General features: G+C 43.7%; 47 protein-coding genes and 1 pseudogene (1 of these 48 only partly in view). 25 read left to right on the plus strand and 23 right to left on the minus strand.

The features are described 5' to 3' along the window. On the minus strand, positions 1-1,237 hold the 5' portion of the coding sequence (locus tag KI655_RS01640; RefSeq protein ID WP_285401087.1) for an alpha-galactosidase. Its footprint begins 866 nt before the window's first position; 1,237 of the gene's 2,103 nt are visible here — the first part of the coding sequence; the start codon lies at positions 1,235-1,237; its stop codon lies beyond the left edge, outside the window. Between the two features lie 258 nt (positions 1,238-1,495). Between KI655_RS01640 and KI655_RS01645 the strand changes: the two genes are divergently transcribed. Then, on the plus strand, positions 1,496-2,572 hold the full coding sequence (locus KI655_RS01645) for a LacI family DNA-binding transcriptional regulator (protein WP_285401089.1): 1,077 nt from the start codon (positions 1,496-1,498) through the stop codon (positions 2,570-2,572). Positions 2,573-2,657: 85 nt separating this feature from the next. Here KI655_RS01645 and KI655_RS01650 read toward each other — a convergent pair whose 3' ends face one another. The 4 genes from KI655_RS01650 to KI655_RS01665 form a co-directional block, all read right to left on the minus strand. Then, positions 2,658-3,989 (minus strand): MFS transporter, encoded by a 1,332-nt coding sequence (locus KI655_RS01650; RefSeq protein WP_285401091.1) that lies wholly within the window; start codon positions 3,987-3,989, stop codon positions 2,658-2,660. 222 nt (positions 3,990-4,211) lie between these two features. Continuing rightward, positions 4,212-5,438: a dipeptidase gene (locus KI655_RS01655; protein WP_285401093.1), complete on the minus strand. Its 1,227-nt coding sequence runs from the start codon at positions 5,436-5,438 to the stop codon at positions 4,212-4,214. Positions 5,439-5,532: 94 nt separating this feature from the next. Next, positions 5,533-6,477: an AraC family transcriptional regulator gene (locus KI655_RS01660; RefSeq protein ID WP_285401095.1), complete on the minus strand. Its 945-nt coding sequence runs from the start codon at positions 6,475-6,477 to the stop codon at positions 5,533-5,535. Positions 6,478-6,603: 126 nt separating this feature from the next. After that, complete coding sequence (locus KI655_RS01665; RefSeq protein ID WP_285401097.1) at positions 6,604-7,830, minus strand: dipeptidase; 1,227 nt, start codon at positions 7,828-7,830, stop codon at positions 6,604-6,606. A gap of 363 nt (positions 7,831-8,193) precedes the next feature. On the opposite strand from KI655_RS01665, the gene KI655_RS01670 reads away from it, so the two are divergent. Together KI655_RS01670 and KI655_RS01675 are read left to right on the plus strand one after the other, a co-directional pair. Further along, complete coding sequence (locus tag KI655_RS01670) at positions 8,194-9,450, plus strand: carbohydrate porin (RefSeq protein WP_285401099.1); 1,257 nt, start codon at positions 8,194-8,196, stop codon at positions 9,448-9,450. Positions 9,451-9,705: 255 nt separating this feature from the next. After that, positions 9,706-9,975, plus strand: a pseudogene (locus KI655_RS01675) (substrate-binding domain-containing protein); the annotation flags it as partial. A 225-nt stretch (positions 9,976-10,200) separates the two neighbouring features. Here the strand turns inward: KI655_RS01675 and KI655_RS01680 are convergent. Continuing rightward, complete coding sequence (locus tag KI655_RS01680) at positions 10,201-10,773, minus strand: TetR/AcrR family transcriptional regulator (RefSeq protein WP_285401101.1); 573 nt, start codon at positions 10,771-10,773, stop codon at positions 10,201-10,203. 131 nt (positions 10,774-10,904) lie between these two features. On the opposite strand from KI655_RS01680, the gene KI655_RS01685 reads away from it, so the two are divergent. Continuing rightward, the gene (locus tag KI655_RS01685) at positions 10,905-11,795 is read left to right on the plus strand and encodes a haloalkane dehalogenase (protein ID WP_285401103.1); all 891 of its coding nucleotides are present in this window, start codon (positions 10,905-10,907) and stop codon (positions 11,793-11,795) included. A 78-nt stretch (positions 11,796-11,873) separates the two neighbouring features. Continuing rightward, a complete protein-coding gene (locus tag KI655_RS01690; protein WP_285401105.1) occupies positions 11,874-12,743 on the plus strand; it encodes an NAD(P)-dependent oxidoreductase in 870 nt (289 codons plus the stop codon). Between the two features lie 138 nt (positions 12,744-12,881). On the opposite strand, the gene KI655_RS01695 is transcribed toward KI655_RS01690, so the two are convergent. Then, on the minus strand, positions 12,882-13,664 hold the full coding sequence (locus tag KI655_RS01695) for a DUF5131 family protein (protein WP_285401107.1): 783 nt from the start codon (positions 13,662-13,664) through the stop codon (positions 12,882-12,884). Between the two features lie 160 nt (positions 13,665-13,824). On the opposite strand from KI655_RS01695, the gene KI655_RS01700 reads away from it, so the two are divergent. From KI655_RS01700 to KI655_RS01710, 3 genes are all read left to right on the plus strand, one after another. Then, entirely contained in the window at positions 13,825-14,391 is a 567-nt protein-coding gene (locus KI655_RS01700) for a TetR/AcrR family transcriptional regulator (protein ID WP_285401110.1), read from the plus strand. Positions 14,392-14,483: 92 nt separating this feature from the next. Next, positions 14,484-14,873 (plus strand): nuclear transport factor 2 family protein, encoded by a 390-nt coding sequence (locus tag KI655_RS01705; RefSeq protein WP_285401112.1) that lies wholly within the window; start codon positions 14,484-14,486, stop codon positions 14,871-14,873. Positions 14,874-14,918: 45 nt separating this feature from the next. Then, positions 14,919-15,455 carry a nuclear transport factor 2 family protein gene (locus KI655_RS01710; protein WP_285401114.1) on the plus strand — a complete coding sequence of 179 codons (537 nt, stop codon included), beginning with the start codon at positions 14,919-14,921 and terminating at the stop codon, positions 15,453-15,455. A 214-nt stretch (positions 15,456-15,669) separates the two neighbouring features. Here the strand turns inward: KI655_RS01710 and KI655_RS01715 are convergent, their stop codons facing one another. The 3 genes from KI655_RS01715 to KI655_RS01725 form a co-directional block, all read right to left on the minus strand. Further along, complete coding sequence (locus tag KI655_RS01715) at positions 15,670-16,509, minus strand: hypothetical protein (RefSeq protein ID WP_285401116.1); 840 nt, start codon at positions 16,507-16,509, stop codon at positions 15,670-15,672. A gap of 179 nt (positions 16,510-16,688) precedes the next feature. Beyond that, positions 16,689-17,987 (minus strand): carbohydrate porin, encoded by a 1,299-nt coding sequence (locus KI655_RS01720; protein WP_285401118.1) that lies wholly within the window; start codon positions 17,985-17,987, stop codon positions 16,689-16,691. 129 nt (positions 17,988-18,116) lie between these two features. Then, the gene (locus KI655_RS01725; protein WP_285401120.1) at positions 18,117-18,509 is read right to left on the minus strand and encodes a hypothetical protein; all 393 of its coding nucleotides are present in this window, start codon (positions 18,507-18,509) and stop codon (positions 18,117-18,119) included. 140 nt (positions 18,510-18,649) lie between these two features. Between KI655_RS01725 and KI655_RS01730 the strand changes: the two genes are divergently transcribed. Continuing rightward, entirely contained in the window at positions 18,650-19,654 is a 1,005-nt protein-coding gene (locus KI655_RS01730; RefSeq protein WP_285401122.1) for a helix-turn-helix transcriptional regulator, read from the plus strand. A 131-nt stretch (positions 19,655-19,785) separates the two neighbouring features. Beyond that, positions 19,786-21,171, plus strand: a complete 1,386-nt coding sequence (locus KI655_RS01735; protein WP_285401124.1) for an amidohydrolase family protein — start codon at positions 19,786-19,788, stop codon at positions 21,169-21,171. A gap of 297 nt (positions 21,172-21,468) precedes the next feature. Here KI655_RS01735 and KI655_RS01740 read toward each other — a convergent pair whose 3' ends face one another. After that, positions 21,469-22,851, minus strand: a complete 1,383-nt coding sequence (locus KI655_RS01740) for a PLP-dependent aminotransferase family protein (RefSeq protein ID WP_285401126.1) — start codon at positions 22,849-22,851, stop codon at positions 21,469-21,471. Positions 22,852-22,948: 97 nt separating this feature from the next. Here KI655_RS01740 and KI655_RS01745 point away from each other — a divergent pair, with 97 nt between their 5' ends. The 4 genes from KI655_RS01745 to KI655_RS01760 all read left to right on the plus strand — a co-directional run bounded on the left by KI655_RS01745 (position 22,949) and on the right by KI655_RS01760 (position 26,443). Next, positions 22,949-23,845, plus strand: a complete 897-nt coding sequence (locus tag KI655_RS01745) for an EamA family transporter (RefSeq protein WP_285401127.1) — start codon at positions 22,949-22,951, stop codon at positions 23,843-23,845. 172 nt (positions 23,846-24,017) lie between these two features. Further along, positions 24,018-25,118, plus strand: a complete 1,101-nt coding sequence (locus KI655_RS01750; RefSeq protein WP_285401294.1) for a Fic family protein — start codon at positions 24,018-24,020, stop codon at positions 25,116-25,118. Between the two features lie 315 nt (positions 25,119-25,433). Continuing rightward, positions 25,434-26,102, plus strand: a complete 669-nt coding sequence (locus KI655_RS01755) for an NAD(P)H-dependent oxidoreductase (RefSeq protein WP_285401129.1) — start codon at positions 25,434-25,436, stop codon at positions 26,100-26,102. A 47-nt stretch (positions 26,103-26,149) separates the two neighbouring features. Further along, entirely contained in the window at positions 26,150-26,443 is a 294-nt protein-coding gene (locus KI655_RS01760; RefSeq protein ID WP_285401131.1) for a hypothetical protein, read from the plus strand. Between the two features lie 94 nt (positions 26,444-26,537). Here the strand turns inward: KI655_RS01760 and KI655_RS01765 are convergent, their stop codons facing one another. Further along, positions 26,538-28,580 (minus strand): alkyl/aryl-sulfatase, encoded by a 2,043-nt coding sequence (locus KI655_RS01765; RefSeq protein ID WP_285401133.1) that lies wholly within the window; start codon positions 28,578-28,580, stop codon positions 26,538-26,540. A gap of 114 nt (positions 28,581-28,694) precedes the next feature. On the opposite strand from KI655_RS01765, the gene KI655_RS01770 reads away from it, so the two are divergent. From KI655_RS01770 to KI655_RS01795, 6 genes are all read left to right on the plus strand, one after another. Further along, the gene (locus KI655_RS01770) at positions 28,695-29,594 is read left to right on the plus strand and encodes a LysR family transcriptional regulator (protein WP_285401135.1); all 900 of its coding nucleotides are present in this window, start codon (positions 28,695-28,697) and stop codon (positions 29,592-29,594) included. A 160-nt stretch (positions 29,595-29,754) separates the two neighbouring features. After that, complete coding sequence (locus KI655_RS01775; protein ID WP_285401296.1) at positions 29,755-30,600, plus strand: ABC transporter ATP-binding protein; 846 nt, start codon at positions 29,755-29,757, stop codon at positions 30,598-30,600. Beyond that, positions 30,597-31,562: an ABC transporter substrate-binding protein gene (locus KI655_RS01780; protein ID WP_285401136.1), complete on the plus strand. Its 966-nt coding sequence runs from the start codon at positions 30,597-30,599 to the stop codon at positions 31,560-31,562. The genes KI655_RS01775 and KI655_RS01780 overlap by 4 nt, the downstream gene beginning before the upstream one ends. Before the next feature lie 71 nt (positions 31,563-31,633). Continuing rightward, positions 31,634-32,581 (plus strand): iron ABC transporter permease, encoded by a 948-nt coding sequence (locus KI655_RS01785; RefSeq protein WP_285401298.1) that lies wholly within the window; start codon positions 31,634-31,636, stop codon positions 32,579-32,581. A gap of 675 nt (positions 32,582-33,256) precedes the next feature. Continuing rightward, positions 33,257-33,715 carry a GNAT family N-acetyltransferase gene (locus KI655_RS01790; protein WP_285401138.1) on the plus strand — a complete coding sequence of 153 codons (459 nt, stop codon included), beginning with the start codon at positions 33,257-33,259 and terminating at the stop codon, positions 33,713-33,715. A gap of 112 nt (positions 33,716-33,827) precedes the next feature. Next, positions 33,828-34,253, plus strand: a complete 426-nt coding sequence (locus tag KI655_RS01795; RefSeq protein ID WP_285401140.1) for a GNAT family N-acetyltransferase — start codon at positions 33,828-33,830, stop codon at positions 34,251-34,253. Positions 34,254-34,543: 290 nt separating this feature from the next. On the opposite strand, the gene KI655_RS01800 is transcribed toward KI655_RS01795, so the two are convergent. Together KI655_RS01800 and KI655_RS01805 are read right to left on the minus strand one after the other, a co-directional pair. Further along, a complete protein-coding gene (locus tag KI655_RS01800) occupies positions 34,544-34,744 on the minus strand; it encodes a hypothetical protein (RefSeq protein ID WP_285401142.1) in 201 nt (66 codons plus the stop codon). 435 nt (positions 34,745-35,179) lie between these two features. Further along, positions 35,180-36,586 carry an FAD-binding oxidoreductase gene (locus tag KI655_RS01805; protein WP_285401144.1) on the minus strand — a complete coding sequence of 469 codons (1,407 nt, stop codon included), beginning with the start codon at positions 36,584-36,586 and terminating at the stop codon, positions 35,180-35,182. A gap of 427 nt (positions 36,587-37,013) precedes the next feature. On the opposite strand from KI655_RS01805, the gene KI655_RS01810 reads away from it, so the two are divergent. Further along, positions 37,014-40,136: an HD domain-containing phosphohydrolase gene (locus tag KI655_RS01810; protein ID WP_285401146.1), complete on the plus strand. Its 3,123-nt coding sequence runs from the start codon at positions 37,014-37,016 to the stop codon at positions 40,134-40,136. Between the two features lie 97 nt (positions 40,137-40,233). On the opposite strand, the gene KI655_RS01815 is transcribed toward KI655_RS01810, so the two are convergent. Further along, entirely contained in the window at positions 40,234-43,416 is a 3,183-nt protein-coding gene (locus tag KI655_RS01815) for an efflux RND transporter permease subunit (RefSeq protein ID WP_285401148.1), read from the minus strand. Positions 43,417-43,429: 13 nt separating this feature from the next. After that, on the minus strand, positions 43,430-44,656 hold the full coding sequence (locus KI655_RS01820; protein WP_285401150.1) for an efflux RND transporter periplasmic adaptor subunit: 1,227 nt from the start codon (positions 44,654-44,656) through the stop codon (positions 43,430-43,432). 160 nt (positions 44,657-44,816) lie between these two features. Between KI655_RS01820 and KI655_RS01825 the strand changes: the two genes are divergently transcribed. Next, entirely contained in the window at positions 44,817-45,425 is a 609-nt protein-coding gene (locus KI655_RS01825) for a TetR/AcrR family transcriptional regulator (protein ID WP_285401151.1), read from the plus strand. 30 nt (positions 45,426-45,455) lie between these two features. Here the strand turns inward: KI655_RS01825 and KI655_RS01830 are convergent, their stop codons facing one another. The 3 genes from KI655_RS01830 to KI655_RS01840 all read right to left on the minus strand — a co-directional run bounded on the left by KI655_RS01830 (position 45,456) and on the right by KI655_RS01840 (position 48,046). Beyond that, positions 45,456-46,607 carry a tyrosine-type recombinase/integrase gene (locus tag KI655_RS01830; protein ID WP_285401153.1) on the minus strand — a complete coding sequence of 384 codons (1,152 nt, stop codon included), beginning with the start codon at positions 46,605-46,607 and terminating at the stop codon, positions 45,456-45,458. A gap of 150 nt (positions 46,608-46,757) precedes the next feature. After that, positions 46,758-47,204, minus strand: a complete 447-nt coding sequence (locus tag KI655_RS01835; protein WP_285401155.1) for a GNAT family N-acetyltransferase — start codon at positions 47,202-47,204, stop codon at positions 46,758-46,760. 35 nt (positions 47,205-47,239) lie between these two features. Then, positions 47,240-48,046 carry a sulfite exporter TauE/SafE family protein gene (locus KI655_RS01840; protein WP_285401157.1) on the minus strand — a complete coding sequence of 269 codons (807 nt, stop codon included), beginning with the start codon at positions 48,044-48,046 and terminating at the stop codon, positions 47,240-47,242. 347 nt (positions 48,047-48,393) lie between these two features. Here KI655_RS01840 and KI655_RS01845 point away from each other — a divergent pair, with 347 nt between their 5' ends. Together KI655_RS01845 and KI655_RS01850 are read left to right on the plus strand one after the other, a co-directional pair. Beyond that, positions 48,394-49,368 (plus strand): DUF1852 domain-containing protein, encoded by a 975-nt coding sequence (locus KI655_RS01845; RefSeq protein WP_285401159.1) that lies wholly within the window; start codon positions 48,394-48,396, stop codon positions 49,366-49,368. 18 nt (positions 49,369-49,386) lie between these two features. Next, positions 49,387-50,421 carry a methionine synthase gene (locus tag KI655_RS01850; protein WP_285401161.1) on the plus strand — a complete coding sequence of 345 codons (1,035 nt, stop codon included), beginning with the start codon at positions 49,387-49,389 and terminating at the stop codon, positions 50,419-50,421. Between the two features lie 1,382 nt (positions 50,422-51,803). Here the strand turns inward: KI655_RS01850 and KI655_RS01855 are convergent. Beyond that, positions 51,804-52,670 (minus strand): PhzF family phenazine biosynthesis protein, encoded by an 867-nt coding sequence (locus tag KI655_RS01855; protein WP_285401163.1) that lies wholly within the window; start codon positions 52,668-52,670, stop codon positions 51,804-51,806. A 176-nt stretch (positions 52,671-52,846) separates the two neighbouring features. On the opposite strand from KI655_RS01855, the gene KI655_RS01860 reads away from it, so the two are divergent. After that, the gene (locus KI655_RS01860; RefSeq protein ID WP_373417290.1) at positions 52,847-53,485 is read left to right on the plus strand and encodes a type II secretion system protein; all 639 of its coding nucleotides are present in this window, start codon (positions 52,847-52,849) and stop codon (positions 53,483-53,485) included. A gap of 43 nt (positions 53,486-53,528) precedes the next feature. Here KI655_RS01860 and KI655_RS01865 read toward each other — a convergent pair whose 3' ends face one another. The 3 genes from KI655_RS01865 to KI655_RS01875 all read right to left on the minus strand — a co-directional run bounded on the left by KI655_RS01865 (position 53,529) and on the right by KI655_RS01875 (position 57,571). Further along, the gene (locus tag KI655_RS01865; protein ID WP_285401165.1) at positions 53,529-54,839 is read right to left on the minus strand and encodes a DUF1501 domain-containing protein; all 1,311 of its coding nucleotides are present in this window, start codon (positions 54,837-54,839) and stop codon (positions 53,529-53,531) included. Then, a complete protein-coding gene (locus KI655_RS01870; protein ID WP_285401166.1) occupies positions 54,836-56,503 on the minus strand; it encodes a DUF1800 family protein in 1,668 nt (555 codons plus the stop codon). The genes KI655_RS01865 and KI655_RS01870 overlap by 4 nt, the downstream gene beginning before the upstream one ends. A gap of 183 nt (positions 56,504-56,686) precedes the next feature. Then, positions 56,687-57,571: a LysR family transcriptional regulator gene (locus tag KI655_RS01875; RefSeq protein WP_285401168.1), complete on the minus strand. Its 885-nt coding sequence runs from the start codon at positions 57,569-57,571 to the stop codon at positions 56,687-56,689. Positions 57,572-57,671 lie beyond the last annotated feature (100 nt).

The raw sequence follows: 57,671 nt of genomic DNA on the forward strand, positions 1-57,671 counted from the left end.
AATCGAGAACATATTGCCAGCGACCAGAAGGCTGGTGGTAACCTTGTAGACTCAGTACCCAATCAGGGTGGTTGCGATACAGATTCGAATCTTGGCTGACCATTTCAGGCTCCACCCAAAGACCAAACTCCATCCCTTGTTGATTGACGTGAGAGATCACAGGCTTTAAACCGTTGGGGTATTTCTTCTCATCTAGATACCAGTCACCTAAAGCTGCACGTTCACCGTCACGACCGATAAACCAACCATCATCAATGATGAAGCGTTCTACACCCATTTCGGCCGCTTCTGTTGCCATTTGCATGATGTATTCAGGTTTATGGTCGAAGTAAATCCCTTCCCATGTGTTTAGATGTACAGGGCGAGGCTTGGTTACAGGGAACTTAACAATGTTATCGCGAACAAATTGTTGGAAGCGTTGAGAAATACCGTTCAAGCCAGTGTTGCTGTAACACCCATACAGCCATGGCGTTTGGTATTCACCTTGAGCTTCAAGGATCGATTCACCAGCCAGTAAAAGCTCACCAGCTTGAACAAAACGGCGACCGTCACTGCGTACATCGGCACGCATTTGGTGGTTACCACTCCAACCAAGGTGGAAACCCCATACTTGACCGAGCTGTTCACTGAACCCATTCGTGCCCACGAACAGGCCTGGGAAGTTTTCATGGGAAGTACGCCCGCGACGGTTTTCCTGCATGAAGCCGCCATGCTCAAAGCGTTGTCGCTGTGTTTGGAACTCGTGACACCAACGGCCGTGAAAAGTCATTAACTCGTTGGCGTGGTTTGGCAAAGGCAAAGTTGATGAGAGTTTGCCAAGATAATATTTGCTATCGCCGAGGTTTCTAACGTTAATACGTTTCTGAACAACATCAGTATCGAAGTTCAATTTAAGCTCAACAGTCAGTTCAAGATTCGCAACATCATCAACCATACCAAATGTCACTTGGTTTGCTTCAACTTGAGTCGATGCCAGTTTGAATACAGGTGCCCAATCGTAGCCGTCGCGATGGCCTTCAATGCCCGGCGCGTTAAAGTGACCGCTACCCAGTTCAGGACACAGAGACAAAGGAACATCGACATCTAAACGAGCTTGGGAAATCGGGCGCTCTGTTGAAAGCAATAGGTCTTCGTCTATCTGCGCAATTTTGGCGCCCCAATGAAGGATCTCTGGCACTCGGTCAGTTTTGATAATCAAGCTGTGATTTTTGCTTTGTAAATGGACAAACTCACTCATTATTTGCTCGCTCTGCTATTTGTTTGCGTGAACATGTTTTCTGAATTATATATTGCGCCTATCTATGGCTTTTAGAACTTAAATGCCGCTTAAGTGTGATCTAAAGCGACTTTGAAATTGCCTAAATTAGGTCTAGATCGACTGTTTTCGGGAACAAAAATTAATGTTTTCGCAAACATTTCGAGAGGCGTGCGACGTTATTGTTGAACGCCATCTGTTAGAGTTGAACTAAGACAGCAAAGAGCATTAGAAAAGACGATGAATGTAACTTTTAAAGATGTAGCAAAACTGGCGGGTGTATCGACCCAGACGGTATCTCGCGTGACGAATGGGTCTGAGAGCGTTGCTGAATCTACTCGTATTAAAGTGAATAAGGCGATCAAGCAGCTAGGTTATGTACCCAATAAGGGAGCGCAGATGTTGAGTCGAGCGAAATCGACCAATATTGGCCTAGTGACATTAGATATGGCTTTGCATGGCGCCGCACTTATCGCCAATGGTGTAAGAAGAAAAGCACATGAATTGAATTTTGGTACTGCTTTTTCTGTTGTTTCCGAGCCAAGTTTATCCAGTATTCAAGGTGCGATGAGAGAGCTTATTGCTCAGCAGGTAGATTGCATTATTCTCAACGTACCGCTTAGCAAAGACGATGCTATGGTGTTGGCAGAGCAGTTTCCAAGCTTACTCCTGATTTTTATCGACGTGCCTGATGGTACTCCAGTGCATTTTGTTCATGGTGAGCATGCTATTGGGGCTTCTGAAGTGGTCAAGCACTTGGTAGAGACAGGACGAAGTCAGTTTTTGTTGGTTGCTGGGCCAGAGGCGTCAACAGCGGCCAATATTCGTCTGCAATCTTGGCTAGCGGAAATCGATGTATCAGAAACGAAAGCCGTAGATTGCTATCGAGGGGACTGGCAAGCACAAAGTGGTTACCTTGCAATCAGTGAAGCGATTGGTAAACAGCTGAGTTTTGATGCCGTGGTTGTCGCGAGTGATCAAATGGCACTTGGCGTGTTGCGTGCTTTGGATGAGTTTAACATCAAGGTACCCGATCAGGTTGCGGTTGTTGGGTTTGATGGCATCACCGACAGTGCGTATTTTAATCCACCTCTAACGACAGTTAAGCAAGACTTCACAGCCATTGGCGAACAATGTGTCATCCAAGCGGTTGATCTAAAAAACCATCCGTCAAACACGCCAATTCAATTCAAGCAAACCTGCATTCCCGTGGAATTAATTGTCCGCAAAAGTAGCCAACCTAAAACAAAGCAAACCTATGATAAGAAGGGTATCCAAGAGCTATTGAAGCAGATCGAGCTACGCTTGCCTGAATAGCGTAAGTGCGAACTGTATTTAGACGTTCGTTAGTGTCTATGCCTTTGCGAGTGGAAAACATAGACACTGACGTTGAACAAGCGATCTAAAAGATGGCTCGCTTTCTGTCTTTCAAATAGAAGGCGACGCTAATGGTGATGAATAAGAAGGTAAAGTAGTAGAAAAACGATGAGAGCGACGCGATGAAGTCTATGTGCTGCTCTATCTCTTCGTCAGTGTAGTTCTTCGACAGAAGCTTGTAATAGTAGGCGTAAAGCACACCAATCAAGCCGTAACCCACGTTAAACATTAGCCCTTTGAAACTAAGAACGGTTGCTCGGTTATGAGATTCGGTCTGTTTGTTAAGGTGATAACTAATAAATATGTTCATCGTCATGATAATGAAGATCAGCACTAACGCTGGAATCACACCATAGATAGACCAACCTAGGCTGATCCAATAGTAGGTTGCCATACTCGCTACACCCATGATCAAAATAAACGCCTTAGGTGCCATGCTCTCCGCTAATCTTCGACTTTGACCCGCCATGATAATTTTTAGCAGACTCACGCCGGCACCAATCAAACCAAAATAGATAATAGGGATATCAATGGCCGTGTAATATTGGCTGTTCATGGTTAAGAACATGCGAGATGTATGCTCAAACAAGCTGTAGTAAAGCATGATAAACAGCACATATGGCGTGGATAATACCCACTTCCCCGTATTCAATGTGAGCTTCATGCTTTCGATTGTGCTGGTTAGCTTGTTGCTACCTTGTGGCACAGATTTGCTCTCTTCTTCCATGCTGAATGCAGCATAGATTGCGATCAGGGCGACGATAAGCGTGGCATAAACGGGGATACGCATAATGTCTTGGGTGTTCTGGGGAGCGTCGAACCCAAGAACCTGATAAACACTAGTCATAAAGTTAACGTCGTACATTGCCGCGCCAACTAGGGTGACAAAAATGCCGACCGTTGAAGCGATTCTTAGTTGGATTTGCAGCACTCTAGGCCACAAGTCTTCATGACCTTGCTCCTTTAAGGTGTCATAAGCCAAGGCTTCATCGGCGCCACTCGCAAGTGCCATCGCGAGCCCACTCAGTACCCGGTTTATTAAAAACACAACAAACACGAGACTTGGGTTTCCCGTCGGCACGAAGGCGATCATGGCGATCTCGATAAACATGACGATCGATGACAGCACCACCAGCTTTTTACGCCCGAGCGTATCTGCAAATGCACCCGATGGGACTTCAGCAAGCACAATGGTTGCCGCCCACACTACGTTAAGCATGGCGAATTGAGACAGTGTTAGGCCGTAATCTAAGTAGAGTAGTGTAAATACGGGATAGTAAAAGCGAGCGAAGTAACTACTTCTAAACATGAGGAAGTAGCGGACATTACGAACTTTAAGGATCTCTTTTAGCGTCATGGAGTAGGTTACGCCTTCGTTATTATGTGATTTGATTAATACCTTTCTTAGTGTGATAGCAAAGGATTGATAAGTCGATAAAAATCCCTGATTGTTTATTTATGCTGAAGAGAATAGAGACCGAAGGTGCTTTGATAAGGTCCTTAGATGATGGCGAAATATGTGGGCAACCTACGTCGCCCACATATTTCTATTGAATTGACTGGCTCTTCACTAAAGAGACTATTTCCATGTTTGACCGTAAACTCGCATCAAGTTGCCACCAAACACTTTCGCCATGTCTTCATTTGAGTAGCCCATTGCCTTTAGTTCATCGACAACCGGTGCCATGATCTTAGACATTTCACCACAACCAGTTGCGCCTTGGTCGAACGCATGCAACATGTAGCCATTGTCAGCGTACAAATCTGAGTGCTTCTTTGCAAAACCAACGACACCTGCGACCGTTTGCATGTCATCAGAGGCTATACCTACATGGTCAATGCCGACCTCTTGTACTGCACCGTCAATCATTTCTGCTGCTTGGCGAGGCGTAATATCTTCCGGCCAGATACCATCCATCATCCATTCGGTGAAGGTTACAGAGATAACACCGCCATTATCGGCGATACGCTTAGCGTCGGGTGCGTCGATCAAACGATAACAACCTGAAAGACGGTATTCGTCGTCACCGTTTTTAAGACCCAGCTTCTGCATACGGTTTTCTGTCTCTTGAATGGTTTCGTATGGTTGACACTCATAGGTCGATGCCACAGGTGAGTGAGAAACGATCATAGGCACGCCCGGGTGCTTATCTTCCATGTAATCAAGAATACCCGTGATGGTTTTCTCTGAGTTATGGGATAGGTCAACAGTGATGCTATGTTTGACCATTTCATCAATCACTTTCTTGCCAAACTCGGTTAGACCTCCGTCTTTGCCGTTCATCATGTCGATGACACCTGATGCTGCATCGTTGGTGCCGTTGTAAACCAATTGCATGGTTCTGATGCCCATATCCGCCATAGTCTCGACGCGGCTTAAGTCACCTTCTAACATTGCTGATGACTGATTATTCCATTGAACTGCGTATTTGCCTTCATCGTGGGCTTTTTGGAAGTCTTCAACACGACGAACAAACACCAACTCAGTATCAGACGAGCGAATAGCTTGGTCGTATTTATTATACTCAGCGACGAATTTGTCCCATGTGTTATGAGCCCCCATACCGATGGTGATACTCGCGCCCGTAATACCACGCTCATGAGCGAGGTCGATGTAGTCTGCCAACATGTCCTCTGATGTCCATCCCATCTCTGCAGGAGAGGCAAAGAAGTCCAAAACGATAGTGTCTTGAACAAAATCAGAACCTTCAGGCGTTGCGGTATGGTGCCAGTCTTTAGATTCAATCGATGCGTGAGCGCTGAATGTTGCTGCTGAGATGAGTGCTGCGATAAGAAGCTTTTTCATGTTTTTACCCTCGAATTAGTTTACGAGTGCAAATATATCTATTAGAAATCCTTAAAATGTGCATTTTGCGACAGCTGTAAAATCATCGAAGTGATTAGGTTCCTCGCGCGTTCTTAAGCCATTGCAAAGGTGTCGTATTCTCTGATTTTCGAAAGGCACGGATAAATTGAGAGGTATCGGAATAGCCAAGATGTTCGGCCACATCAGAGATAGATGCGTTTCTTTGAATCATCACACGCTTGGCAAATGCGATATTCAAGGACTCCTTAATTTTCCTAAATGTCTTACCTTCACTCTTTAAGCGTCGTTGAATCGTACGCTCATTCATTTCAAGGATTTGACTGAGTTGCTCTATCGAGAGGTCTTCTCGTCCAACATAACCTTCAAGAGCAGCACGAACTTGCTCTGCATAACTCAATGCAGTGCTGCTAATGCGCGTTGGTAAGTCGCCACCAGTTATTGATTTTGGGGCGATGGATTCGTGGTAGAAAAGTGCGGTTTGCTGGTGGCCCAAGAATTGCGGTGTTCTATTGCTGATTTGCAGTTTGATTAAATCACTCGCCTCTGAGTGTTGTAGATGGTATTTGACTGGGTCATTTAAGCGGGGGTTTAACGCTTTCAAATATCTGTGTGTTGTAACCAATAGATAAAGTTCTGCTAAAAACACTAACTGGTCTGGCTGTTGTGCTTCTAGTTCTATGGAATAAGTACTGGCGTTTTCCTGAATTGTTAGTGAGGTAATAGGAATCACTTGTGTGAGGGTCTGTAGTGATGGTGACTGGTCGCTATCGAACCCCATCTTACTTATGAACTTATCCGCGGATGCCTGTAAAAGATGGATGAATTGATGGGTGGGTAAGGCGTTGTGAGCTTGCTCAAGTAGCTTTGTAAAGGCGATAAAAGGTGCGAATTGCGCGGAGCTCGTTTCTAAGTAAATAGGGACATGAGCTTTACTCACCAATGACCAAGCATCATTTACTTCATTGCTTAATTCTTCAATAAAGGTGGTGACGGCATACTTGTGGATCAGAGTGATCAATCTTTGCTTTCCTGTCTATTTGGGTTTAAACATAGCCTAGGCTCAACTTAGAACACAGACTATAACGAAAACGCCCACACTATTTACAGTGCGGGCATTGTTTCTAACTTTGCAAGATGTGTAATGCTATTTCCATGTTTGAGCGTAGACGCGCATGAGGTTACCACCAAAAAGCTTAGCTAAGTCGTCGTTTGAATACCCCATTTCCCAAAGGCTGTCTACGACACCAGCAATGTGTTTTGATAATTCAGCACAACCGGTTGAACCGCGATTAAAGGCTTCCACCATGTAGCCGTTATCTGCATATTTGTCTGGATTCGCTATGGTAAATGGGACTACTTTTGCAGTTGTCATCATGTCGTCAGTAGCTATACCTACGTGATCAACACCAGCTACTTTGACGGCTCCATCGATCATCTCTGCAAATTGCTTAGGAGTGATATCTTCTGGCCAAACTCCATCCATCATCCACTCAGTCGCAGTCACCGCAACCACACCGCCCATATCAGCCACTGTTTTCGCTTGTTCGTCGGAAAGTAATCGGTAGCAAGCAGCTAGACGGAAATCGGGATCGCCCTTCTTAAGGTTCTTTTTCGCCATGCGTTGCTCAGTTTCTGTGAGCGTTTCATGGGGTTGGCAACCATAAGTAGAAGCGATCGGGGAGTGAGAGTATATGACTGGCACACCTTTATGGTGCTTTTGCATGTAATCGGTAATGCCTTTCGTTGTGTAATGAGAGGTATGGGATAAATCAACGGTAATACCGTGTTTTACCATCTCATCGAGTACCTCTTTACCAAAGTCGGTAAGACCACTGGTATCGCCATTTATCATTGAAATAACGCCAGAGCCGGTCAATTCAGTTTCATTGTAAGTGAGCTGCATGGTTTTGACGCCATATTTTGCCATAACAGCAACATTGGCAGCATCACCATCGAGCGGCATTGTGGTTTGGCTTGCCCACATAATAGCGTATTCACCATTATCATGAGCGGATTGAAAATCGCTGACATTTTTGACGAAACGAATAGGTGTTTTCGCTGATTCAGACGCTTGAGTCCACTTTCCATGCTCTGATTTAAAGGCGAGCAGGTTAGGTGTGTGTGGTGCCCCAAGTGTTACCGAGGCACCGGTAATACCACGCTCATGTGCTAAGTCGATATAGTGAGCGACTTCAGAGTCTTTGGTAAACCCCGTGCCGCTTGGAGACGCATAAAAGTCGAGCACAATGTTGTCAGAAACATACTTTTGAGCTTCTGGCGAGGCGAACTCATGCCAGTCCTTAGTTTCTATTGAAGCGTTTACTGCCGAAGATAGCGACGCAACTGCGGTCGCGATGAGTAATCTACGCATGATAATCCCTTACTCAATATGTATTGTGTTTTCTATGGTGAAGCTGATTTAACTGCAGCATAAATTTACGGTGTAGATTGAGTATAGAACAGCATCTTATTTGTAATACTCTGTTTATGAACAAATTTTGAGTATCAGATCAACAACACAAAAATTAATTAGTGTGTCACCAAGTGGCCATTGCGGCCTACACTTTAAAGTTAAGATACCTTCTGTCTTCTAAGTCTATTAAGTTCTTAACGCACCTCGGCTGGAAGGTCGGGTATTGATATCGTTTGTCATCCGCAGTCGTAAAGTGCATATATTTAGATGATAGGGGACCTAAACTCATCTCAAGAACATCGACATAAAAGAGAGTCATTAATGAATACGAAACTGTCTACTTTAACTCTGACGATTCTTGCCGCATTAACCGCACCTACCAGTTTTGCTGCAAATTTTGAGAGCCCTGATTCAGTAGAAAACACCATTGCTCAACAAAAATCCGAGCAGCTCGACTGGCGCGAATCTTTGGCAGCAGATGGTTTTACGTTTGGTGCGGACTATTTTTCTTTAAGGGTTCAGTCTTCGGATGGAACCACAGGTGACTCGGTGAGTGCAGCCTCGGGTGTCGCACGTGTCTATGGTTCTTGGCATCTTACTGGTGATGACTCAAATAGTAGTGGTAGCTTGGTATGGAAGGTGGAACATCGTCATGCTTATACCGACACCTCTCCCAAGGAGTTTGCTTGGCTAGGTCAAGATCAAATTGGATACGCAGGTATGATCGCGCCCGCTTTCAGTGATCAAGGCTTTCGTGTCACAGACTTAAACTGGAAACAGAAAATTAACGATGGCAAAGGCACCATTATTGTCGGCTGGCAAGACGTGACCAACTATGTTGATGTTTACGCATTAGCAAGCCCTTGGTCTGGTTTTACCAATCTCGCGTTCTCGACGGGGTCGGGTGCAATGGGACTACCAGATGATGGTATTTTGGCTCTGTCTGCTGGGCACATGATAGGGGATAATTTCTATGTTGTTGGTGGTATTGCTGATGCGAAAGGTAAGTCTGACGATATCTTTGAAGGCTTCGACACTCTGTTTAACGACACCACCTTATTCACAACATTAGAGTTGGGTTGGACAGCATCCCAAGAGCAGATTTATACCGATAATTTTCATGTAACCCTTTGGCACATGGATTCAGGCTCAAGACACAGCTTGTCTTCGACGGTGTTGTCTGATGGCACTGTCGTTGGAGGTGAATCGGGGCAAGGTATCAACTTCTCTTGGAGTCAGTTCGTTACACCACAAATTATGCCGTTCGTGCGAGGTGGCTTGTCTGAAGGGGATGTCGCTTTATATGACAAATCACTTTCAGTCGGTTTAGGCTATTTTGGTTTGGGTCAGCCAAAGAACAACTTAGGTTTTGCGGTGAACTGGTCTGAAACAAACAGCGACACGTTACAGACTTTCTTGAATGCTGGCGAAGACCAAGTAGCGGCAGAACTTTACTACAACATGCAGTTTGGCGATCACCTACAGATTACGCCAGATATTCAATACATAAAGGATCCCGCCTTCTCTAACGAGAGCAGTGCATGGGTATTTGGCATTCGAGCGCGAGTGTTTATCTAAGCAAACAATGTGTGACCGAGTGTTGCCTGTTAAGTGGGGTACTCATGCATCTGCTCACTTACAGACATCGTGCAATTACATTTACAGGCGCAGACGTGTTCTGCGCAACATGTAGTTTTTGAATGGAAGGGGCAGATGCTAGTTTATGGCGTTGAATTTTGGCGACTTCAGTCCTTTATTAGCTGAACATGAGTCAGCCCTGGTGGAAACGCGTCTGCACTGCCTTTTATCCAGTTGATGATGTTGTCGATGCCTGCCAATGATCAAACGGCTTATGGGGCGACTAAGGCACTCAACGATCACGGCTACAAAGTGCCAGAAGATGTGTCAGTATTAGGCTTTGATGACTTGCCAACGTCGAAATATTTCACGCCAGCATTAACGACCTTGAGACAGCCGATTGAAGAGATTGGAGAGATGTGTGCTCAGTCTATTTTGAATTTACTTTCAGGTGAAAGGCATGAAGCGCGACTACCACCGATTGATTTGCTTTTTAGAGAATCGACTAAATCTCTGTATCGTTAGTTTCAAGACAAGCCTCAAGGCCTGCGCCCGTTATGATTCGTATTAATGTCAATGCGAACCATGGTGTAGGAGTGTCGCTGAGTAAAACTATTGTTCTTGCTGCTGATATTTATGCCTTCACATCGCTCAATATGGGGCTGGTAAGCTAAAACACTTCTGCCCCAAAACGTTTTAGAAAGCACCTTTCAACCGTTACAAAAAGTGCATTCCATATTGTTGATGCACCTATCCAGTAATCTTACCGTTCAAACTTTGTAAAAGAACATTCTCTAAAACATCTACCGTTGGAACTAATCCATTGGGCAGTGCTCTTGCTGTAATTGAATAGCCTTCTACAAACGGGATCAAGATGGATAGAGCTTGTTTCAAGCAATCATCGTTTAATGCGATTGGACGTAGATTTTCCGCCATCACATCTAGCATCGAGCGGTAGTAATCGAGAATATGATTTTCAATCGCTTCATTTCGAGTGGAAATAGCCCAGTATTCTCTAAACACACGGCACATATCTGACACTTCATATACATGGGAGAGAAGCATTGATAGCAATGGTTTTAACTCTTCTTCACGCTCGACTGCCGAGAATTCTTTAAGCTCATCTAAACATTGCTGGATATAGCGATCTACCATTGCCATTAAAAGCACATCTTTATTTTTGAAGTAGTACTGTACATTACTCAGTGACATATCGGCATTGTTCGCCACCTTTCTCATTGTGACGCCAAAGTCGCCTTCTACTCGAAGGATTTCAAGGGCGACATCTAAAATCTTGTCTGTTTTTGCGGATCTTTTTGCCATTTCTTTGCCTAAGCGTGTTGGTAGTGACTACGTTTTTTCAATCTAATTTAATTTTGCATTGACATTTTAGGTCTCATGACCTAAATTTGCAATCACTAGGTCGAGTGACCTAAATTAATAGGAGAAAAAACATGACACAAGTACTTCGCACCCCAGACTCTCAGTTTGAAAATCTAAAGGACTATCCATTCACACCTAACTATGTTGAAGGTTTAAAGGGATATGAAAACATTCGAGGTCACTATTTGGATGAAGGCAATGCCGGATCTGGTGAAGTATTTCTGTTGCTACACGGCGAGCCAACTTGGAGCTACTTGTACCGTAAAATGATCCCAGTCTTTGCCGATACTGGTGCTCGTGTTATTGCACCTGATCTCATTGGCTTTGGTAAGTCAGACAAGCCTGTGTCAGAAGATACGCATACTTTTGAGTTTCATCGCAACTACCTATTAGCGCTGATTGAACACCTTGATCTCCATAACATCACTCTGGTTGTTCAAGACTGGGGTGGTCTGCTTGGTTTAACGCTTCCTCAAGCAATGAAAGAACGATTTAAGCGCTTGATTATCATGAATACTGCACTGCTGATGGGACCAACTGAGCAAGAAGCCTTCTCTGAGTGGAAGAAAGATATTCTAGAACCAGATGAATTGGCTCTTGATGGTTTCATGAAAAAATATGCACCGACGCTTGATGAGCAAGAAGCGCAAGCTTATGCAGCCCCTTTCGTGGATAGCACTTATCAAGCTGCTGTTCGCAAAATGCCGAAAATGGTCTCAAACCCAGATCAAACCACAATTGAAACCTCAACCGCTGCAATGGGCTTTTGGGGAGAGTGGGATGGTGAAACCTTTATGGCTGTTGGTATGAAAGACAAAATGCTAGGTCCAGCAATCATGGGTTGGATGCAAACGGTAATCAAAGGCTGCCCAGCACCAATGGAAGTACCAGAAGCGGGTCACTTTGTTCAAGAGTTTGGTAGAGAAGTGGCACAAGCGGCACTGAAACATTTCGAACTCTAATTCACACCATCAACAAATACATGAGATGCCTGCGAATGTGGGCATCAAATAGGAAATGAAACAAGGTATTTATAAAGAATGAAAGTAATGGTTTTAGGTGCAGGCTTAATGGGCTCTGCATTAATCAAGTCACTGCTTGCTAATAAGCACGATGTTACCGTTTGGAACCGCACTAAAGAGAAAGCGCTACCACTTACTGAGTTTGGCGCAAAAGTAGTGGATAGTGTTGAGCAAGCTCTCAGTGATGTAGACATCATTATTAGCAACCTCCGCGATAACAAAACAACCCAAGCAGTGCTCAATATAAGCAAAACGGCAGAACTTCTTAAAGGAAAGACGATTGTTGAGCTTGCATCCGGAGCACCCAAAGAAGCAAGGGAAGCAAAGCAATGGGTGGAGGAATTAGGCGCAACTTACTTAGATGGTGCGATCCTAGCAACGCCAGATTTAATTGGCACACAAGAAGCGGCAATCGTCATCTCGGGTGATCCTGAACTATTTGAGCAAGTACAGCCTACTTTAGCTGCACTTGGCTCTGCCATTCATGTTGGCAGTGAGATTGGCAGTGCAAATGCGATTGATGTGTCGTCTCTGAGTATGATGTGGGGAGCCTTGTTTGGCGCAGCCCATGCCGTTGCTGTCTGTGAAGCTGAGGGTGTAGACCTGAATGTCTTGGGTGAATTTTGGAAAAGCTCGGGCCCTGTAGTGCAGTTTATGGTTGATGATTTTATTGCACGTAATGCGACTGGAAGAATTGAGGGTGACCAAGAGAGCCTTGCGACCGTCGCAACCCACTATGGCGCAATGCATCACCTAGAATCGGTTATGCAGGATAAAGGCTTGGATGACTCGGTCTTGAATGGCTACAAGTCCATTTTTGCCAAAGCGGATGCTGTTGGTAAATTAACGTCAGATTTTGCCATCATGTCTCAGTTTATGAAAAAGTAATTTGGCTACTTACTGACGACTCAACTGTTTATAGAACGTTCTCGATAGTTACCGGTTACGCTTGCCGGTGGCTTTTTACTTCTGTTCGCATGCTCATAAAGTGCAAGCGCCACAATGCTCTTAGCGTGAAAGTAAGATTCAATCAAATAGAGAAAGCTGGCTAGACTGTTGTGAGTGTGTATTTTTATTTGGCATAAGATTTTCGGGGATTGATTTGTATTCCACACCATTAATCAGATTTCCACTTTGCCTATTACCTTTTCGGATGCCTTCTCCATCAAAAGTTCCCCAAGATTTCCAGTAAAAATGCACCTGTTGTTTATCGCATTGCTCTTTTAATGATAACACCCAGTTAAGCTCTGCTCTTCTAGCCTTCATTGCACTCTCACCTCCACCTACAACAAAGCGAATTCCTTCTAGGTCAATATTGCCAAGCTCTTCAAGTAGAGGTTCGCAGCATAAGTGCTTGTTGGCGGCTTTGATTGCTTGGAGATCACGAATTCTTGGTAAGCCATGCTTTTTGTTTTCCACTGTTACGCCGAGCCATAAGTTGTCAGGGACAGCGCGCGTCTCAAAAAACACTCTCATGCGTTTACTTCGTTTGGTCAACATATAAAAGTTATGCCAGTGTGCTTGCTTCACGACCTCTAAAATTTCCTCCAAAACCTCATCACTCGCGTGCTCATGAAAGCTATCACTCATATTGTTGATAAAGTAGAGCGTGGGCTTTTTACGGCTTAACGGTGGGGCTTGAGCGATGCGATCATCATGGATTGTAAACTTAAAACCGTTCTCATAGCCTTTCGTTCCCCAGTGCTGAAGCTTCATTGCCAATGGCTCTGCGTAACAGTTATCACAGGCTGGCGATATCTTCCGACACCCCGTGAAAGGGTTCCAAGGTGTGACTTTGATTTCTGACATTACGGTACTCTTACTTACTAATTGGTAAGCATGGTAATGACCTTTTGTATCACTTTCAATCTCAAGATAAAGGTAAATAAATGGGAGGATCAAAAATAGCCCTTGACCACTTACCTACTGGTAAGTAATATTCTGTTCAAACCCAATTTAGCGATGAATCATGTCGAATACTAAACAGAAAATTGTTGATATTGCCTCTGAGCTTTTACAGAAGCGCGTTTTTAGTGCGTTTAGCTATCAAGACATTTCCTCAGAACTTGGTATGTCAAAAGCGGCTATTCACAACCATTACCGCACTAAAGAACTGCTGGGTAATGCGGTTTTGGATGATTATCTCGATAAAACGTTGGCGGTTCACGCCATGGTTGAAAGCACAAAACGCCCAGCTTGGGAGCAGCTTGAGCACTACATTCGCCTTATTCGTGAAGTCACTCTAGAGGAAGGTAAAGGCTGCTTGGCTGTGACGTTACAGGTTGAGCACAATGTGATTCCTGAAAGTATGCAAAAGCAGATTAAAGAAGTATTTGCGCAAGATGTCGCCTTTCTGACCAATGTATTAGCAAAGGGGTTAGAAGAAGGTTCAATGACTTTTAGAGGTGAACCGAAAGCTCAAGCTTTGGTTATTGTCAACTTGCTACAAATCGCGACGATGAGCGCGCGAATGAATGGTGAAGCTGCGTTTGATGCGTTAATGGAGCAAATCAAACTCAATTTGATCAAACAATAAACCAGTACTAATTTTAAACCTACTTGATGTGGGTTTTATTTTAAATTTTCTACTTACTTACTAGTAAGTAATCAAAGCAAAGAGAAATACATATGAACAGCATTGAAACCTTAATGGAACTGGAAAGAGAGTCTTATTACAAGGCAATGTCTAAAGACTTTGTTTGGCTAAGAGAGCTACATGCAAAAAATGCGTTGATGTTTAACCCCGGCAGTGCAGCAGAGAGGGCAGATGACATTTTTGCCAAACGAATAGCTGAAACGGGTGGTAAACCACAGGCCCCAAGCGATGCGTTCCCACGCTTTTTCTGGGAACCAACCGAGGCATTCGTGAGTGCTTCAGATGACATGGGTTGGGTACATGGTGTCATCACCATCACTCATGAAAACGACAATGTTGAATATGGAAAGTATGTCAGCGTCTGGGTAAAAGAAGACGGAAAATGGAAAGTTGTTGCTGAAATTAGAAACATGAACCAATAAGTCGCATTAACATTTAAAGTAAAGATAATCAGGAACATATAAATCATGAAAGCATTAAAAACACTATTCACATCAGTAGCTCTTGTATCTGCTTTTATTGCACCATCAGCATTAGCAAATGACATAGAAAAGCAATGGTTAGATGGAATGACAGACGAACACTGTGTGGTGACTGGTGTAGAGAAAATCCGAACCCCTCGCTACGAGGATACCGCGGAAACTCGTGAAATCATGGCGTTGGAGCGCAAACTGTGTCAACAGCTAATGACAGGAGTATACGACGAGCTAGGAGAATCACTGCACGAGCACGGTATCATATTGCTAGAAGAAGGAGGGATTCTGCAAGGTCGTGATCAGCAAGTCGCGATGTTCAAACAATTTATTGGCGAAATGGGTGTTTATCTATCTTACGAGCCAGCGGAAGCACACGTTAGCAAAGACGGTACAATGGCGTGGGCTATCGGTCTTGTGAAATTTCAGATGCCGGGTCAAAAATTAGAAATCCAAAAGTACACTTCTATCTGGGAAAAAGAAGATGGTGAATGGTTAAACGTAGTCGAGATGCGTAATAAGAACTACTGATTTTAATTTTTAAATTGAAGCCAATAATAAGGCAAGGTATGCCATCTGTCTTGCCTCTTGATTTCTCTACCATTGGCTAGCTCAGAACTGCCCCATTTAGCGTTACAAATCCATTACGCAACCTGCGTAATGAACTTACTTTTGCCCCATTCCGCGTTATCTACAATACATAAAGGGGCTTCATCATGAGAAGTTCACATTATTCATCTAGAACCTAGAATAAGTCAGCGAGCTTATTTTTAACGACTGGAGTAATGTTAAAACCAATCATAAAGTCAGGGCGGACTTTCTCATCTTTTTCAACATAGTAGTTTGCTTCAATAGCAAACTTCCAAGGCCGACCTGCGAGCACCGTTGTTTTTGATACCATAAAGTTAAGTGGTATTTCTACTTGGTCTGTATTCCAGTCGTAGCTCATTTGAGGTGCAGAGCCAGCAGTCCATCCACCACCAAGAATTTCAACATAAATTAGTTGAACACCAGTGCGGTTGATGTCTGATGTACTCCCATCATTTGCAAACCCCCATTGATGAGTGTTAAGCGCTCCAAAAATACGCTCCTTGCTTAACTTACCTAAGAAAAGCTCTGGGCCAGCTGCAAACTGGTCTCCGGTTAATGAACTTGAGCCAGTTGGAAGAGTAGCAAACACACCTGTAGCAAGCAGATTGGTAGGATCGCCTCCAAGGCTTGTTGCATAAGCAAGGTCGAAAGAGATATCAGATACACCCGATGAATCAATCTTTGAACCTGAATAACCCTCAGTAAAATTGTTGTTTATGTAGCTAATTGCGGGGCGAAAGATAACCTTGTCACCGTTATCTAAAGGAAACGGTAGAGCAGGTTGAAAGGTAGTGCTGAACGAACTACCACCATTCTCGTACCCACTGTAATGTTGGATTTTAAGATTGAGGCTGGCGTAGGCCGTGTTGGGGTTCGCAAGTTCCTTTGCTGCCTTTTCAGCAACCGATTGATTGCTCGTCCCTTCATTGGCCATGACTTGTACTGAAACCAGTGCTGCGGTAAGCAGTGTAGTAGCCAGAATTTGCTTGATCATTTCTTGCCCTTTAAAACAAAGTTAGGAGTGGGCGATATTAATTTGAATTAGGAAAGAAAATGTACAAATTACGAAATGAGTAGAATTAATAGGGTTCTTCATTATTGTTGAGTGTGAATTAACCGAGGTGAGCTAGGTTTACATCTAGCTCACCCTGATTTTTGACGATTAAGATTGTGTTAGTACACGAACCTCGCACGCACGCCAAAGATAGTTTCTGAACCGTCTGAATTCGCAGAAAGCAGTGGGTTATCAATATATTGAATACTTGGGGTAATCGCTAGGTTTTGCGAAAACTGGAAGCGATAAAAAATCTCAGTAGATATTTGCGATTCACCAGCAAGCCCATCGCCCAAATCTCTATCATTTGAGAAACGCCCCCAGTGCCCACCTATACCGATGAGATCAGAGCTGGACATAAATTTATACATCATGCCCGCTGCAAACGTATTGTTGAAGAAGGTGTGATCGCCTTCCGAGAAACCTGCTTTCACAAACGGCATAAATTGTTGGTTGAACGTCCAGTTGAAGGCTGCTGACATTCCCCAAACCTCTTCTTGCCCACGAAAGTTATCACTAATTCGTTCGTCTCGCTCATCGGCATGCCATGCAGCAATATGGAAGTTTTTGTAGTAGCGGTCGTCTTTGGATGGAGACCATCCAAGATGCGTCCATTTGAAAAATTCCGCTCCGCCAGTGAACCATTCATTGCCATCACCACCGAAACCATTAGCATCATTGATTCCCCCTTGTACATACCAAGAGTCGTTAAACCAATGCCCCGCAGCGACACCCCATGAGGTATCTGGTAGATTGACTGATGTTTCTAGCAATATACTCATATTACTGAACGAGGTTTGCGGACTGACATACCCTTGCACGTTCATGTAATCGTTCGGGTCGTAGGAACCTATGACGTATCCGGAGTCTTCGGAAAATTTGTGGTTCCAAGCCAAAGTCAGTATTTTGAAATTCCCATCAAAATCACCAAATTGACTGGCTGTAATCCCATATTGACCAAAATTCCCGAAATTACCCGGTGCATCATAGTCACCGTAAGAATGACGATTATCTGCAATCAATGAGACGAAGCCAGGAGTTGCGGTATCTTTACCTAATACAGTCCAAGTACTCGTTAGTCGGAAGTTGCCAGATAAATAGCTCTCATCACCATTGGTTTGGTACATGGTGGAATAGTGGCCACCAAACTTTAAGCCGTACTGGTTATCCAATTCTTGTTTAAACGAATTCCAGTTTGTAAACAAGCCATCAAATGCAGGAAAGCGAAATGCCGCTTCCTTCACTCTATCATTTTCTTCCAGTTGGCCTTTTGGGCTGTCAGGGCCAGAAAACTCTGGCTTACGGTCGTAGCCAGACTTATGAGTTTTTTCTGCGCCTTCCTCTGCCGCATACAGACTAACTGAGGTTAGGTTACTTCCTACTAGCAGAACGAGTAAAAGTGGTGATAACTTAGGCATTAATACACTCTCAATGTTTAAAGTATGGACAGATTGTAATGAAAGATTCGAGCGAGAAGTGTACATATTGCGAAGCTAAGGTAAGGGGTTGCGTCGCAATACGTATCAGAGTGGGAAAGTTAGGTAGAATTAATTCAAAGACTTTGCAACTTTAAGCATCTCTTTTACTTTATTTGAAGGCAGAATCTCTCTGACTTTAATGTCGGTCAATCCACCAGTAGAGAGTCGTTGATAGACTAGAGCGGCAGCAATAGAGCTATCTGGCAGAGCAACAATAGCTAGATTTTGTGCTGTTCCTACCTCCAAGTAGTAATCAACTAGTATTGCTCCTGGTATGCTCTTAATAGATTTGCGCGCTCCTGCTGTTGGATCTGCAGGATTTTCTATTAATAATTTAGCGACTTCAGGGGTCAACTTTCCCTGTACCACGAAGTATTTCAATTCATTTTCTTGGCTAAATGCACCAAAAGAAAGTGCATTTAGCAATAGAGGGAGGAGTACTGCTCTGAGCAATAGTTTCATAAGAAAATTCCCTATCAGTAATTTTTTATAAACTTGAGTTTTTGAATTATATTTAGATATAAATACAATCTTCTAAGCATTCTGGAGGAGTTCTTGATGGTCTTGTGTACATTTTGCGAAGAAAGTGGAAGGCAGTTGTAATGGATTCTATTTCTCTAACACCCCGGGCGACCGCTTTGGCTTATTTGGGCAATTTAAACAAGAGTGGCTTAGTTCTAACTGATATATATAAGCACGTGTGGATACCAGAATACTTTAAAGAGAGGGATAGTGAATATATCCCTGAATCCGTATTAGTGGATCTGTTAAATTACTTACATACAAGCTTAAATCCCAGTGATTTTTTGCTCTATTTGATGACCTCAGCCAATGATGCCGCTCTCAATCATCTACATATGCTTGAAAGCAAGAGTTGTAAGGTAGAGGACATTCTTTCAGACGTTTCACTATCTATGTCAAACGTACCTAACCAAGGTATCTTAAATTTTCGCTCCACCAATCTTGCTGAAAATAGCCAGTCAATCGATTTGCTCCTACCAAACTCAAAAGATAGCAATTGTGTCTGGCTTGAAATGAGTTTTTTCTTCCAGTTCATTCTATTAATACGTCACCTAATTAAAGGTGAGTGGTTGCCACAGCAGGTGAACCTTCAAGCGACAGATTTGCGTGATTTATCTGAGGTGCTTACATTTCAAAAAATAGATGTAAGGTATGGCCAACCAACAAGCAGCTTTACTATTCAAAGCTCTGTATTAGAGCTAATCGTGCCCAAGGAAACCTTTGGGAAGAGTGAAAGGATAAAGAAGGGTGAGTCTTCTACACAGTCGGCATCCTTTGAAAGCACAACAAGGCTAGTGATAAAAAATTACGTCGCTCAACCCGAATTTTCACTAGATGCGTTTAGTGAAATCATTAATTATTCACCGAGATTGATTCAAGTACAATTAAAGAAGGAAAGCACAAGCTTTAGAGAAATCTTGGAGCAAGAGCGGGTTGAGTTTGCAATCAAGAAGCTACAAACAAGTCGATTTCAAATTTCCGATATCTCAGCTCAACTGGGGTATAGTCAACCATCTGCCTTTATACGTACTTTCAAGAGAGTGACAGGGCTGTCACCTAAACAGTATCTAAAGGCACAAATTTAATCTCGTATTCTTGAATTTCGCAAAATGTACATTTCTACACTCTGAACTATTTATTATTCACTCATCGCTTATCACACGGTTCTGCTGAACCCTGAGTAAGTTTTCACTTTCAGAGAATGTAGGTAATAAACATGAAAAAGACAGTATTAGCATCATCACTTCTATTGGCAACTATGGGCGCTCAAGCGGGTACTCTATTTACTAATGTCGATATCTTTAACGGTGTGGATAACAAACTGTACGAGAACCATTCTGTACTAGTTGAAGGTAACAAGATCACTAAGATCTCTGAAGGTAACATAGACGCTGAAGGTCACACTGTGATTGACGGTGAAGGCAAGACACTGATGCCTGGCCTAGTTGATACCCACGTGCACCTACGATTCAATGAAGCTAAGAAGATGGACGATTTCGGTATTGCACAGCCAACTGACCTTATGGCTTATCGCGCAGTCGATTCAGCTAATGAATTTCTAATGTCTGGTTTTACCACTGTCCGTGATATCGGTGGTAATGACAACTCTATGTTCATTGCTGAGCGTGAGGGTACAATCAAAGCACCACGTATCTTCCACGTAGGTCGTTTAATTTCTCCAACAGCAGGCCATGCTGACTGGCGACCTGTTTCTGGTCTAGGGGACGAAGCTCTTGAGAAGCGAATGTATGACCGTAACATCACCGCTATCGCTGATACACCAGATGAAATGCGTCGTGAAGTTCGTGTGAACATGGGTATGGGTGCTTCTGGTATCAAGATTATGACTTCTGGTGGTATCTCGTCTGACATTGACCCTGTATTCTACGATGGTCACATGGATGAAGAAGTTAAAGCGGCAGTAGCAACGGCTAAGTCTTACAACTCATACGTAGCGACTCACGTTATCAACGACGAAGATGTGAAACGTTCAGCAGAGCTAGGTGTATTCTCTCTCGAGCACTGTAATGGTATGTCTTCTGATGAAGCGGCAAAAGCAGTAAAAGATGCTAATGCATTCTGTATTCCTGCTATGGCGGCGTTTGATCAGACCATCTTAGACCATCCTTACTATGGTAACCCTGAGAATGCAGCATACCATAAGGTAGCGCCACTGATTAAGAACGCAGACAACTTTGGTGAGCTATTCAAGAAGCACAAGTTCCGTATCGCTTATGGTACTGACCTTGTAATGCAACGCCCAAGTGATCCTATTGCTCGAGCTCGTCGTGACGTACAGATTCACCAGATGGGTGAGATGTTCGGTAACTACGAAACTCTGGTATCGATGACTTCTAACGCGTATGACTTACTCTCTATGGATGGTAAGAACAAGAAGAACCCATACCCTATGGATAAGTTTGGTTCAATCCAAGTAGGTTACGCCGCTGATATCATCCTTGTTGATGGTAACCCACTAGAAGACTTGTCTGTAATTGGCGCGGTTCCTGCGGTTTCTGAAGAAAATGCTCGTATAACAGCTACGGTCAGCACCATGCCGTACATCATGAAAGATGGTAAAGAGATCCATAACACTCTGTAATTATTGCTAGTCATATCGTAGAAAGAGCCACTGATTAAGTCAGTGGCTTTTGCTTTTTAGTGGGAAAATAAACCAAGCAGAGTTTGTTTTCTAGGAGAATACCGGGACCGGGAAATGCTCAGTCTTTACTAACTAATGGTTATGAATTAAGCGTTAGATCAGAAGGCGGTATAACTCATTTTTGTCCAAAACCTTGTTAGAGATTGATCAAGGCTTATTGTTTTCCGAGGTTTGTAAATGGGCGAATTGTCTGCTCATTTTTTATTGACTACCCAAATTTCTTAACGAGTTTGGTCGTTAAAGCGAATTTCTAATCGCATCTGCCAATAAGTCTATTTCCCTTTTCACATCTTCAGTTAGGTCAAAACCAATATTGATCCTAAAACAATCGTTGTAGAGGGGAAGCGTGCTAAACAGCTGACCCAATCGAATGTCGATTTTATGTTCCTCAATCAACGCCGTGAACCTTTCGAGGTTGAGTTTTGGGACTTGTAGCCACAATACCATTCCTCCTTGCGGTTGGCTGATGTTAACCTCGCTTGGCAAACGTTCGGATAAATAATTGAGATAAGACTGCCTTAAACTAAGTAGTTTGGTTCTTCGACGCTTTAGCTGCTTGGCGTAGTTACCCGATTCAATAAAGTCAGCCACTGCAAGTTGAATAGGCAGTGATACACCAAAGCATGATGCGGAGTGTTGCTGGCGATAGCTGTCTGTATAGCGACCTGGCAGACACCAGCCTAAACGATAACTTGGCGATAAGCTTTTAGAAATCGAACCGCACCAGAGTATGTAGCCATTTGAATCATAATACTTGGCAGGTAACGGAGTGTGCTCTGAATAGGAGAGTTCTAAATATACGTCGTCTTCGATCATCGGCACTTGGTAACGATTGGCAAGCTCGGCAAGTTTCTGCTTTTGCTGAGCAGACATAGTAATACCTTGTGGATTCATATGCGACGTACAGAAAATACCAGCTTTTACGCTCCCTTGCTGCAAATGTAATTCAAGCTGTGCAAGGTCGATCCCTTCATCTATTGATGGGATCTCGACAATGCGCCTTCCCATTTTCCCAAGCAAATCCAATATCCCACTAAAACATGGAGAGCTGATCGCGATAGCATCGCCAACTTGGGTACATGCTTCAAGCGCAGCCTTAATCGCGGGCATACACCCCGATGTAATAACAAGGTCTTGTGGGTTGATATGAATTCCCAACTTTGAAAAATGAACACTCAAAGCATCACACAATGACGGGTCGCCTTGGGTGTTAGGGTAGTGATTCAGTCGGCTACCTAATCGCTTACTCGAGCGACGAAAGCTACGTTCGAGCTCGAGCAGTGTGGTGTCATCAATCGTCGTGCTGGATATCCCAAGTGGCCCGTTGTAAGGCGAGTGAATAGAGAAGCTTTGGTGTACTAGGGAGACCTTACTGACAAATTGCGTCCACTTAGGCGTATTGTGCTTTTTACTTCGCGCAGAAATGTAGTAGCCCGCTTGCGGGCGAGAGTGGATCCAACCCTGAGACTCCAATTCTTGATAACAACTGACTGCGGTCGACATACTAACGGCTTGCTGTTTTGCCAGTTGTCGCAAAGAGGGCATACGACTCCCTTCGCTTAATTTCCCGTCTTCAATTTCTTGAACAAACTGATTAGCCAATGTTTTGTAAAGACTCATAGATGCCAACTGTACTTATTTTTTTGTTAAAAACTGTATCTGTACTGGAAACTGTACTTGATTGATACTCTTTTTCAAAGAAGAAGGAGGGCAGTTTATGGCTAGAAACGATTTATTTTTGGCAATCTTTGTGATGGCAATTTGGGGGTTCAACTTTTCGATGATCAAAATGGGGATCACGGAGGTTCACCCACTATTAGCCACCGCTGCGCGATTCACACTGGCAGTGATTCCTGCGATTTTTTTCATTCGCAGGCCAAACGTTGCATGGCGCTATCTGTTTAGCTATGGGTTAGTTTTTGGTGTTGGTATATGGGGAATGGCATCATGGTCGATTACAGCAGGCTTATCATCTGGCATGTCGTCGGTATTGCTATCTTCTAATGCGCTTATCAGTATGGCCGTAGGGGTATTCATTCATAAAGAGGCGGCATCAAAAAGGAAAGTTGTTGGTGCTATAACAGCACTCATTGCACTGATGGTGCTTGTGTCAGCGACCAACGGTAATGTGACGTTGCAAGGCGGTATCTTCATCATGATAGCGGCGACTTGCTGGACAATTATGGGGATGATCGTTAAGGCGTCTAAAACCACCCAAGCTTTTGCGTTCAATGTGTGGGGAATGTTATTCGCGCCAATTCCGCTAGTGATGTTCGCGGTAAGTATTTACGGGCCAAGCATCGTATCGGAAGCGTTTGAATTGTGGGATATGAATACGACGATTGCTGTCTTGTTCCAAGCTTATCCAACCACCCTGTTTGGCTATTGGGTCTGGAATCGACTATTGATTCGATACCCACTGAGCACTACCGCACCGATGACTCTGTTGGTACCTGTTTTTGCGTTGATATCTGGGTATTACATGTACGATGAAATGCTAAGTACCGCGCAAGTTATTGCCTGTGTTCTTTTCCTCATCGGTATAGGGTTGATAGTTAAACCCGCTAAGAAAGTAACCCAAGTGACAAACAAGCCAGCACTGAATCGTAGTTAGTAGAACAATATGCCATCCGGGAATGATGGCATTTGTCATTCTAGTAGTCCTATTGAAGGGTTAATGAGGTGAATAAAGGTATTAATCGAATCATTTTATGATTTGATTATGTGGGATAAACAAATCATAATGTGATTTGATTATGGTGTTTTTTCAAATCAAGGGCATGGGTATGTGGATCTGGCAACAAGCGAATTGGCCACAGTTTGACTGGGACAACAATATTATAGAACCAATGGTAAGGCGTACGCGTCTCAACCAAGGGATCCTATTGGGAAAAATGTTCAGCCACTCTCAAGATCAGACTGAGAGTATGTTAGATACTTTGCTTGCTAATATCGTCCACTCAAGTGCCATTGAGGGAGAGAAGCTGAATGCTTTTTCAGTGCGCTCTTCGCTAGCGAATAAACTAGGTTTATCAGAAGAAAGGCCATTCCCGACCACCGAACAGACTGATGGTTTGGCGGAAATCATGGTTGATGCCGTCGAAAATTTGAGTACGCCGTTAACGCTTGAACGAATTCTGCATTGGCATGACCGACTCTTTTCTGAAGGCTACACCATGTTTAACCCGGTTATTGGTGGTCTACTGCGAGGTGACACGCCAATGCAGGTGGTTTCTGGCAGAATAGACAGGCCAATCGTGCACTTTGAAGCACCGGGCCGCGATGTACTTGATGCTGAGCTAAACCAATTCATCCAGTGGTTCAACGACTCCAGAGAAGACATATCGCTCGATCCTTTAATAAGAGCCGCAATCACGCATTTGTGGTTTGTGACCTTGCATCCCCTTGACGATGGAAATGGTCGAATTACCCGCCTTCTTACCGACCTCGCGCTCGCGCAGGCAGAGCAGCAATCGGTACGCTTTTACGCCATGTCTGTTGGCATATTGGCCAATCGTAAAAGCTATTACGATATTCTAGAACAAACTCAGAAAGGATCTCTGGATATTACTCCGTGGCTTGTTTGGTTTTTCAATACGTTGAATGAGACATTCGATGAGGTGTTAAAAGAGATCGATCAAACGGTATTTAAGACCAACTTTTGGCGTCATGTCGATCAAACTAAGCTGGTGGAAGAACAAGTTAAAGTGCTCAATCGCATGCTTGATGGTGACTTTGCGGATGGCATCAACACATCTCAATATCACAAAGTGGCCAAGGTGAGTAAACCAACAGCAACACGTCATTTAGCCGCACTGGTTGAGCAAAAGTGTTTAGTGAAAGCTGGTGCCGGGCGAAGTACTCGCTATCAACTACCCAAGTTATAGCCTCTGTTCCTTAGATCGAATTCCTACTCTTTCACATCTACTTGCCATTAAGTGGATGTGATAGCTATCCTTTCCAGATCGTTTCTCGACAATTACACAAATGTAGTGACTAGCAAGTTGAATCAAAGAGACCACAGCAAGAACTTAATTCATTAACTATTAGTTATCTTTAAGTTGATGAAAGACACTCTACAAGTTAACAAGAAATTGTCCGATACTAAACGCAACAAAGCAATATTCTAGCGGGCAAACACCTGTAATACGTACACAAGAATATCGCTATCGTGAAATTGTGAAACTATTGGAGAGCAAATAATGAACGTACTTGTTGTTTACTGGCATCCAGAGCCGAAAAGTTTTAATGGTGCTATGTTTCGTCGTTCGGTAGAAGCCCTAGAGTCGGCTGGGCATAAAGTTAAAACATCGGACTTACACGCGATGAACTTCGATCCAGTATCTGGACGTCATAACTTCAATAGCGAAATGGATACTGAGTTTTTCAAACAACAACTCGAAGAGATGCACGCGTCGGATAACCAGAGCTTTGCAGCAGATATAGAAGAAGAGATACAAAAACTGGAGTGGTGCGACTTGGTCATCTTCCAATTTCCACTGTGGTGGTTCGGTATGCCAGCAGCCCTTAAAGGTTGGGTGGACCGTGTATTTGCGATGGGTAGAGCCTATGGCGGCGGCCGATTTTACGAGAACGGTATCTTTAAAGGAAAGAAAGCCATGGTGAGCGTGACCATGGGCGGGCCAGAAGAGCTCTACGAGAAAGACGGTTGGAATGGTGACTTAGACGCGATTTTAAGACCAATACACCGTGGCGTGTTCGAATTTACTGGGTTTTCGGTTCTCGCCCCACAGAAGGTATTTGGGCCCGCACGTAAAACACAACAAGAGCGTATTGAACTACTAGAAAACTACGCTCAGCGTTTACAAACGATCTTCGATGAACCTGCAATTGAAGTAGGGCATTACTAACAGACTTTTGTCTTGTCGTTATATAAGAGAAATGGGTGAGGTGTATTATGACTGTTCAACAAAAAGCGAGTGAGGTTTTTAAATCGTGGGGCGTGAGTGATAGTCAAATCACTCGTTTTCTAGAGAATCAAGCATCGCAGCAGCAAAGCGAACATGTCGTGGCGATCGATGAATGTTTAGAGCTGCTTTATCGAGAACCCAAACAGAGGCACCACTTTTTAACCACCGCAAGTAAGAGCGTATTCTTTGAGGGGAGAAAACCCTTAGATGTGATTCTCTCAGGAGAGGTAGAGCAAGTTGCAGAGGCACATCACATCATCAGAAGCATGCTCTGTATATAAGTGGTTGAGATTTAAAGCACCTTTCTTCCTATCCCTAAAAAATATAAAAGAGCCGCACTGCGACTCTTTTAGTTTTTTAATCAGTAGCTTATTGCTAACGATTTAGCGGAAGAATATCGAACTTCATGTCGAATTTATCTAGAGAACTCGCTAAGTCTTGTAGGTTCTTCGCATCACCACGTAGACCTGCCTGACCAGTCTCAAATAATGCTTCAAGTGTTGTCTCGCCAGTAATCACTTTGGTTAAATCGGCTTTGTGAATAATTATCTCTGTATCCAATGCTGGGATAGAACCCTCTAAACCTAACTCAGTCACTGGTAGGTGAGAGAAGGTAGCATTAGAGACTTCGATGTAATGGCGCTCTTCAATATCAGGGTGATAAATTCCCATGTTAAAGTTCAAGCCTGCAGTCTCAGCCTTTGGCCCATTTAGTTGCACACCTACCAAGTCCAAGAAGTTTGTTGTCGGTGTGTTTGCAATAACGTCCTCAGAGGCTGTCTTTAAAGACTCTCCAATTTCATTCGTACGAAGTTCCACCGCACCTTGTAAGTACGAGTTACGCCATGCCATTGTTTCAGATTGATAGCCTTGTTGCTCAAACGTGTCCGCTAATAATTCACGGTATTCGATATTAGTTGGCTCACACAGTACTAAGTCATTCAATAGCTGACCGGCTTCCTGATAGTTACCTGAATCAAAGTGAGCTTTAGCTGACTTATAGAAATTATCTGCCCCACCAGCGTTCACGTAAGTACAAGATTTGTCGACTGACTTAAGTGGGTTTATGTTGACTGGGTTCAGATCGAGATAACCTAAGTACAAGTTTACAATCGCTCGAGCATTGTGGCTGTACGAACCATGATAGCCACGTGATGCCCAGTTTTGTTTCTGCGACTCTGGGATAATCTCTTCAATTGAACGACCAACATCGCCAATTTTCACACCGTGGTTTGCTAAGCGCACCGAGTTGTTGTGCAGCCAGCTATAGTTATCACGTTGCATCTCCATGTAGTGGCCGATTTCATTCTCTTCGGTTTCTGGGTTGTTCCAAACCGGAGCGGAATGGGCAGAATGGATGTTATCAACCAGCCCAGAGTCCACGAAACGCATCTTAAGTTCAGTTAGGTACTTAGACCAAGCTAATGAGTCACGCACTTTTGCGCCACGGAATGTGTAAATGTTGTGCTGTCCATCGTAAGTCAGTTCGGCCGTATTCAATGAACGGTACGCAGGTACGTAGTTTACGATTTCAACGGGCGCTTCAGCACCGGGCATGTTGATAAAGTGAACCTCTAAGCCATCGATAACACGCGTTTCTTCACGTTCAACAATTTCTGTTGTTGGTGTTACTAACGTTACTGCTCCTTTACCAAAACCCATACCCAGTGCGTTGTCTACAATACCTGTGGCGTCATTTTCTAAAGACTGGCCGTATTGATATTGTGCGCGACGTGACATCGCGTTACCCGCCATGATGTTTTCGTCTGCCATCTCTTTGATGAAGTCGCCAGGAACAATAACTGGGGCTCCTTCTGCAAAATCGCCCGTGTTAATGATGCCTCTTGAACCACCAAAATGGTCGGCATGAGTGTGAGAATAGATCATACCGGTGATCTTATGCTCGCCGTTCACCGCTGGTAGGTGTTGTTTAGCAAAGTTCCAAGCGGCTTCTGCGACTTCATCATGCAGTAATGGATCGTGGATAAGGTACCCGTTGTCCGTGCGGTAGATTGTCATGTTGGAAAGGTCGGCACCGCGTATTTGATAGACACCATCCGTAACTTGATAAAGGCCGCCTGAGGCATAGTTCATTTGACCTTGGCGCCAGATAGACGGGTTAACGGTATCCGGACGGTCTTCACGAATGCTGTCTACGTTCATGTGAGACATGCGATTACGCAGCTCACCTACACGATGATCACCAAACGCCGCGATGAGCCCTCTCTCTGAACGCTCAAATGCTGAGGTATCTTGCCATGGCAGCGTTTCAGCCAATGCGTTGTTGGCCTCAATGGTATGTTCAGTTGCAGGTTTACCTTTGTATGTCTCGATTGATTCATATTCATTGTCGGCAGTAGCGCTGAAAGAAACGATGATAGCTAGCGATAGTACAGAACGGTTTAGAGTCGTTTTCATAGAGAACCTCGTTTTGTCTCTCAAGTTGGTATGAGACAAATTTAGAGGATTGACACATAAGAATACATAAACGAATATGAATTCCAAACATCACGATTTGTTATGTAATGAGCTATGCTAGATAAATTCGATTTAAACTTACTTAGAGTGTTTTCCGCCGTTTATCGCCACCAATCGATCACACTTGCCGCTGACGAAATGGGAATGACTCAACCCGGTGTCAGTGGTTTGCTGAAGCGATTGCAACAACAAGTAGGCTGTCAGCTTTTTATTCGTTCAGGTAGAGGGATAGCACCAACGAGGCAAGCGCAAGAGCTGATTCGTCAAGTTGAGCCAGCGTTGATACAAATTAATAACGCGCTAGAAAACTTGGAAGAGTTTAGTACCCAGACGCCTCATAAATTTGTGGTTTACACATCGGAACCAGTGATGCTAAGACTACTGACGAAAATTGAAGCCGATAATCAGTTGGGTAACGTTACGATTGAGCTTCACCCTACGCGCTCTAATGAAGAACAGTTGATGGATGATCTTAATCAGAGGCAAGCTGATCTTGCGATTGAGTTCTCCAATCACACACCAACCTCATTCTTTACAGAACCGTTATTCGATGACGAGATGTGCATTATTGCCAGAAAAGGTCATCCGAGGATCACAGGTTCAATATCTCAAGATGAATTCTATCGTGAGAAACACATAACACTTAAGCTACGCCGCGAACAGGCGTATTTGGCGGACTATTTCACGACAGTTAGTCTGAAAGAGAGAAAGGTTGCTGCTGAATGCACATCGCTCATTTGGCAAATGTCGATGGTATCAAGTAGCGATTGTATTGCTTCAATGACAAGAAGTTTGGCTAATGAACTTGCTGATAAGCTAGGACTGCAAATAATACCGATGCCATTCTCAACATTCCCAATCAAGTACCAACTCTTCGTCCACAACCGAGATAAGAAAAGCCCTTCGAATATTTGGCTCAGAGAAAAACTCAAATCTTATTTAGTTGAAGGTTAGGTGATAAAAAGCCGGCTACTGTTTGTGTTCTCGAGTCCAAGACGCCTTCAGACTCAGTACTTTCGAAGAACAATGTATTAAATGCTCTAGTTAATTCCTACCTCTGATATGCACTAATAAGGATATATGCGCAACACCATTGTTATGTTATAACATCACAATGGTGTTTGGGTTTGATTCTTTGGGTGGAAATTTGGATATACCTGTCTTGTCGGTTAGGAGGCTTTTTGCTAATGGTAAGGCGAATTGGAGGGCCGTCTCAGATGTTTCTTTCAGCGTCGATGAAGGAGAATGTGTTGCCGTTATCGGGCCAAATGGCAGCGGCAAGTCGAGTTTATTAAAAGCCATCACCGGAGAGTACAAAACAGTAGATGGAGAGTTGTCTCTATCTGGTATGTGTCTGAAGAGTATCGATAAACAACAACTCGCAAAGAGGGTTGCGGTTGTCACTCAACACGAGAATGTCGACCCACGTTTAAGTATCTTCGAATATGTTTGGCTCGGGCGCACTCCTCATACTTTCTGTTGCAGTCAAAAAGAACACAAAAGAGCGGTTAATCAAGCAATAGAAGACGTCGGGCTCACTGATAAGAGCGAACGATATTTTGGTGAGTTGTCTGGGGGAGAGCAACAGCGTGCCAGTATTGCTCGCGCCTTTGCTCAAGAACCTAGGCTACTGCTCTTAGATGAGCCAACTAATCACTTAGACCCTCTTGCACGCTTAGAACTACTCAGCTTAATCAAACAACGTGGCATAGCGAGTGTCGTTGTGTTGCATGATCTGCCTTTGGTCGCCCCTTTTGCAGACAAAGTATTACTTATGTCCGATCAAAAAATGGTGACGTTCGAAACCCCCGATATCGTAATGCAAGACCATTTTATGACACCAGTTTTCGGGCTACGCGTTATCTCATTCAAACATCCCCATATGAGTAGCACCATTCATCATTTTGAGGCTGCTCATCACCCCTCTAACTTGTCACTAATAGGAGTTGCCCACCAATGAAGTGGTCTTTAATTTCCGGTATGTTAATTAGCCTACCATTTGCCTTCACAGCCAACGCGGCCGATACAGTATATCCAGTTACCGTGGAGAGTTGTGGTAGTCCACTTACCATTGAAAAACGTCCAAGTCGCGCAGTTGTGCACGATATCAATATGGCAGAAATGGCATTTGCGCTTGACCTGCAACCTAGCATGATTGGCGTAACCGGTATCACTGGTTGGTACAAAATGTCGAATTCCTTTGAGAATGAGTTAGGTGAGATACCAGAACTGGCACCGAAATACCCGTCGTTGGAGACATTGATTGCAGCTGATACGGACTTCTTTTTCGCTGGTTGGAATTATGGGATGAAAGTAGGGGGCGAAGTCACCCCTCAGACCCTCAAGCAGTATAACGTAGATACTTTGGTGCTCTCTGAAAGTTGTATTCACACGCAGGGCGATCAGCAAGCAGCGACTATGGATCTTCTTTATGACGATGTGAAAAAGCTCGGTGTCATTTTTGATAAACAGGATAAAGCTGAAGCGTTAGTGAAAAGTTGGAAACAGCGCGTTACAGCGGTAACAGAGAAGCAAACCACCTCTGAAGCAGACGCACCAAAGGTGTTTTTGTTCGACTCAGGTGAAGATAAACCTTTCACTGCGGGTAAATATGCAATGCCAAATGCCATGATCGAGGCTGCTGGTGGGCATAATATTACGGATAACATCGAAGCAAGTTGGGCGAGAACTTCATGGGAGAATGTGGCCCGTGAAAATCCAGATGTCATTATTCTTTTAGACTACCAAACCGCGAGTGGGGCGGATTCATTGCAACGTTTCCTTGAAGCGCACCCTCTTATGAAACATACCAATGCAGTGAAATCGAGCCGTTACGTGAAGCTTCGTTATGAGCAGCTAACTCCAGGGCCTGCTAACATCGACGCGATCGAAAAACTTGCTCTGGCATTTGATGCACAATAATTGCCAAGGTTGTTTTTCCATTGACTTTACATAGTAGATACCGGGCAGCTTGGGTGGCAGGCATTGCATCCATGTTGCTCGCTTTTGTGATGAGCTTACAGTTTGGCTCTGTTCCATTAACCTTTAAAGAAGTCATGGTTGGACTCAGCTCATTTAGTGAAGCCGAGCCAGACATGACGAGCCGTATCTTATTTGATTTGAGGTTACCTAGGGCCCTTTTAGCTGTGATTGCCGGGGCTGGACTGGCGATGGTAGGCGCATTGCTTCAAACATCTACGCGCAATGATCTTGCGGATCCATTCCTATTTGGGCTCTCTTCTGGAGCATCCGCTGGCGCTGTATTGGTCATTACTCAGGTAGGAGATGCTCTAGGGATCTGGTCATTGCCATTAGCGGCATTTTCAGGAGGGATTGTCTCTGCCAGCGCAGTTCTTATTCTATTTTCGATGCAGCGAAAAAAGGGTAACGACAATCTGATCTTATGCGGTCTCGCCATATCGTTTTTGTTCGGTGCGATAACAAGCTTTCTTATTTACTCTGGCGATCAGCGAGCCGCCAGTTCTATTCTGTTTTGGACAATGGGTGGTTTAGGGCTTGCTCGCTGGGACAACCTTATATTCGCACTATTCGGTGTACTCTGCTTGATTGTGCTGATTTTTAAGCGTTACCGTGAGCTTGATACTTTATTAGTGAGTGAGCAGACAACGAGTTCACTTGGCGTTAATGTTCATCGTCTACAAAGCGAAATATTTCTTTGTTGTGCGTTCTGTACAGCTTCGATTGTTTCATTGACGGGCGTGGTTGGTTTTATTGGTCTCATGGTTCCGCACTTGGTCAGGCCATTTTCTGGTGTGACTCACAAGCGCGCATTGCCTTTAATTGCTTTATGGGGCGCCGTCCTTCTGCTCTTTGGAGATTTAGTCAGTCGAACGGTATTAGCGCCACAGGAACTGCCTGTTGGTATTGTGACTGCAGCATTAGGTGGCATGTTCGTTTTATATCTGGTTTGGCGAAAATGATATCGAGGCTTACATTCGACAATGACAATTCAAATATGCCAGCTTCTAGTGCTGGCGTATTTAATAGATATAAACCAGCGAGCTTAATCACCCTTTCAGTTGGAAATAATCATATACCTATAATTTCTTACTCCTGAACTTAGCTTACTGCCTTTTAATAACACGAGCCTTAGGGGAGGCTATCTAACAACATCCGAAATGAGGCTTTATTCCCAAAATAAGCGCTAACTTATCTGAAAGTCATCGTTACATATCATAAATTGCCTTCAGTATTTCAGGGCTAATCAAGGGTTTGATAGAGTGATCATTCGATGTGCAAGGAGGGTTTTAGATGGGAACGATAATAGGCTTAGTCATTTTAGCAGCAATAGATTGGTATCTTGTTCGTAAAACAGGGCTTCATATACATCAACTGATTTCCCAAAAGTATGCTGAGCATTTACGTCGTAAAGGGAATCATTAATAAGGCTACTTTAATCAATAGCCTAACTATACATACACCACGAAGAAATCGTACTTGCCTACTGATAGACCAAGCATAACAATCTATTCAAAGAGATTCGCTATACTTGGTCACTTTGGACGCAGTCTGCGACAGCACAATCGATTAGGTTCTGTGGTCGTGCCGTATGACTCTTAGTTCGGTCCTATATGACGTTGAGGTCATCATTCAATATGAACAAGGTAGTATTTAGAAATTGCGATGAAAACAGTCCTTATTGGACAGTTCTAGAGGAGCTGTTCCAAGCTGAGTGGTCTGATTTTCTTTTCGCAGATAGCTATCAATCAGACGCTAACCTTCCTCCGGTAATCGTTGCTTTGAGAGACAATCAAGTAATTGGTGGACTTGCTTATTCGCACTTTAAAGAGCCTCACGGTGACTCAGAAGTTATTTGGCTTAACGCCGTGTTCGTATCCAAAGAGTGGCGTGGTCAAGGTATTGCGAGTGAATTGATAAATCGCGGTGTCGGTCAAGTATCGGGCTTTATTCAAAGTCGTCTGTATGTGTACACAAATGTTAAGCCGCTATACCAGTCGTTAGGTTGGTCAGTCGTCGAAATTGAAAGCGAACCTAATCATAATGTTATGAGTATTTTGCTGGAATCCCGAGCCGATGGATCATCACCTGTTTAGCGTGATTCGTATGAGTGGAGTTCTGCATCGATCGTTTGATAGAGAGTGAACGGTCAACGATAGTGGCGGCAGTGTTTACTACATATCACAGTACAAGGCTTACAGGTAGTTTATGGAAATAATCAGATTTCAAGCTCAGCATCAAGAAGCTACCGCACAGCTTTACTTTGAATCTAGAGTGGCTACTTTCTCTTTTCTGGATACTGGCGCATATTGTTTAGCTGATTTTATGAAAGATACAGATGGAGAAGAAACTTGGATAGCTATGGAGCAGGGCAAAGTCATTGGCTTTGTTTCAATCTGGAGGCCCGACAATTTCATCCATCATTTGTTTGTTAGCCCTAAAAAGCTTAAACAAGGTATCGGTGTTGAATTGCTTAATCACGCCAAAGAGTTATGTGGAAGTTTGACTCTTAAATGCCTTGTTCAAAATAGCAATGCCATCCAGTTTTATCTATCTCAAGGCTTTAAAATTCTGAAGACAGTGAGAGATGCACAAAATAGTTACCACTTAATGAGCTTTGAGACACAAACCTAATCACTTCTCAAATCGGTTTTCAGAACATGTGGTTGTACTATTATTTGAATGGCTATGTTTGGCGGTGGAGTGTTGATATTGAAGCATTGGTAGGGTGGTAGTAGCTTAATTCGCCACATTCACTCACGGTAAAGATAGGCTTCTGTGACCGTGGGTAATCCTTTGTTGATCTATTGATAAGTGGATGACTGAAACGTCGAGCGACACCTCCTTGAGTATCGACCTCAGATCTTTTTACCCCAAAGAGGGGGCGAATCAGCCCGTTTTATTACAGTTTTGTTGAAATTAAATTATGCAGCGTAGCGAATGATCTCGTGAGGGAATACTTTCATCCCATTGATTGTATTTACGTACAGATGTTCATCATGAAGGTAAGACCAATCCGTGACCTTGCTTCGAGTGCGTTCTGAGAGACGTGCGATGACCAAATCAACGTTACGACCCGCGTAATCTCGTGTTGGTATAAATAATTCCTTAACTGCTTTTAGCATAGAAAACTCCTTGTTTTATGTCGGTTTTTGTATTTTTATAAAATAAAGTTATAGTGTGATTAGGTTAATGCTATGAAACTTTGACCAATTAGTGGATAAAACCGCTGTTGTAGACTTTATCGTTTTCATTAGTATGGTTTCACTAAGCTTTCTCACGATCTCTCTTTTAGTATTAAATTTTCTTTTATGTAATATAATTACAATAGTCATTAATTCTTGTGTGATCAAGCTCACTTTATGAAAAAGTGAAAAATTAACAATGGAGCCTTTAGAATCGTTTTAGAACCAGAATTGAAATAACGCGCTTAAAATCGACTAATTTCATATCAACTAGTCACCAATCTGACCGTTTTTATGTAGAGTATCGAGTAGCTAGGATACAAGGGTATTGCCTCTATGCTACTCGCTTAATGATGGGGCTGCCGTCAGGATTAGTTATCGATTAATATAAGTTTCATCCTGTTTCTTATAATATATAAGTGTGCCTTTTATTCCGGTTGCTTTGAGTGGTTCAGGAGGCAGTCTCATTGGTAGGGATTCTTCTACGTGATTAAACCACGGGTGCGTTTGTCCATTATAAAGGCTTGCGATAATTTCTCCGAAAAGGAAAGATAGGTTGATGCCATGGCCATTATAGCCAAGAGCATAATACACATTCTCGTGACTCCCTGTGACCCCTACGATTTCGTTACTATTGCTTGTCATTCCAAGTACACCGTTCCAAACGCTCTCAAATTTGATGCCATTGAGTTCGGGATAGATACTTATCAACTCGGCCATCATAAGGTCTTTAACTTTATCGAGATTTCCCTTGTACTTTAGGCCGTCGTTTAAAAAGTATTCAGCATTGCCTCCGCCAATAACGATTCTGTTATCTGGTGTCATAACAAGATGATAAAGGAGCTTTCGAGTGTCATAGAAAGGGAGGCCTTTTTGCCATTGAATTGAGTTTAACTGCGCCTTGGTTAGTTGCTCTGTAACGGCACTTTGAGCATGAACAGGAAATAGGCGGTCACTGAAATAGCCAAGCTTTGAAGTATAGCCGTTCGTGGCGAGGACGATATTCCCGGCGACCACGGTATATTTATCCGCGACATTGAGCTCGATCTGTTTGCCTTCTTTGATGCCTAGTATTGGGCTATGTTCGTAGATAATGACTCCAACTTGTTCAGCGGCCTTTCGGAGTGCATTAACCAGTTTCATCGCATGAACTTGGCCCCCATTGGGGTCATAAACAGCCCCAACGTAACGCTCTGTTCCTAGGTTTTTCTTTGTGGTATCGGCATCCCAATATTCAAACGGTATACCAAGTCGATTGCCAGTCCTTACATAATCGCGATAATCAGAGATCGCGTCTTTATCAAGTATCGCTTCTACATACCCATTAAGCATGAGGTCAGTATTAACTCCTGTAGACTCGATGAGTGCCTGAAGTTTTCGCATGCTTTTGACGGTAATATCGTAATGACGTTTACTTGCTTCTCCCGCATCATAGATATCCATCACCTCTGAGCCGGGAAGTACCATTCCTCCGTTTCGTCCTGAGGCGCCACTTCCTACCTGCTTTGCTTCAAAAATGGCGATTTTTAACTGCGGGTTCGTTTTGGCAAGATGCCAAGCACTAGAGAGACCGGTATAACCTCCTCCTATTATGGCGATATCAAACTCAGTGTTTTCTCTTAATGGAGGGGCATCTCGGTTAGGCTTTTCTTGGAACCAGTAACTGGTGTTAGGTTCAAAATCACTGGTAGTAGGCTTACCCAATGCAATACCACAGGTAATTAGTAACAAAGTACCAATGAATAAAGCTGACACTCGCTTAAATACAAAAGGAAGATTCATTTTATTCTCCTGGTATGGATTCGGTGTTCGTTAACGCATAGTTACTCAGAGCCCTATTTTGCCGATCATTCTAACCTCATTAATTGCATGAGGAAAAAGCCTATAATTGGAACGATATCTTCTATTTTTCACATAGTCTCAAGACATAGAGTAGGTTATGGCGCGCGAGGTATGCGATTTATCTATTAAGCAGTTTTAATCTTATTACGTCCGCCGACATACATATCGCAATTGTTACTTGATCACTTCTTTCGGGTGTGTGGAGACAGATATATTTCTGACACCGATAAATTTAAGTAATTGTCTATACTTAAGAATTTATTAGGACGATAGATTATGTGATTCGCACAAAGCGCAATAGGGCTCGTAAAATAAGTCAGTTTTGTATGGATTATTTAGAATAGTCGCGCAGTTATGGAATAAAAGAATGCAAAAGAAAACGCATAGACGAGTCTCCTTAAGAGTGGTGCTGGGGTTGATGTTTGTCTTCTGCGCCTTTGTCACTGGGGGCGTCGCAATTACATTGCAATACTATTTTGCAAGTCAAACAGAATTGAAGCACACACTGGCACGATATCAGACAATAGCGAGCGGTGTATCAGACTACTTCTCTAACCTACAAAATGTAGCGGAAAATGTTACTCGTAGTGGCGTTCAATTAGTAGACCTTATCGGAATGGACTCCTCGACCGAAAGCATTGCGTTGCCGCTATCTAAACTGTTGTTACGAGACCCCAGCCTTCACAGTATTTTTGTCGCACAAGGCAATAATGATTTTTTTCAGATAATCCATCTAGAATCTGGCGAAATTAGGGCAGCCGTGGGAGCTAAAGGCTCCGAAAAGTGGCTGGTGGTAGTACACCAAGGCGAAGGAAATCAACGACGTAAAACGTCCACTTTTTATGACCAATCCTTTACTCCTCGCGAGGTAGAGCAAGAATACAGTAACTACCTTCCTACTCAACGTAGTTGGTACAAGAATGCCACGACAGGTACGGTCTACAATACGTCTCCTTATCTATTTAATACTTTAAAACTGACTGGAGAAACCTTTGCGACAAGGGTAGAGGGCAGTGACACAGTTGTCGGTGTGGATGTGCTTTTATCATCTTTGGAGGCTCGACTCACTAACCGTTTTGTCGAAAACAAGAAGCAACCTCAAGCAGAGGCATTTGTTTATCGATCCGATGGACGCCTTGTCGCCAGCAATCAAAGGTTAGAAATCAACGAAAAACTACCTTTGGTAAGCCCTATTGCGCTTACGGCAGAGCAACAACAACTTGTTGATTCAACGCCTGAACTTAAGGTGTCGAATCAACACGATTGGGCTCCTCTTGACTATACCATCGTTGGTCGCCCACATGGATTCGCAATCGACTTGTTCAAAGTGATCTCTGATATGACAGGGCTTAAGTTCAAGTTCGTCAATGACGGTTCTTGGGGTGATTTGGTTGCTGATTTTAACAGCGGCAAGATCGACGTACTGCAGTCATTATCCGACCCAACGAACTTCAGTCAGACTAGTGTTGTGGGCGATCCTCTTTATCGAGGAAACTTTGCACTGTTGATGAATAGTGATAATGAACAGATCAAGACATTTGAAGATGTCACAGCCAAGCGAGTTGGAATATTGAGAGGCTGGAGCATGCAGGACAATATCCAAGACGCGTACCCTGAATTAAAGGTGACGTCCTACGCTTCTTTGCACACCGCGATCGACGACCTTGAACGAGGTAAGATTGATGCGGTGCTGGATCTGACTCAGGTCTTAATGGCTAAAGTCCGCGAAAAATTCCGTGAAAACCTAAAAATAGTACCTGTCGCATCGCCTATTCTTTCCCGTGAGATCTACTTTGCAGTAAGCGATGAATATCGTGATGTCGCGGATATTATTAATTTGGCACTGGCTTCACTCAGCGAAGAGCACAGGCAGGAATTACGAGACAAATGGTTTTCGCCAGATTCGCTACCGTCAACACACACTTTCTTGCCTTATCCGGAATTAATTAAACTCACAGGCACTTTAGCAAAGAAAGGGTCGGTAGAGCTCGTTACCATTAATGGAGTTGAGAAGTACTTATACATCTCTGAATTGACATATAAGGCTGAACGCTACTTCGCTGTGCTAGTGCCGAAAGCGTACATTATGGCTGGAGTAAATGAATCAACATGGTACTCGGTAGGCGGTTCTCTTTTTGTTCTTGCAGTATTGATTCCGTTTGCTTGGGCGATGGCAGCACCGATTGCCAACCCAATCAATCTACTTCGTCAACAAGTTCGTTTAGTCCGGGATCGTCAATACGACAAAGTTCAACGAGTCCATAGTCGTATTGAAGAAATTCATCAGTTAGGACTGTCTGTCACTCGAGGGAGTAATTCCTTGAAGCATTTTGAAGAGCAACAAAACTTGTTCTTTGAATCAATGATTCAATTGATTGCTCGTGCAATTGATGAGAAGTCTCCTTATACCGCAGGCCATTGTAATCGTGTACCGGAGATCGCATTGATGCTTGCAGAGGCTGCAGAACAATCGGATCAAGGTGCGTTCAAAGACTTCCACTTCAAAAATGATGAAGAGCGCCGCGAGTTCCGCATTGCGGCTTGGCTTCACGACTGCGGTAAAATCGCAACGCCAGAGTATGTTGTCGATAAAGGAAGCAAGCTAGAAACGAATTACAATCGTATACATGAAGTGCGAATGCGTTACGAAGTGTTATGGCGTGATGCTCAAATTAAGTACCTTTTATCTCGCCTAGGGGAAGAGGTTGAGCTGGATAATGTATTAAGACCACAGTTAGACAGTCTTCAAGAACAGTTTGCTTTTGTTGCGAATGCCAATGTGGGCAAAGAGTTTATGTCGGACGAGGACGTTGAACGTATTGAAAAACTTGCCGAAATAGAATGGACGAGGTACTTCGATTCAAGTTTAGGTCTATCGCCTCTTGAAGAGACCAGAGTTCAGCCTAAATCTACCCCTGCTGTTGAGAAGCTACTGACTGATCGAGAAGAGCATATCATTGAACGTGATCAGCCTTTCGTCAACTTAGAAGAGTTTGGTATCAACATGCGAGTTCCGGAAAAGCTCTATAACCACGGCGAGTTATACAATCTTTCAATTAGGCGCGGGACATTGACTAACGAAGAGCGTTTTAAGATCAATGAGCACATGATCAGTGGTATTAAGATGCTAGAGAGTATCCCATTTCCTCCCGAGCTAGAGCGTGTTCCCCGATACGCGACGACGCATCATGAGACTTTAATGGGTACTGGCTATCCTCGTGGGTTGGGCGATAGTGATTTGTCAGTTCCTGAGCGTATTCTCGTTGTAGCGGACATATTTGAGGCTTTGACCGCGTCAGACAGACCTTACAAAAAGGCAAAACCACTCAGTGAAGCGATTAGCATTTTGTCGAAAATGATGGAAAGTGGACATATCGACAAAGACGTTTTTCAGTTGTTATTAACGAGTGGCGTTTACCATCGTTATGCGGAGCAGCATCTCGCACCAGAGTTATTGGATATCGAGGATATTAAACAATTCCTAGACTGAAGCGTATAAAGGAATGGACTGAGCGCTGAATAGTAGATTGAAAAAAAGGCAGCCCCAAATAGCACGGGCTGCCTTTCTAATCACTCAAAATAAAGGATTAGACAGTGGATTCGTTAATTGGCTCTAGTGCAACTTGTTCTTTGTTATCACTCTGCTCTTTAGGTGTACGTTTAGCCAATACGTAGTAGAACAGTGGCGTAAGCAACAGACCGAAAATAGTTACACCAATCATGCCGGAGAACACGGCGATACCCATTGCTTGTCTCATCTCGGCACCTGCACCGGTAGAGAACACCATCGGAACTACACCCATGATGAAGGCAATCGATGTCATCAAGATAGGGCGAAGACGTAAGCGTGATGCTTCAAGCACTGCTTCCATTACAGTACGACCTTTGTCTTGCAACTCTTTGGCGAATTCTACGATTAGGATTGCGTTTTTAGTTGCCAAGCCAACCAATACGATTAGGCCAATTTGAGTGAAGATATTGTTGTCGCTACCCCATAGAATCACACCACTGATCGCTGAAAGAAGCGTCATAGGAATGATTAAGATGATCGCCATTGGCAGACGTACACTTTCGTATTGCGCAGCAAGTACTAGGAATACCAACAAGATAACCAGTGGGTAGATCAACATAGCCGTATCACCGGCCAACTTCTGTTGGTAGGTCAGCTCTGTCCATTCGTAAGTCATACCAATCGGTAGTGTTTCAGCCAGGATCTGCTCTATCGCTGCTTGTGCTTCACCTGAGCTAAAACCTGGCATAGGACTGCCGTTGATTTCTGCTGTTGTGTAAGCGTTGTAATGCATCACTCGATCAGGCCCTGCGCTGTAATTCACATCAACAAACGCGCCCAAAGGAATCATTTCACCGTTGGTATTTCGAACCTCTAATTGGCGGATCTGCTCCGGCGTTTGGCGGAACTCTTCGTCGGCCTGAACGTTCACTTGATATGTACGACCAAAGCGGTTGATATCATTGACGTAAGTGCTTCCCATATACGACTGAAGGGTAGAGAAAACATCATCTATTGATAGGTCTTGTTTGAGCGCTTTCGTACGGTCAACATCGAGATCTAACTGTGGAACATTCACTTGATAGCTCGAGAATACACCCGTTAGTGCTGGGTGAGCCCATGCTTTCATGATCACTTGTTGAGTGACACCGTATAGTGCTTCGTAGCCGTGGTTCGCTCTATCTTGGATCTGCAAACGGAAACCGCCAATCGTACCCAGACCTTGAACCGGTGGTGGTGGAAAGATCGCGATGAATGCATCAGGGATAGAAGCAAACTTTTGGTTTAGCTGACCCGCAATCGCATTTGCGCTAAGACTCGGGTCTTGACGCTCGTCGAAATCAGCCAACGGAGTAAACACGATGCCACTATTCGGACTATTAGTGAACCCGTTAATGCTCAGACCCGGGAAGGCCACTGAGTGTTCAACGCCTGGTTGTGCCAAAGCAATCTCAGACATCTCACGGATAACCGCATCGGTACGCTCAAGTGAAGCCGCGTCTGGTAGTTGCGCGAATGCAACCAAGTACTGCTTATCTTGACCCGGCACATAACCCGTAGGAGTCTCATCGAATTGGTAAGCTGTTAAGCCGAGCAGGCCAACGTACATCACACCAATCAGTGCGCCAAGTCGAATGCTCTTCTTCACCGCGTAACCGTAAGCAACAGAACCTTTGTTAAATAGCTTATTGAATGGGGTAAATACGAAGCGTCCGAACAAGCCATCCATTGCACGAGTGAGCCAATCTTTTGGTTGGTCATGACCACGTAACAGTAGGGCAGAAAGAGCCGGACTCAAAGTCAGCGAGTTAATAGCTGAAATAAAGGTCGAGATGGTAATGGTCAATGCAAATTGTTTATAGAACTGACCCGTTAAGCCAGACATAAACGCAGTCGGGATGAATACCGCAGCGAGCACCAACGTCGTCGCAACAATTGGGCCTGTAACCTCCCGCATCGCTTTCTCAGTCGCTGCGATAGGAGCGAGACCTTCTTCGATGTTTCGTTCTACGTTTTCCACCACCACGATCGCATCATCAACAACGATACCGATGGCAAGTACTAGGCCAAACAGTGACAGAGCATTTAAAGAAAAGCCCATTAAGTACATGAAAGCGAATGTACCGACTAGCGAAACTGGAACCGCAACCAATGGGATGATCGATGCGCGCCAAGTTTGCAAGAATAGAACAACAACTAGTACAACAAGCAACACCGCTTCAAGCAGTGTTTGCACTACCGCTTCAATAGAACCACGAACGAATACCGTTGGGTCGTAAACAATCTCGTAGCTCACACCTTGAGGGAAGCTAGCTGACAGCTCTTCCATTTTCGCTCTTACGTCGTCAGAGATCTGAATCGCGTTTGAGCCAGAAGCTTGGAAGATTGGAATTGCAACGGCGTCTTGGTTATCAAGTAGTGAACGAAGTGAGTAGGTTTCGGCACCTAATTCAATACGAGCGACATCCTTCAAACGGTTGATCTGACCATCTTCACCAACCTTGATGATGATGTTCTCGAACTCTTCAACCTCGCTTAAACGTCCTTTGACATTAATAAGCAGTTGGAAGTCTGACGAACCACTTGGTTGAGCACCAAGGCTACCTGCTGCAGCTTGTTGGTTCTGCTCGCGAATCGCAGAAATCACTTCACTAGGATTGAGGTCAAGGCTTGCGACCTTGTTTGGATCAAGCCAAATACGCATGCTGTATTCGCCACCACCAAACAGGCGAACGGCACCAACACCTTCGATTCGGGCAAGTTCATCCTTAACGTTAAGCGCTGCATAGTTCGCAAGATAAAGTAGGTCATAGCGCTCATCGGGTGACACCAAGTGAACGACCATGGTTAAGTCTGGTGATGACTTTTCCGTCACAACACCAAGTCGCTGAACAGTTTCAGGCAAACGAGGTAGGGCACGATCAACACGACTTTGAACAAGAGTCTGCGCTTTGTCCACGTCGGCACCAATGGCGAAGGTGACGGTTAACGTCATCACGCCATCTGAAGTCGCCTGAGAAGACATATACAACATGTCTTCTACGCCGTTAATTTCTTCCTCAAGGGGAGACGCGACGGTATCCGCAATCACTTTCGGGTTTGCACCCGGGTAAGTCGCTGTTACAACGACAGTCGGAGGAACAACCTCAGGGTATTCAGTGATAGGCAGTTGCCATACAGACAATGCACCACCGATGAATATGAGAATCGACAGCACGGATGCGAAGATCGGCCGACGGATAAAGAACTGGGAAAACATTGCAACGGTTCCTTTATTGCTTCACTTGCAGAGTCAGTAGTTCACTGCGCTGCTGGTCACGTAATGCTTGTTGTTGGCGAATGTTTGCAAGGGTGTTTTCATCCGCCATTGCAACTTCGTCAGGGGTAACAGGCATGTTGGCGCGGACGCGTTGTAAGCCATTAACGACAATCTTTTCGTCGCCTTTTAGGCCATCCAATACAATGCGCAGACCGTTAAGGCCTTCACCAAGAGAGATTGCTCGGTATTGGACTATATTGTCATCGCCTAAAACCAAGACATACTTGTTATTCAGATCGGTGCCGATCGCTTTGTTATCAATCAACACGCCTTGGTAGCTGTCTGAGCCTGCGATTCGCATCTTCGCGAACATACCCGGCAAAAACTTCTTATCTGTGTTATCAAAAACAGCGCGAACTTGAATCGTTCCCGTTGCTTCATCGATCGCATTGTCTACAAAATCGATATAACCGATATGAGGGAAATCAGTATCGTTAGCCAGCGACATTTGGACGACGTTTTCAATTTCGCCATCCGCTGAGATGAGGTTATTAATTTCTTGATATTTAAGGAAACTACGCTCGTCAATGTCGAAATAAGCGTACATTTTCGAAGTAGACACTAGTGACGTGAGAACGGTTTGACCCGTGGTTACGTAGTTACCTTTGGTCACTTCTGCGAACGAAACTTTGCCTGCGATTGGTGCACGAACTAAAGTAAATTCAAGGTCCAATTCTGCTTTTGTTAATGCAGCCTTCAACGCTGATACGCTAGCGACACTGCGCTGTTTATCTGCAAATCGAGCATCCACCGTTTCTTGAGAAATGGCGTTAGTCTTGCTTAAACGTAGGGCACGTTCATAGTCTTTAATTGCTTGATTTAGGCTGGTTTGTGCACTGCTCAGTTCCGCTTTTAATCGGTTTACTTCTGCGGCAAATAAGCGGTTATCAATTGAAAATAGAACGTCACCTGCTTCAACAAGACGTCCTTCCTTAAAGTGAACACGATCAACATATCCCGAGACTCGGGGCATAACAGTCACGGTTTGAGGCGACTCTAGTCGACCAGTAAATTGATCAAGTTCTGTTACTTGCTCTACTAACACTTGAGCGACTTCTACCGTCGGTGGCGGTGGAGCCGGAACAGGTGCCTCTGCGTGCGAATCTTGACATCCAGACAGCACGAACGGTGCTGCAAATGAGATTAGTAGAAGAGGGGTTCTAAGGTGTTTACCTACCATCTCGCTATCCTTATGTGAGTTTTGTACCGATCGGTATAATAATCCTGACTTTTGATAATGATCAAGTTAAATTTATAGAATCAATGATTATTACATATGGACAACGTATGCCTGCCGCATTACCATTTAGGGGATTGAACGAATAAGTGGTAGTGAGATTATGGTAGTCGGTACAGCGGGTCGACCACGCAGTTTTGACCAAGAAAAGGCGTTAGAAGAAGCATTAAAAGTGTTTTGGGAACAAGGGTTTGAGGGAACTTCTCTCTCTGACTTAACCAAGGCTATGGGTATCAATAAACCCAGCATGTATTCCGCCTTTGGTAATAAAGAACAACTGTTTCTCAAAGCGGTCGAAATGTATAAAGCCCGTGAATCAGAATATTTTTATCGGGCATTAGAGCAGGCTGATATACGTGTCGTTGTCAGGGACATCATTATAGGGTGTGCAGAAGCTCATAGCTGTAAAGAAAAGCCAAAAGGTTGTTTGATGATCCAAGGCGCTTTAGCATGCAGCGCTGATGCGAGCCCGATCAAACAGGCGATGATGGATTGTCGAAAAGAGATGGTTGATATTCTGGAAGCAAGATTTACCAAAGCTAAAAATGAAGGCCAATTAATTGAATCGGCAGACCCACAAGTTATGACGCATTTCATGGCGACCTTTCTCAATGGTATGTCAGTTCACTCTATGGACGATGTACCTCCAGAGATGATTATCGCCGTGGCTGAGATAGGGATCAAAGACTTGCACGCATTCTGCGTAAACTAATGTTTAAATTGAGGTTGAAGACTTTGTTTTTTAGCCTTGAAGCATAAGGTTCGGGCTATCTTGATTATTAAGACCTCTCAAATAGCGCAGTACCATTTCATTACTCTTCCAGTCGCCCAATTGAATCAGCTGGGTTAAATTGAGACCAGCATGATAGCCATCTTGTAATGCACCGACACGGCTAGAGTGCCCACTCCATATGTTTCGATGCGCCTCTGTTGATGTGACAACGTCACCTAAGTCAGTAAGAAGATCATGGGCGCGCTGATAAATGCGGTCGATAGTCATGCCCGACATCGGAGTTTGACGATAGCCTGCTGGCCTTGCTCCTTTAACGGTTAGCCAACAAAAGATAAAATCATCTTCATCCAGCGGCTGGCAATAGGTTTGAACATAGCGTTTTACAATCGCTGAAAATCGGCCTGTTAATCGCTTCGGCTCTGGACTGATTGTGGTTTTAGATGTAACACGTTCGATGTTAATGTCGCCATTTTCAAGAAACTTAATGTGTTTTTTGCGTATTTTACCAATTTCACCCTCACGAAGTAGGGTGCCATAGGCAACGGTAAGAACAGCAAGATCTCGATAAGGTACAGCTCTTTTTTCATTGCCCCATAAATCCATTAATCTCAGCAAATGGTGCTTTCGAAACGGTTTAGCTTGCAGTTCGATAACTTGCGAGCCGGTAATTTCCATCTCATCTTTTGGCAATGATTTAAAGAAGGTGGCTATGGTTGGTAGTTTAGTGACGTCATCCGTATTCATGATTTTGTGGAACAGACTGAGCTGTGCTCGATATTGCTTAAGCGTATTGATCTTTACATCGAACTCTAGCTTAAGTGATTTGAACCAAGTTAATAGGACAGGGGCGTATATAGGAAAGCTATAAACGTTTTGGTCTTTGCAGTATTCATCCCATTTACGAACAACGAACGCTAACATCTTTAAAGTGTGAATACTCAACCCGCCACGGTTTTCTTCGAACTCGTCTAAGTGCTTTCGCACTAGAGGTAATTCAGTCCAATTCGGATCAAAACTCTCATTAAGGTTGGGAAAGTTAAGTTTAAAGCGACTGAGCTTCTCTTTTTGCTTTTCCCACTGCTGGACAGTTTCTTTATGAGAACGGCCAGGTGACAGCGTCACTTGGCTTTGTCGTTGAGTTGGGAAGTTTGAGTTCGTCATAGCGCCTATGTTAACAAACTAGTGTGATATAACTGTAATTATATCACACTATATAATTACGGCGACAATCGACATAAAAAATTCCATCACACGAGGTGAGTTTCGCCTGTTAATTAGACAATGAGCCGAAATGGTAAGTTGAGATGATGATCAGAGATTAATATACAGCCTCAGCATGTCTTTATGCTGGATACCATTTTCAAATATTGGATCTCTGTAATTGATGAGGAAATAGTCTTTAGATACCGAATCAACGCGAAAACCCAATCTTTGGTAATACGTTAATTGATAGCCAAAGGTACCCGTTCCTAGTTCTACGCGAGTGATACCTTTGTTTGGTAACTCTGCAAGCACCGACTTTAAAAGTTTTGTACCGATACCAAGACGTTGGTGACTGGGCAGCACTGAGACATTAAAAATCTCGACAGTGGTAGGAGTTAATGGTTTCGCGATACATGCTCCTAATATTTCATCACTTTCACAAGCAACAAAGCACCAAGAATCATATAGATACGAGGAAATACTCGCCTTGGATGGATCCGCTTCTAACAACAAATCAAAAGGAACCTGGCTAGGTTCGATTTCTTTAAATTCCAAGCAGAGCTCCTCGTATACAACTAAAACTTAACGCCCTAATTAAACGCCATGTTTGCGGCCATCACAACTAAAAGTACTGCAAAAATTTTCTTAATCGTAGCTACAGGAAGATGATTGGTTGCCTTTGCTCCCAATGGTGCAGTGAACCATGACGTCGAAACAATACCAAGCAAGGCTGGCAAGTAAACAAATCCCGCAAAACCATCACTCAACGAAAAGTAAGGAAGGCCAGAGCTCACGTAACCAACAGACCCAAACAGCGCGATGATGATCCCACATGCCGATGCACAACCGATCGCCTTTTTGACGTTGACAGAAAAGAAAGACAACAAAGGAACCAAAAGAGCGCCGCCACCGATACCGATCATCGCAGACAACGCTCCAGTAATAGTGGTAAGAACTGTCAGCACACCTTTATTAGGTAAGGTACGTTCAGGTGCATTGTCGCTTTTGCTACTAAGGAACATTTTAACCGCGATAAGAAATACACTCACTGCGAAAATGGTTCTAACGACTTGGTCTGGCAATTGCGCAGCCATAAAACCACTGATCAGCGCGCCCGACGCAACCCCGACCATAATCCAAGGTGCGATGTCCCACGGCACATTGCCATTTTTATGGTGAGCGATAGCAGAAGAAGTTGAAGTGAAGAGTATTGACGCCAAAGAAGTTGCAATAGCCACGACCACAACTTGATCAGATGGCAAAACGCCAAATTGCAGCAATATAATGCTTAAGATTGGGACGATGACTAGACCACCGCCAATACCCAATAGCCCAGCTAAGAAACCAACGCCGCTACCTAACACAGCACAACACAATATCAGTACTATTTCACTCACCCTTAATCTCCTATTAATTGTTAGGGTTTGCATTCCATATAAAGCAAATCATCAAAACGGATAAAGTAATATAACTGAGTAGCACATCAATGCCACCCTATAACTACATGAATATTTCTCATAATCAATGTGAAGGATTACCACTGTTTTTCGGACCTAGATTCGAGCTATAAAATAGACTCTTCTCTAAATCTAGCGAAACAATTACAGTTATATTGGCATTTGAAGTTATTCAATTATTAAATAAAGCTGTGGTGACTAATGACTGGGACTATAAAAATAATCCAGAAAGCCTAGAGAGAGTAAGGAAATAAGCTTTCAACTCAGGAAATAGGATACCGCTCAACATGACTACTGATTTTAACTTTACGATTAAAAGCATCGGACTTGATGAAAATTACCACCCTTCAGACAGTACGCGCATTACAACCAACTTTGCCAACTTAGCGCGTGGTGAGAACCGTCAGAGAAATCTACGTAACGCATTGAATATGATTAACAACAATTTCAATGCGTTAGCAAACTGGGACAACCCAAATCGAGACCGCTACTCTGTCGAACTAGAGATCGTGTCTGTTGATATCGACATTGAAGGCAAAGGCGAAAACTTCCCATCTATCGAAGTATTGAAAACTAATATTGTCGATCACGCGACCAATGAACGCATTGAAGGTGTAGTGGGGAATAACTTCTCTTCATACGTGAGAGATTACGATTTTAGTGTTTTATTGTTAGAGCATAACAAAGATAAGCCTGGCTTCAGTGTTCCTGATAATTTTGGTGAACTACACGGCAACTTATTCAAATCGTTCATTAAGTCTGACACATACAAAGCGAACTTTAAAAAGCTACCTGTTATCTGCCTAAGCGTATCAGATAATAAAATATACCAACGCACAGACAACCAACACCCAGTTTTAGGTTTCGAATATCAGCCAAACGAATCATCTTTAACTGAGCAATACTTTAAGAAAATGGGCCTAGAAGTGCGTTACTTCATGCCGCCAAATAGTGTTGCTCCGTTGGCATTCTACTTCTTTGGCGATCTGCTTAACGACTACTCGAACCTAGAACTGATCAGCACAATTAGTACAATGGAAACTTTCCAAAAGATTTACCGTCCAGAAATCTACAATGCGAACGCGGTTGCTGGTAATCGTTACCAACCAAACTTGAAGAACTCAGATCACTCACTAACACAAATCGTGTACGACCGTGAAGAACGTAGCAAGCTAGCAATCAAGCAAGGTAAATTCGCTGAAGAGCACTTTATCAAACCGTTCCAACACACGTTAGACCAATGGTCTGCGAATTTCGCTTAAGGCTAGGGGATTGTTCATATGTCAAAATTACTACCAACTTCTACCGCAGGCAGCCTACCAAAACCTTCATGGCTCGCTGAACCTGAAAAGTTATGGTCACCGTGGAAGTTACAAGGTAACGAGCTAATCGATGGTAAACAGGATGCCTTACGTGTCTCATTACAATCTCAAGAGCTTGCCGGTGTCGATATCGTCAGTGACGGTGAGCAAACACGACAACACTTTGTGACGACTTTCATCGAGCACTTGAGTGGCGTTGACTTCGAAAACAGAAAAACCGTTAAAATCCGAGATCGTTACGATGCGAGTGTTCCTACAGTCGTAGGTCCAGTGTCACGTCAAAAACCTGTTTTTGTTGAAGATGCGAAATTCTTACGCTCGCAAACAAAACAACCGATTAAGTGGGCGCTTCCTGGCCCAATGACGATGATCGATACGCTTTACGATGACCATTATAAAAGCCGTGAAAAGCTAGCGTGGGAGTTCGCTAAAATTCTTAACCAAGAAGCAAAAGAGTTAGAAGCGGCTGGTGTCGACATCATCCAGTTTGACGAGCCGGCGTTTAACGTATTCTTCGATGAGGTTAATGATTGGGGCATCGCATGCTTAGAGCGTGCTATCGAAGGCCTTAAGTGTGAAACTGCCGTTCACATCTGTTATGGCTACGGCATCAAAGCAAACACCGATTGGAAGAAAACACTAGGGTCTGAATGGCGCCAATATGAAGAGGTATTTCCTAAGCTGCAGAAGTCGAAGATCGACATCATTTCTCTGGAGTGCCACAACTCACATGTTCCAGTAGAACTACTTGAGTTGATTCGCGGTAAAAAAGTCATGGTCGGTGCCATTGATGTGGCAACCAATGAAATTGAAACGCCTGAGGAAGTCGCAGACACATTAAGGACAGCTCTTAAGTATGTCGACGCTGATAAGCTTTACCCGTGTACTAACTGCGGTATGGCGCCATTATCGCGCAGTGTAGCCAATGCTAAGTTAGATGCACTAAGTGCTGGCGCAGCCATAGTTCGAAAAGAACTTGAAGCTGGTGCTTAATACAAAACACTATGAAAAACGGGGCTTGAGAAAGTCCCGCTTTTTGTTTTTAGAAATGAACTTTGGGACCTTGGACACCAAGAGAAAAGACTATTTGATGACAGAGCCGGCACTCAGTCAGGTGCATATGATAAGTAAGGCAGTCCTAGATGGTCCTAGAGTCATTCCAGAGGCTCCTAAGCCATAACTGGAGAATCATTATAAATATTAGACTAAAACGGTCTTAAACTTCGCATGACGCCCTTTAGGAAACGCAATCAACCTGTCGGTTACACAGTCTAAGCTCAAGATACACATTGAGCCTACAATCAACTAAAGGGAAGGGCAGGTTTTAGACCTTTTCCTTCCCTTTTGCCGCTTCTTAGGGGACACCCCCGACTGCTCGGCCCCAGCCACCCGTCATCCCCCGCCCAAAGATGAAATATTCTGCTTGACATCACACTTTTGGGGTTATAAATTCAGGCGAAGCCTTTATAAAATTCTAAGTTTAGGAAGTTTAAAACTTTTTAAATCTTAAAGAAGGGGCTTACAAAAAATTCCTTAATTTCCCACACTAATTCTCCCAGAAAATTGCTTCAGGATTGGGCGCACGTTGGCCGCACGCTGGCCACAATGTAACGTTACATTTCCCATTTTTCCCTCTTTCTGAGATTTTTTGATCGATTTGTGGCCCCAATGCGGCCAATCCTGAACATCGATTTTGCTGAGATTTATGGTTCTCATAGAGCGTTCTGTTAGTACTACTGTGTTGATACAATCTTCTTTTACAAGCCATTCAGAATAGCTTTTGCTTTTACTTTCAAAGCATCTTTAAAGACGGTTTAGGCTTGAAATGAATGATTCACAGCAAAGTCCGTGAATATGATTTCAATTTAGCTTTATTGGTTTAAGAGATGGTTGTTCAGAATACTGACCCCCGGCATATTCGCTGAGCTTCATCAAAGAGCAGGATTTCTGAGTTTGGTTTGGCCTAGACATCGTAAATTAGATTTGGGACGGAGCTGTCCGCATTTAGCCATGAACTTAACTTGCCATAAAACGCCTAGTATTCGTCATCAAATCAAATTCAACTCTTATGGATTCTCGACATAAAACAATCGCCCCACAACAATTAAAACCAACAAAATCAACAGCTTATTCGCATTATATAGATTATGTTAAATTTTAATTTCTAGTTAGCATCATGGGTTCTTTTAAATAAACCAGTCTCCTGCTTATTTCGATCTTATTCACGCTTCGTGAATTTCTTTTATTTAACAATAACTTGATTTACCATAAAATAGATAATAACCATAAATGTTGTTGTTCTGCGAATGCTGTGCATTCTTGAACAGCAACATTTTTACGTTATCTATCTGAGCGAAATTTCGTGATGTCTAGCTTTATAGACCAACAATCTTTAAACCCATGACATTCGCGACACCGCCAACTTTTACTCGTTGGATACCGTCTTCGTTTGAATCTACTGAAGCAAAGATCTGAGACAAGGCACCCATGGCTCGGCCTTGTTCAAAGACAAATGAGCGTGAGTGTTCAGCCGGTAAATACTTATCTAGATGACAAGAAAGTGCGCCACTCGCACTTCCTGTTGCAGACTCTTCTGAAATACCAAACAACGGAGCGAAATTGCGACAGCTTGCAGTTATTTCGGTCTCACCGGATAACTCAAACACATGCGCTCCAACTAACTCATGCTCTTTAGAGAATTCAATCAACTTGGCTTCGTCGATGTTTACCTTATCGAGATACCCTGTAGGTACTTGGATAATAAGGTCGGGTAAACCGGTCGATACAACCTGCGCTGGAAAACTTACAGGCTCCAGTGCTTTTTCGTCGATGCCAATTAAACCAGACATTTCGGAATTGGAAAAAGTACGCCCAAACGTTGGTAAAGCCTGCTCCATGGTGACCTCACCCAGAGCGTTGACCGATACAGGTAATATCCCCGCTTTGGTTCTCTGACGATATTGCCCGTCGGTGATAAAACCTTTCTGATGTAGTACAGAGAACGTCGCCAAAGTCGCGTGACCACAAAAATCGACCTCACCAGTAGTTGTAAAGAACGAGACTTCAAAGTCCACTTCTTCGTCGCTAGTTACAAAAGCCGTTTCTGAGTACCCGATAGTCTGAGCGATGCGCAACTTGTCTTTATCATTGAGATTATCAGCATTCAAAACGACACCGGCAGGATTTCCTCCGCTTCCATCCTTAGTAAATGCGTTAACTAAGAATACCTCTATCTTATCCATTGTTCTTAAGCACCTTGTTTTTACAATGGTAATTAACTTACTGGTATACATAAGTCAGTGCAAATGCGCAGTTTAATTACAAACTTGTGACAATCTTAGGTATGTTCTGATATAAGTTCACCGCTTCGAATATATACCAACTGTTTCGCCGCAGCTTTACAATTAACAGGATTTGAATTGTGTCTTTAGTTAGAGCGACAAAATTGAAAATAGCATCGGCTAGCACCGCTTTGTTTTTGGCAAGTTTAATTGGTTGCCAAGCATTTAGTTATAGTGCATCTGAGACTGAGGAAGCCAAGGACATCATCAACTACCTTGATCAAGTACTAGATGCAACGTACAAATATGCGGTCGACAATGGCAGTTTGCCACCCATCACTTTAGATACAGACGCTAACTTTGGTTATTTGAATATCAACAATCTTATCGAGAACCCTGGATTGGAAACATGGCAAGGTCCTTACCTCCCCTTCGATGATACTTGGATTGGTGGTGATCAATACATTAGCCATCCTGATTACATCGCGACACAGATCTTGTTAAAAGAGAAGGACAGCTCATGGGTGAGAGGAAGTTCAGAAACAGGCTGCCAACCTTCGTCTGAGGCATGTTCACTTGCAGCATGTATCTGGTTGGTGCCATTGCGTGCGGCACAAGAAGTCAATCACATGATTGATGGTGAAATGATTACAGCGGATTCAGACGACGCAGGTACGATTCGATTTGAAAAAGCTTTAGTGGGCAGCCTTGTCTGTAAGATAGGGGGCGAATACCCCTTACCTAGTAACATCAAATTAGAAAACGAAAAGTCTTAAAGACAGATTCTAAATGCTTATGACGGGGGACTAACCACCCCGTTTACTTCAAGAACCCTAAATCTTGGAGCGAGAAGTTCGCTAAGTTAGGAAAGATATGAGCCATTGCACTCTCACTTCTCACTCCCATCCATTTCGCGATTGTGGCGCCAATTTGTTCGACAGACGTGGTGGGGATCATTCTTCCTTTGTTAAAGTCATTCTCTCCGTCTAAGACTAACGATGGCCACTGACCATATAGCTGCCCGCCATTTAGCGCGCCGCCCATAACGAGATGGTTACTCGCCCAGCCGTGATCTGTTCCTGTACCATTACTTGCTAACCGTCGACCGAAATCAGACATCGTCATTGTCGTCACTTTATCGCCAAGTCCTGATGCTTCCATAGATTGGTTAAAAGCGGCAAGTGACTGGCTCAAAGCACTCATCAACGCAGCGTGATCTTCAAGTTGATTAGCATGGGTATCAAAGCCACCTAAGCCGACAAAATAGATCTGTTTCTGATGACCTAGTTGATCGCTTGATTTAATCAATCGCGCAACGGTATGGAGTTGCTGTGCTAAGGAAATATCAGGGAAATGGTCTTCTTCTGGTATCGAATCAATTGCCGTCGCCAATGTATCTCGTATTGAAATTGACTCCCCTTTAACACGATCAAACTCTCGACCAAACGCAGTATGAGGTGACAGGCTCATCACTTGATCAAAGCTCTTTCGCCGCTGGGCATTACTTATTGCGTTCACTTTAGGTAAAGAAGAAGCATTAATTAAGTTGGCAGCATGCTCTGTTCCATTAAGTAACTGGGCGTAGCCATTAAGGCTAAATGTAGGGCTGATTTCACTGGTATCACTACTTAGCACGTCCATCAACCGGCCTGCCCAACCTAATGTTGTTGTACTACCAGACCAACCTCGCTGCCATTCTGTCTGTTGTGAGTTATGAGAAAATAGAAAAGGTGGCATTGCGTGCGTACCATCTTGCAAGCCCTCCTTCGTTGAAGGTTCTATCAATACACCACTATTCGCGATAGCGACCATTTTCCCACTTTCAAAAAGAGTCTGAGCGTCCGTCATCGATGGGTGTAAGCCTAGTGTCAAAGCAGACCCGGTATTCAAAGATAAAGGCAACAGAGATGACTGCGGAATCGCGATGTCTGGTCGTGCAGCGACATATTCATCGTAATGTGCATTGTCGTTAGGAACCAGCATGTTAAAGCCATCATTGCCACCAAACAAAAAGACACATACTAGCGCTTTGTAATCATTATTTGGCAGTGCGTGAGCTGAGCCTGTCCCCATCATAGAGACGATAGGTGTCGAGGCCATAGCCGCTAACAATTGTCGACGTGAAATCATTGGGCTAACTCCTCAATGTGAAACTCTTGGCTTGTGACTACCATGTAGATGGCGTTACGAACCTTTAAACTTTGTTGGGTATCACGAAGAGCTTCTAACCCTTCTAAAACGATCGCTCTAAGTGGTTCACTCATTCTTTGAGAAAGTAAACGTCTTTCAATCTCATCAATTAGAGCTAAATGGTCATTCGCTATTGCTTCCAGAGGCGCTGTATTGATCACAATACGATTTGGGTTTTGTTCTCCCTCATAATTTGTTCTTCCAGTGGCTGACCAAAGTTGGTTATTAGTTAAAATGAAATTATTCCAACTCAAGATTTCAAACTCAGGTGCAACCTCATTGGCTGCCGAAATCTCACCATTCGGTGCATAATCCGGTGAGAAGAAATTGAATACACTTGGTGATCCCAATGGTGCCTGTCCGTAAGCCCCAAACGTATTAATTGAATTATGGAAACGTCCGGAAGGATCCGCAGATTTAGCCTCAAATGCGCGGAAAAAGTTGGTCATGGCGATCAATGGCTCCTTCATTTTTACCGGAGCGCGATCTGCTCCATCAAGAGCCTCACTGTCGGTGAGTATTCCGCGAACAACCGCTTTAAGGTCACCTCTCACACCTTTGCCATTATCAGCAAACAGTGCGCTAATTCGCGCAATATATGCAGGAGAAGGGTTTGACGTAACTAGCCTTTGAATAAGATGTTTACTAATAAATGGCGCTGTGTTCTCGTGATTGAGCAACATGTCCATCGCTTGTGCCATATCTTGTTCAGGCGTCTGGCCTTGTGCAAACACCTCTCCCATCACCGTTTTCTCTTCATCGTCGTGGTATTCAGGATAGGCAATCATTGGTACCAACCAATTCCCTTCCTTTGAGCCCCACCCGGGCTTCGCTTTCTCTGCGATGTGCCAACCGGTAAAGACACGAGCGAAGTTCTCGATATCATCTTGCGAATACGTTGGAATAAGCTGGCCTTGCTCATCATGTTTCTCAGACCCATCAGAATTCAGCTCATAAAGACCGATACTAAATAGCTGCATGACTTCACGAGCATAGTTTTCATCTGGGTAACGATTCTTGTCTGGATCCGCTTTTTGATTGGCCATCATGGACAGGTAATCACCCATTGCGGCGTGCAGCGTGACGGACTCAATCAAATCACGATAGTTCCCAAAGGCATGGGTAATGAGCATGTCGTAGTAATCGGTCATTTCGGGTACACGACCATTCAAACTCGCGCCATAACGTGAAATCACAAAAATCTCACTGAGTGCAAAAGCAACACGTTGTCGCAGTTGATCTGGTGCGTTCAAGCTGACATCCCACCAAACAGCCACACGGTCTGATTGATTATAGCTGTCCGAGCTTCCTGCTAATGGGTACTCATTTAAGCGAGTCAAATGCAAGGTAGGAGTCATCGAAAACTGATTATCCAACCAACTAGAGTAACCAACACTCGCGAGTTCTTGATAAGAGTCAGGCCTAGGTCCGAATGTAGAGCGATAAAGAAGGTCGTAGCGTTGATCTTGTGTCAGCGAGCTTGGTTCTGGAGTCGTCCCCCCTCCAGAATCATTACTTTCACCACCACCGCATGCAGAAAGCAATGAAAGACTGACTAAGAACGCGCTTAATTTGACACGGCGACGCTTTAAAATAGAAGACAACTCGGGAACCTCGGTACTACAGGGGATTTTTTCGCACACTAACCAAGATCATGAGTTTCAGCAACGCCCCCCGATACAAACTGTGGTACGGGTTCACATTTGACAATAAGCCGTTAACCCAGTCGTATTTTGCATTACCAACATTATATGCGCCCCAAGCAATATCATAATGATCGGCAATATTTACTCCTGCCAGTTTGCAAAGTGCTCAAGTAGGAAATCGATAGCAAGCCTTGCTCTTAACGGTAGAAAATGGCGATTCTGGTAAACAATCCAACTACTGTTTCCACTTCCCCAATAAGACTCTAAGATTGGCACCAAACGACCAGACGAAATACCATCATTAAAGCTGCTTTTAGGTAAGTACGCCACGCCTAACCCTTCTACACAAGCTTGTAAAACTGTGTGTGCGTTATTGCTCTTCCATCTGCCCTGCACTTTTACTCCATCTAACGCCTTGCCATCTTTTTCAAACAACCAGACATCTTTGTTGGCAATAATACAACTGTGTTGCTTTAACTGTTCAGGGTGAGTCGGTAAACCAAATTCATTAATGTAACTCTGACTGGCTGCCGCCGCCATTGGCCGATTGACGAGTTTTCGCGCGACCAAACCTGAGTCGCTCAATTTTCCATAACGGATTGCAAAGTCGAAGCCATCTTCAATGAAGTTCACCATGTTCGTATTATAGTTAACTTCTACTGTTAAATTAGGGTGTTGCTTGGCGAAATCCATTAAGGCGGGTGCAACATAGTTTTCCGAAAAGGCACCTGCTGCACTAACTCGCAGCGTGCCACTCAATTGAGTTTGCTGGGTAGTCAGTTGCTCATTCGCTTGTTGAAGCCCAATAACTAACTCTTTGCACTGCTGATAATACGCTTGCCCTGCTTCCGTTAGACTCACCATTCTTGTCGAACGTGCTAACAAGGCGACACCCAATCGCTCTTCTAATCTTGTGACTTGTCGACTCACATGACTGGTGCTGCAACCTAATTGTTTTGCCGCTGCAGAAAACCCTAGGCTCTCAGCCACCGTAACAAACTCATTAACGCCTTCAAAACTATCCATACTCACCTTTACTATATAGCAATAATGTTTTGCCAATTCATCGTATTATCACTTATTTGTTTAGCAATTAGTATGAAGGTGTTCAACAAATACACGTAAG

This window comes from Vibrio sp. D404a (genome assembly GCF_030248535.1).
In the GTDB taxonomy this organism is placed as follows: Bacteria; Pseudomonadota; Gammaproteobacteria; order Enterobacterales; family Vibrionaceae; genus Vibrio.

Bases quoted from the DNA above. Each gene is read 5' to 3' on its own strand.
- KI655_RS01645 (WP_285401089.1), top strand. From the start codon at position 1,496: ATGAATGTAACTTTTAAAGATGTAGCAAAACTGGCGGGTGTATCGACC.
- KI655_RS01650 (WP_285401091.1), bottom strand. From the start codon at position 3,989: ATGACGCTAAAAGAGATCCTTAAAGTTCGTAATGTCCGCTACTTCCTC.
- KI655_RS01655 (WP_285401093.1), bottom strand. From the start codon at position 5,438: ATGAAAAAGCTTCTTATCGCAGCACTCATCTCAGCAGCAACATTCAGC.
- KI655_RS01665 (WP_285401097.1), bottom strand. From the start codon at position 7,830: ATGCGTAGATTACTCATCGCGACCGCAGTTGCGTCGCTATCTTCGGCA.
- KI655_RS01670 (WP_285401099.1), top strand. From the start codon at position 8,194: ATGAATACGAAACTGTCTACTTTAACTCTGACGATTCTTGCCGCATTA.
- KI655_RS01680 (WP_285401101.1), bottom strand. From the start codon at position 10,773: ATGGCAAAAAGATCCGCAAAAACAGACAAGATTTTAGATGTCGCCCTT.
- KI655_RS01685 (WP_285401103.1), top strand. From the start codon at position 10,905: ATGACACAAGTACTTCGCACCCCAGACTCTCAGTTTGAAAATCTAAAG.
- KI655_RS01690 (WP_285401105.1), top strand. From the start codon at position 11,874: ATGAAAGTAATGGTTTTAGGTGCAGGCTTAATGGGCTCTGCATTAATC.
- KI655_RS01695 (WP_285401107.1), bottom strand. From the start codon at position 13,664: ATGTCAGAAATCAAAGTCACACCTTGGAACCCTTTCACGGGGTGTCGG.
- KI655_RS01700 (WP_285401110.1), top strand. From the start codon at position 13,825: ATGTCGAATACTAAACAGAAAATTGTTGATATTGCCTCTGAGCTTTTA.
- KI655_RS01705 (WP_285401112.1), top strand. From the start codon at position 14,484: ATGAACAGCATTGAAACCTTAATGGAACTGGAAAGAGAGTCTTATTAC.
- KI655_RS01710 (WP_285401114.1), top strand. From the start codon at position 14,919: ATGAAAGCATTAAAAACACTATTCACATCAGTAGCTCTTGTATCTGCT.
- KI655_RS01715 (WP_285401116.1), bottom strand. From the start codon at position 16,509: ATGATCAAGCAAATTCTGGCTACTACACTGCTTACCGCAGCACTGGTT.
- KI655_RS01720 (WP_285401118.1), bottom strand. From the start codon at position 17,987: ATGCCTAAGTTATCACCACTTTTACTCGTTCTGCTAGTAGGAAGTAAC.
- KI655_RS01725 (WP_285401120.1), bottom strand. From the start codon at position 18,509: ATGAAACTATTGCTCAGAGCAGTACTCCTCCCTCTATTGCTAAATGCA.
- KI655_RS01730 (WP_285401122.1), top strand. From the start codon at position 18,650: ATGGATTCTATTTCTCTAACACCCCGGGCGACCGCTTTGGCTTATTTG.
- KI655_RS01735 (WP_285401124.1), top strand. From the start codon at position 19,786: ATGAAAAAGACAGTATTAGCATCATCACTTCTATTGGCAACTATGGGC.
- KI655_RS01740 (WP_285401126.1), bottom strand. From the start codon at position 22,851: ATGAGTCTTTACAAAACATTGGCTAATCAGTTTGTTCAAGAAATTGAA.
- KI655_RS01745 (WP_285401127.1), top strand. From the start codon at position 22,949: ATGGCTAGAAACGATTTATTTTTGGCAATCTTTGTGATGGCAATTTGG.
- KI655_RS01750 (WP_285401294.1), top strand. From the start codon at position 24,018: ATGTGGATCTGGCAACAAGCGAATTGGCCACAGTTTGACTGGGACAAC.
- KI655_RS01755 (WP_285401129.1), top strand. From the start codon at position 25,434: ATGAACGTACTTGTTGTTTACTGGCATCCAGAGCCGAAAAGTTTTAAT.
- KI655_RS01760 (WP_285401131.1), top strand. From the start codon at position 26,150: ATGACTGTTCAACAAAAAGCGAGTGAGGTTTTTAAATCGTGGGGCGTG.
- KI655_RS01765 (WP_285401133.1), bottom strand. From the start codon at position 28,580: ATGAAAACGACTCTAAACCGTTCTGTACTATCGCTAGCTATCATCGTT.
- KI655_RS01770 (WP_285401135.1), top strand. From the start codon at position 28,695: ATGCTAGATAAATTCGATTTAAACTTACTTAGAGTGTTTTCCGCCGTT.
- KI655_RS01775 (WP_285401296.1), top strand. From the start codon at position 29,755: ATGGTGTTTGGGTTTGATTCTTTGGGTGGAAATTTGGATATACCTGTC.
- KI655_RS01780 (WP_285401136.1), top strand. From the start codon at position 30,597: ATGAAGTGGTCTTTAATTTCCGGTATGTTAATTAGCCTACCATTTGCC.
- KI655_RS01785 (WP_285401298.1), top strand. From the start codon at position 31,634: ATGTTGCTCGCTTTTGTGATGAGCTTACAGTTTGGCTCTGTTCCATTA.
- KI655_RS01790 (WP_285401138.1), top strand. From the start codon at position 33,257: ATGAACAAGGTAGTATTTAGAAATTGCGATGAAAACAGTCCTTATTGG.
- KI655_RS01795 (WP_285401140.1), top strand. From the start codon at position 33,828: ATGGAAATAATCAGATTTCAAGCTCAGCATCAAGAAGCTACCGCACAG.
- KI655_RS01800 (WP_285401142.1), bottom strand. From the start codon at position 34,744: ATGCTAAAAGCAGTTAAGGAATTATTTATACCAACACGAGATTACGCG.
- KI655_RS01805 (WP_285401144.1), bottom strand. From the start codon at position 36,586: ATGAATCTTCCTTTTGTATTTAAGCGAGTGTCAGCTTTATTCATTGGT.
- KI655_RS01810 (WP_285401146.1), top strand. From the start codon at position 37,014: ATGCAAAAGAAAACGCATAGACGAGTCTCCTTAAGAGTGGTGCTGGGG.
- KI655_RS01815 (WP_285401148.1), bottom strand. From the start codon at position 43,416: ATGTTTTCCCAGTTCTTTATCCGTCGGCCGATCTTCGCATCCGTGCTG.
- KI655_RS01820 (WP_285401150.1), bottom strand. From the start codon at position 44,656: ATGGTAGGTAAACACCTTAGAACCCCTCTTCTACTAATCTCATTTGCA.
- KI655_RS01825 (WP_285401151.1), top strand. From the start codon at position 44,817: ATGGTAGTCGGTACAGCGGGTCGACCACGCAGTTTTGACCAAGAAAAG.
- KI655_RS01830 (WP_285401153.1), bottom strand. From the start codon at position 46,607: ATGACGAACTCAAACTTCCCAACTCAACGACAAAGCCAAGTGACGCTG.
- KI655_RS01845 (WP_285401159.1), top strand. From the start codon at position 48,394: ATGACTACTGATTTTAACTTTACGATTAAAAGCATCGGACTTGATGAA.
- KI655_RS01850 (WP_285401161.1), top strand. From the start codon at position 49,387: ATGTCAAAATTACTACCAACTTCTACCGCAGGCAGCCTACCAAAACCT.
- KI655_RS01855 (WP_285401163.1), bottom strand. From the start codon at position 52,670: ATGGATAAGATAGAGGTATTCTTAGTTAACGCATTTACTAAGGATGGA.
- KI655_RS01865 (WP_285401165.1), bottom strand. From the start codon at position 54,839: ATGATTTCACGTCGACAATTGTTAGCGGCTATGGCCTCGACACCTATC.
- KI655_RS01875 (WP_285401168.1), bottom strand. From the start codon at position 57,571: ATGGATAGTTTTGAAGGCGTTAATGAGTTTGTTACGGTGGCTGAGAGC.